Consider the following 57,671-nt stretch of genomic DNA (forward strand, 5'->3'; position numbering starts at 1 on the left):
GTCAAGACAGCACCCCGCCACGGAGTGAGGTTCCTCTCCCAACGGGAGAGGACAGGTGAGGGGATGAGATCGAATGAGGCACGAGCGTCAAGACAGCACCCCGCCACGGAGTGAGGTTCCTCTCCCAACGGGAGAGGACAGGTGAGGGGATAAGACCGAGTGAGGCACGAGCGTCAAGACAGCACCCCGCCACGGAGTGAGGTTCCTCTCCCAACGGGAGAGGACAGGTGAGGGGATAAGACCGAGTGATGCACGAGCGTCACGACAGCACCCCGCCACGGAGTCAGGTTCCCCTCCCAACGGGAGAGGACAGGTGAGGGGATGAAACTCGGGGTGCGCCGTATGTCCGGGGTTGACCGGGGTTGCCGCACGGGCGCACTGTCCTGCGGTAGTGAAGGTGCCATCCGCAGCGACCCGACGAGCCCGGAGACTTCGTCGCCGTGCCACCGACGCCGAGGGTCGGTTATGGTACCACGTGCGCGCACGTCAGGTTGACGGTGCGAAGTTCCGGCGGCAAGAGCCGCTGGGACCTTACATGGTCGACTTCTGTTGCGTGGAGTCGAGGCTGGTCGTGGAGGTCGACGGCGGTCAGCACTTCGAGCAGCGGGAATACGACGAAGAGCGTAGCCGGTTTCTGGAACTTTCGGGGTACCGGGTTCTGCGGTTCTGGAACAACGAAGTGATGGAGAACATCGAGGGTGTGCTGGCGAGAATTGGGGAAGCGGTGCGGGGCGTGGCGATCGTGACACGGGACTGAACTGCGGGAGGATGTGGATCCCCTCACCTGACCTCTCCCGCTGGGAGAGGGACCTGACTCCGGTGCGGGGTGCTGTTGCCGCGGTGCAGCGGTGGATCCCCTCACCTGAGTTCTCCCGCTGGGAGAGGGACCTGACTCCGGTGCGGGGTGCTGTTGCCGCGGTGCAGCGGTAGATCCCCTCACCTGAGTTCTCCCGCTGGGAGAGGGACCTGACTCCGCTGCGGGGTGCTGTTGCCGCGGTGCAGAGGGTGGATCCCCTCACCTGACCTCTCCCGGCGGGAGAGGGACCTGACTCCGCTGCGGGGTGCTGTTGCCGTGGCACAGCGGGTGAATCCACGCACGCGACCTCTCGCGATCCGGCAGCGTCCGATGTGATCAGGTTCCTCTCCCAGCGGGAGTTGAGTCGGCCAGGTGGAACGTGCGCTCCGCGCGCGTTCCTGCGGTACGCGTATCCAGGTGGAACGCGATCTCCGAGCGCGTTCCTTCGTGTTCCCTCCAGGGTGCTGTGTTGCCGGGTCCGGACATTCCCGACCGTGAAGCCCCGGGCATGAATGACCGGGCTCGGTCGAGGCGCCCGGTGAACCGGGCGCGGGTCCGCGGCGCGTCAACGTCGGGCTTGGATTCGCTGCGGACCTCGGGGTATGAGACGCGCCAGTGATGATTGGTGGGGCAGATCGTCCGCGTGTGGGGGCGGTGACCGCGGGTGCCGAACGGCCCGGGGCGCCGGTTTCGGCGGTAACGATTCTGGCGGCAATCGGTCTGGCGCTCGTCGCGCAGTGGCTCACCGTTGGCAACCGTGAGTCGTGGATCGGCTGGACGCTTTACGCTCTGGCGGCGGGACTGGCAGCGGCCGCGACGTGGAACCTCCCGCAGCCCTTCGTTCCGGCCGCGCCGGCGGGGCATTCGAAGGTCCGGCAACGTCTCGTTCGCGCCCTGACCGGTGCCGGCGCCGCGGCCGCGCTGGGAGTGACCACGGCTCTGGCCGCGGGCGATCGGTGGCGCGTGGTCAGCGTGGTCCTGTGGATCGGCGGCTTCGTGCTTGCGACGGTCGCCGTGCGCGGCTGGCGAGTGGCGCCGGCGGCGCGTGGGGTGCCGCGATGGTCGAGCCCGGAAATCTGGGGCTTTGCCGCCATCGTCGCCGTGGGCGCCGTGCTGCGGGTCCTGTGGATCGACGAGATCCCTCGCTACGTGTTCGGCGACGAGCCGCGCGTCGGCATCTCGCTGGTGCGCGAATTCCGCGAAGGTGCGCCGAACTTCTTCAAGATGAGCTGGAACACCTGGCCGATGATCGGGATCGCGTTGCAGGGCGTGTTCATTCCGGTCCTCGGTTGGGGCTCCACCGTGTTGCGACTATCGTCGGCGCTTTCCGGAACGCTGGCGGTCGCCATGACCTACCTGCTCGCGAGGCACCTGTATTCGAGGCAGGTGGCCGTCCTTGCCGCGGTGCTGTTCGCGGTCGGCCGCACGGCGGTGGACTTCAGCCGCATGGGGATTTGCCATGCGCAGGTGATGTTTTTCGAGACCTTCGCCTTGTTCTGGTGGTGGCGGGCGATCAACACCGGCCTGGCGGGCAGCTACCTGTGGGCGGGGATCGGGCTCGGGTTGTGTCTGTACACGTACAATGCGGGTCAGTCGGTGCCGTTTCTGTTGCTCGGCTGGCTCGGTCTGGCATCGATCTTCCGACCCGGCGCTGCGCTTCCGCGCTGGCGCGGCGTGGCGATCACGGTCGCGGGATTCCTGCTCGCGGCGTTTCCGTGGGTGTTCTACGTCACCGACCACTTCGCGTTCACCGAGAACTGGCGCATGTACACACACATGGCGCGCAACCGGCAGGTGGCGACGCTGATTGCCGAGGCGTGGGCACGCAGCGGCTGGGACGGCGCGCTCGAGGTGGTGGGCCGGCAGGCGGGTCTGACGTGGTTGGGGTTCGGCGTGATTCCCGGCGGTGCCTACCAGATGGGTTACCGGGGCGGCGGCATGCTCGATCACGTGACCGCGCCGCTGTTCGTGCTCGGTCTGGGGGCGTCGTTGCCGTGGTTGCGCGGTCGGGGTGGATTCGTGCCGTACTGGTGGCTGCTTCTCTTCGTGCTCGGCGGAGTACTGACCAACGATCCGCCGGCAGTCGTGCGGCTCGTCGGCATCCTGCCGGCGCTGGCACTGCTGGCGGCGCTGCCGCTCGACGCCGCTTTGCGGGCGGTACGACCATACGGCCGCGCGGCGCTGGCGGGCTATGCGCTCGCCGGCGTGCTGCTGGCCGGTGCGACCTGGGACAACTGGCGCACGTACTTCGTCGCCTTCCCGGCGGAGCCGATCGACGAGATCTCCGAGTTGGTGCGGCTGGTCCAGAAGGTGCCGCGCGAGACGCCGGTCGTGATCCTCGGGGTCGAGAACTTCCTGCGCGTGGAACGCGAGGAGATATTCGCGTTGGACTTCCCCGACCGGCGCCTCGAACAGACGATCGAGCCGGCGCATTTGTTGCCGGTACACCGGCCGGTGGACGGTCCGATCGTGCTGGTGGTCGGGCCGACGCAACTGTCGTGGGTCCCCTTAATCCGCGAGTGGTACCCCAATGCGAAGGTGCGCGAGGTGCGCTGGCCGAACAACGGCCGCCTGTTGTTTCCGGTGATCGAGATTCCCGCGGAGGACGTGCGGGCGCGCACCGGCCTGACGGCGACGGCGGCGGACGCCGGCGGGGCGGCGGTCAAGGGGGTGGTTGCGGATCCGTTCGGTGCGGCGGCCCCGCTGCGGCCGCGGGACGGAGTGTTGCGATGGGGCGGGCGGATCTACTGGCCGAGCGACCGGCCGGTGACTGTGAGGGTGCGTTCGGCGGAGCCGCTGACGATGCGGATCGGCGCCGGCGCGCCGATCCGGGTCGCTGAAGGCTCGGAGGCTGCCGCGCAGCTCACTCTGGCCCGCGGCTGGCAACTGATCGTCATCGAGGAGCGCCTGACCGGGGTGCGGGACCTGACCGTGACACTCGATGACGGGCAGACGCCGCCACGCCGGGTAACGCGCTGGGAGTTACGGCCGGACGAAGGCATCGAGGGCCTGCGGGCAAAGTTCACTCGCGACGGGGAAACGCTGCTCCGGACGATCGAGCCGCAGATCAACCTCCACGCCGACGAGGGCTGCTGGAACGATTTGCGTGTACTGTCCGTGGTGAAGCCGTTTGCGGCGACCCTGGATGGCGCTCTGCGCATCGCGCGGCGCGGCGAGTACGAGCTCGAAATGTACAGTACGGAGCCGTACGAAGTGCGGCTGGACGGCGAGCCGCTGTGTGCTTCCGAGACCGCGCGCGGCGAGGACCCGGCGATCTGCAAGGTGAAACGTTCGCTCGCCGAGGGCGACCATCCGTTGGAGTTGCGCTGGACGGTGCCGAAGTCGCAGACCTCGGCACGCCGCGTGTTGCAGATGTACTGGACCCCCCCCGACGGCACGCGCGAGTTGGTGCCGCCCTCCGCGTTCGTACCGAAGAGTTGAGGCGCCACGGGGAGGGCGAGGCTCCAGCCGAGCCGCGGTGACGGTGTGATGGGGTTGGAGGGGATGAAGAAAGACGGCTCGCCCTCCCGTGGTGGTTCGTAGTTCCGGAGACGAAGGGCGACGCGGTTTACACGCGGTTGGTTGACTTACCGCAGCGCGAACGCTGCCACCTCGCGGTCGTGGAAGGCGGGTGGGCCGTACGCCTGTTGCAGCGCGGCGAGGTGTTCCGGGCGGTCGGCGTGCATGGTGACCACGTACACCGGGCGCTTCATGTCCCGCAGGTACGCGTGCTGTGCGGCGTCCAGTGGGGTGCCGTCGACGAGCCGCACGGCCAGGTCGTGCCGGAGCCCGGCGTCGGGGTTCGGTTCGATCAGGTAACTGGTGCGATACGTCGTGAACATCTCCCGTCCGGCCAGCACCGGGAACTCCGGCATATTGCCCGCCGCGGTGACGAAGGGCAGCCGCGGATCGAGGACGAAAACCGCGTCGCCGGGAGTCATCGCGCGCGCCCAACCATAGAGACGGGCCAGAGGCGCGTCGGCGGGTACCCGCTCGAGGCGCGTGCCGCTGAACCTCACGGGGACCGAGGGACGATCGAGATACGCGAACATGATTATCCCCGGGGTCGGCAGGAGCACGAACACGGCGGCTACCCAGCTTAGAACGACCCGGCGAGGCGACCAGTCGGGCGCGGGGACCAGACACGCCGCCGCGGGTATCGCCAGCAGAATTACGGCGGCGTGGTAGAAGTTGCACTCGTTGGCGGTCGGCAGCACGAACACCATGCTCGCCAGCATCAGGGTTAGGCCGGCCGCCAGCAGGGCGAACAGGAATTCGCGTCGCGGAGCCGGTGTTCGCGCCGTACCGGCTGCTGCCAGGACGACGAGTAGGGTGCCGCTGGCGATGACTCCGGTGATCGTTGTCCACGATGGATCGATGCGGATCCCGCCGGTGCCGCGGCCGAAGAGGTTCGCGTAGGCAGGCAGGGCCAGTATCGGCCCCAACAGTAACGCGGCAATGCCCGCTAGAAGCCGTGACCGCGAAAGTGCGGGTGGGCGACACAGCCGATGCGCGGCCACCAGCCCTGCGCTGACGCACGCGGCGGCCGGGATGCCGACGAGGACGGAGAAGCCCGAGCACAGCGCGCTGCTCAGGACCAGCGCCACTAAAGAACCCACCCGGCCGCGTTCGAGCCAGACGAATAACCAGAACGCCACGGCGAGCAGCAGACTGAGGGCAAGAGGGCGGGAGGTGACGTTGTAGAAGAAAGCCAGCAACGGACCGTAGAGCGCGAACGGATCGTTGAACCGCGCCATCGACAGGACCGGATGGGCAATACCCCAGAGATGGTTCGGGTCGTCGGCGAGACTGCCGGTGCCACGGACGGCGACCTTAAGGAGGAAGAACACGAACCCGAGGGCGTTGGCCCCGGCGAGCGCGAACAGACCGATTGCCAACCCGGGTGCCAGCTTCCCGTATAGGCGTTTGCCGAGGGCCACGGCACTAAGCCAGAGGACGGCGACACTGCCGAGAATCATGGCTTCGATGGCCACCAGCGGGTGTACGCCGGCGCCGTGTGCGAGCCGTGCCGCGACGTAGTGAAATAGCCAGTAGTACGGGACGGTTTCGTTAGCGAAGAATGGATTGGCCGGAGGCGCAAATTCCCACGGCGGGGCAAACCGGTCGACGAGTGCCAGATGGAGAAAACCGTGCGCCGAGATCCAGGTGCGCAGGCTGGTACGGTGCGCGTAAACGATCGGCGCCGCGGTCAGGATGGACGCGACCGCTGCCAGGGCGAGGGTTCGCAGTCGTTGCGGGCGGTCGTCCAAGCTCAGTACCCCAGACTGCGCAACCGCTCTTGCTGCGCCGGGCTGAGCGGTGCGCCCCCGCGCTCCTCGGAGCCGCTGTCTTTCGCCGGTACGTACGGCGGCTGCGCCGCCCGCCACTCCTGCAGGGCAATTCGCAGTGCCGCGGCCACGTCGGGATGCGCGGCGATGACGTTCGCCCCCTCGTCGGGGTCGCGGCGCAGATCGTAAAGCGCCTCGCTGCCGTCGGACGACGCCACGAGCTTGAAATCCCGGCTGCGCGCCGCGCGCAGGGTGTGCGTGAAGGTTCCGATATCGCGGCGGAATCCGGCGATCGCCGCCATCCGCTCGAGATGCCCGTAGTAGGGCACCGACTCGATGAACGTCGTGTCGCGAGGGACGAACCGGGCCGGGACCAGGGTGCGCCCGGGAAGGTTGCGGACCGGCAACGGCCGACCGAGCACGTCGAAAACCGTCGGTACGACATCGATCGTCTGGCACTGACCCGGCAGGCGCGTCCCCGCCGGGAAGGCCCGCGGGTAGCGGATGATCAAGGGTACGCGCGCCAGGTAGTCGTTGACGGCGAAGACGTGATCCCAGCGGCCGGCTTCGCCGAGGTTCTCGCCGTGGTCTGCAGTGACGATGAGTAGCGTGTCCGACGGCGGCGATGCGGCCGACAACGCCGCGAGCAGCGCGCCGAGCTGTTCGTCCTGGTAGGCGACCTCCGCGGCGTACATGGCGCGCACTGCCGCCGGCGTCGCGGGATTGCCCGCATAACCTGCCAGCCAGTTGATACCGTAGAAGCCCGCCGACAGCCGCGTCGTGCCGAGATAGGACTGCGAGGGCGGCAGGAGGGCGCGGCGTTGCACCGCCGGCGGAAGGTAACGCCAGTGCGGCTCCATCAGGTTGACGAACAGGAAGAACGGCCGTTGCGGGTCACGCCCGGTCGCCAACCAGTGGCGCAGCGCTTCGACCGCACGGCCCGCACCCTTGTCGACCCAGCTCGTGGGCAAGCCCAACGCCTGCGCGACCAGGTGCAGCCTGGTGGCTTCGTTGTCGCGCAGGAAGTAGTAGCTTTCGAGCCCTTGCTGAAGGTTGGCGTCCTCGATGTAGCGGTTCGCGACCAGGCCGACGCTCTGGTAGCCCTCGGCTTGCAGCATCTCGGCCAGCGTCGCGAAGCGGGTGTCGAGCCAGCGATGGTGGTCGCAGTTCGCCCCGGTGCTCATCGGGTAGAGACCGGTGAACAGCGACGCGTGCGTCGGGACCGTCCAATCGGCTGTACCGATGGCTTGCTCGAAGACGACGCCCTCGGCCGCGATACGGTCAAGATTCGGAGTGAGCTGGCGCGTGTCCCCGTATGCCCCGATGTGATCCGCTCGCGTCGTGTCGAGGACGACGAGCGCGACGTTGGGCAGGCCGGTGCCGGCCGCCGTCCCGACACCCCTTTTGGCGCTCTCGCTTCGCGGTGCGGCGATGGTGAGTATGGCCAGAAGAAGAGCCGCCGCGGCTACGGTCGTCAGGGCAACGGCGGCGACGCCGGTTACGTGTCCCAGGGCCCGACGGCGTGCGAGTCCGACGGCGAGCAGCCACGCGATCGGAACGAGAACGAGTGCGGTGGTCGGCGCCAGGCCGAGAATCGCCACGCCCTGAGTGGCGACGGCAACGACGGCGCCGACGAACGCCGGTGCCGGCCAGCGCGGCCGCCACCACCAGACCAGTGCCGCCAACCCGCCGGCCAGCGGTAGCGACAGCAATGCGCCGACGACGAGCCAGACGATCAGGCCGCCGAGCGCCATGCCGATCCGGGGCTCGGCTAGAGAGTAGGCGAAATCCAGGGCGCCGAACGCGCCCGCCGCGGCCGTGACCACCAGCGCGGTCGCCACGAAGGCGAAGGACGCGCTCACCGAAGACGTGGCAATATCATTCCGATTCGGCGTCACCATCGGCCGTCAATCCTCGACGACGTGAGACTCGAATTCGACGCGGTAGGTGCGCCACCGGTCCCGGTCGAAGTGGCCGTCGGACCGCATGCAGTCGACGGCCCCGTAAGCCATGGCGATGGTGTGGTGCGTGTTGTCGTGCGCGAACAGGCCCTGACGACCGAAGGTGAGAACGCCGGGTAGTTCGCGCATCCAGGTGTCGAGACACTCGAAATGCGGCTCGTAGCCGTTCAGGTAAATCGGATAGGCTTGCGGGAGCCGGCGGGTGACGACCCCGATAACGGGGGCCACGATCGGAATGCCGCAACGCGCCAGCGACTGCGCAATGGTTTCGGCCAGCTCCGCGTCGGTCGCCTGCCATGTGGTGTCGTCGATCGAACAGGGGATCTCGGCGCACAGCACGGTGCGGTCGGTCGGCTCGGCGCGGGCACTGTAGTTCTTCGGTTCCGACAAACGCGTCAGAGCCAGATCCGCCCCGGGGAAGTAGTGTGCGTCGTACGGGGTGAACTGGCGTTGCCCCAGCACGACATACACCAGCACCATGGCACGGTACGTCATTCGCGCGGCGGCATCGAGCACCGGCGGGGGCGCTGCCGGTTTCAGCAGTCTTGCCAGCACGGTGATCGGAATGGTCGACCAGAGATGATCGCAGGCGATCGTTTCGACACCGCCATCGACTTCCACCTCCAGCCGATGCGGTGCGCCGACCTGGACGGCGCGCACCCGGGCGCGCAGGCGCACTTCGGCACCGGCTTTCCGTGCCGCTTCGCCAAGCGCCCGACTGATCTGCCCGAACCCTTGTCGCGGGTAAAAGAATCGTCCCGCCCCCGCGGGCTTCAGGCCCGGCACCGCACCGGCCACCTTGCGCAGCATCTTGCCGATGGACCCTGCCGATACCCGCCGTCGGGCCTGGATGGCGCTGAGCATCTCCGGACGCACACCCCAGATCTTGTACGCGTACGGGAAATAGAAATCGCGACAGATGGTCCGGCCGAGACCGCTCTCGAGGACGCTCGCGAAGGTGTCGTTTTCGCGCCCCGGGTGACGCGGCGCCAGTTTGCGGAGCGCGTCTAAGAATACGCCGGCGGCGAACGCCGGCGGCAGATGCACGGCGTCGGCCGGGCGGATCGGAAAGCCAATCCATTGTCCGTGCAGTCGGATGCGACCGTTGCGTGGCCGCTCGAGCAAATCGTCGCGCAGCAGCTCGCGCAGATCGCCCAGGATGGCGGGAGCGCACGCGGGGTGCAGCCGGTGGCTGCCGAAGTCAACCGGAATGCCGTCGATTTCGAAGCTCCCCGCGTTGCCGCCGACCTCGTCGCGTTGTTCGAGCACTACGGCGGTTCCTCGCCGCCGCGCGTGCAGTTGCCACGCGGCTGCCAGGCCGGCCGGACCACCCCCGAGGATGACCACACGGTTTGCGCTCATCGGAGATGTCGGCTCAGACCACGAACGGCAGGAAGCGACGGGTACGCGCGCAGTAGGCCGCGTAGCCGGGCAACGCTTGGGCCAGCATGGTTTCTTCGCGAATCGCCCGCCAGGCGACGTACGGAATCGTCAGCAGAACGCCGAGTACGAACCACGAATTGACACTCAACTGGAAGCCGAACAGCAGCAGCAGGTCGCCGCCATAAATGGGATGACGCACGTAACGGTAAATCCCCGAGTCGACCACGGCCTGGCGCCGCAGCACCTGTGCAGTCTCGATGTCCGACCAGTTGTCGCCCAACTGCACCCGACCGAGCACGGCAATCGCGAGGCCGGCGGTGAAGAGCAGCGCGCCGGCGACCCGCATGGCGGTGGAGTTGGCGCTGATGGGTAGCACATCCGGGGTGAGGGTCTGTACGACCAGTCCGGCGAGTATCGCCAACTTGAGGCCTTTCAAGAGCGTCGCCATGGGCGACGGCGGTGTCTGCGGGGCCGATCCGCCGCTGCGCTGGCGGCGCTTGAGCAGCTCCCAGATCAGCTTGTGCGCGACGAGGCCGGCGAGGAGGTAGAGACGCAAAGGGTCCATGATCAACGTTCCGCCGGCTGCCGGCCGGAGCCGGACTCGTGCAGCTCACGCGGGCGTACGCCGAAAGCCGCGTTGGGGCTAAGACGACCGAGCCGCATGGCCATGGCATCGCCGAGCATGCCGATCAAGAGCAATTGCAGGGCGCTGAGGAAAGCCAGCAGGGCGGAAGCGGAGATGTTCGGATCGCGCATCATGTCGAGGGTCATTTTGCCGGTTCCGTAAACGAGACACCCGACCACCAGCGGCAGGAATACGCGCAGCGGGCGGAAGAGCATTGCCGTCCGCATGATCAGAATGGCGAAGTTGCCGGCGTCCCACGGCACGATCTTCGACCTGCCCCGGCGGGTCCGGTAGTCGATGGGCAGGTAGCTCACCGCGTATTTGTCGCAGTGCATCGCCAGGGTGATCGTCGTCGTCCAACTGAACTGGTCGGGCAGGATCGGGTAGTACTGCATGACAATGTCGCGGCGGAAGACCCGCAGCCCGCTGTTGAGATCGGGGATGGTGGCGTTGGCAACGTAGTTGGCGAGGTGGGTGAGCGCCCATTTGGCTGGGCGGCGCACGAACGGGATACGGACCTCCGTTCCGATGCGGGCGCCGACCACCATGTCGGCGTGATCGAGTTCGGCGATCATCGCGGGCAGCGCAGTCGCCGGATAGGTGCCGTCGGCGTCTATGATCGCAACGACGTCGTGGGCGGCCGCGGCGATGCCGGTTTTCAGTGCCGCCCCGTACCCGCGATTGCTGCGGTGCTGGATGACCCGTGCGCCGGCGGCGAGCGCGGCCGGCGCCGTGCGATCGGTCGACCCGTCGTCGACCACCACGATCTCCGGTGCAAGGCCGGCGTCGGCAAGGCGCTGGCGGATTTCGGCGATGACCGCGCCGACCGCGCCTTCCTCGTTGTAGGCCGGGATGACGACGCTTACCGTCGCGGCGGTTGTGGGTTTCTGCATGGTTTTCCCGGTCGCTTTCTCGGCTCACTCAAGGGGGCGGTGCCGTGACGTCGCCTCCGGTCTCCGGCGCGGCCCTCGTGCGCTCGCGGCAAACATACACCTCACCCGCTCCCAACGTGCCCGGAAACACCTTTACCACGTCGAAGCGCCGCTCCACCTCCGCCCAGACGTCCGGGCGGTACGCCTTCAGTTCCACGGGAATCGTATACACCAACCACACCCGCGGGTGCGCGGCAGCGATGGCGGCGAGTTCCGCGCCGCTGTCGGCGACCTGCCATTCCGGGGCGAATAGCCGCCGGTAGGCAACCCCGGCCAGTCCGACGCCGACCACGGCGTCGCCGGGCCGGCGCTGCGCCTCGATCCAGTCGCGCGCTCCGGTGAAGTCCTGCTTGGGTAGGGCGTACGCTCGCGGCAGAGACAGGGCCGAGGCCGCGATCATCAGACCGGCAAGGGTAATGCCCGCCGTCTTGCCGAGCCGCGGATTGCGCCTGAGGCCCGGGATTCCGGCGAACACCAGGGGCGGCGCCACCAGTGCGCCATGCACGGCGATGAGCAGTGCGAAGCCCATGGCGAAGAAGAAGAAACGGGGCCACAGATTGTGGCCGAGGAGCAGCATGGTTGCGCCGCCGAGCAACGGCGGCAGGACAAGGCCGACCGCTCCGGCGGTGTCGCGCCGGGCCGCATCCAACCAGCCCGCCGCTCCCACCGCCGCGCCGGCAACGAGTACGGCGACGGCCCCGAAGCCGACGTGCAGGCTGCGTACGCTCTCGCTCAGGACCCACAGCGGGTTCGTCCATTCCGATTCGAGCGAGACCTCGTGGAGTCCGGTGCGCAAGAACTCCGGCAACGACAGCGCGTACAACTGGAGGGTCACCGTGGCCCCGAGGAGCCACGCCGCCGGCAGCCGGCCGCCGGTCGCGCCTCGGCGCCCGCGGCCGACATCGAACGCCCAGACGGCGGCGTGCGCCATCGGTACGAACACCATCGTTAGATGAGTCCACATACCCAGGGCCAGGGTCAACGCATAGCCGATGGCCCACCGCCATTGCGCCTCGTCGCGCGCCCGCAGCCACAGGTACGTGGCCAGCGTAGCGAAGAACAACAGCCCCATGTAACCGCGCGCGTTCTGCGAGAACCAGACGTGGTGGTAGGAGACGGTAAGCAGCGCGCACGCCAGCAGCGCCTCGCGGTCATTGAAGAGGCGGCGGCCGAGGAAGAACAACGCCCACACCGAGGCGACCCCGAACAGCACCGAGGGGAGTCGAGCGGCCCAGAACGACTCGCCGAAGACGGATACCGCCACGCGTGCGAGAACCGAGTACAGCATGTGCTGGTTCTGATTCGGAAAGCTGGTAACGATCCGGCCCATCGGTGCGCGCACGTAGTCGGCGTAGGTCAGCACTTCGTCGAACCACAGGCACGACCCCGACGCCCACAGACGCAGGGCCAGCGCGAGTACGCTCATCGCGATCAGCGCAATCCAGGTGCCGGTTGCCGGGCGCCGGGTGTCGGGTGTTGGGGGGCAGGGTTGCGTCGCGACCGGCCCGCGGCGCGTGGCCAGCCCCCATGCGGTCAGAACGATGCCGTGGAACAGCAGCAGGGCGCGGAACAATGCCGGTCCCCAGCTCAACGCGCCGGTGTCGGTGCCGCGCAGAGCTTGTTCGTAAGCGCTCCCTGGAATCCCCACGGCCGCAACGACGAGAACGGTGCCGGCAATGCCCGACATCGTCGACCGAAACCGGCTTCGTTGTCGTTCCCCGCTGCGCGGCCGTGCTCCTGCGCGCGCGGATTGCTCGGCCGCTGCGTTCCAGTCGGCGGTGCGCCACAGCCACCAGACGAAGGCCGCGTAGGCGATCAGTAACACCGCCGCCGGCCATTGGCCGTGGACGTAACCCATGCCCTGCAAAGTCGTCAGCCAGGGCAGGCGCACGCCCTCGTGAGAGACCGTGACGACGGCGTCGACGATGCCGCGGCCGCTCTCGACGTCACGTACCATCGCCAGGCACCACGACCAGTAAGCGGCCAGCACACTCGCGCCCACGGCGGCGATCCGCGGCAGACGCAGCACAACCCCCGCGGCGATAAGGAAGAGCAGCGGACTGACCGGCACTATATGCCGCACGCCGGAGTTGAACTGCATGCGCCCGTACTGGTTGGCGCTGCAGAAGAGCAGGAAGAGAAGACAGAAGACGCCGATGCACCAGCTCTCGCTCCGGCCGACGAGCCGCGCCGGAGTCCGCCAGGCCGGCGGGTAGAGGGCCAGTAGCAGGATCGGGGCCGAAATGAACAGCCCGTAGCGGGGGCTGAAGAGCGTCGACCACAGGAGGTCGAGGTGGGGTCGATCCATGCCGGCGTAGCCGTGGTGCGTGTACGTTGCGGCGGGCATGTAGTGCTGCGGCGGCAGCAGCGGATGGCCGAAGGCGACCCACTGGTAGGCGAGCAGGATGGCACCCGCCGCCGCAACGCCGACCCCGAAGGCGAGGAGCGGCGCCGGCCGCCGCGGCGCGCCTTCGGTCTGCATCCAGCGCGCCACGGCGTACCCGCCCATCGCTACCACCACGATCGCCCCGCTATAGTCGCACACCACCGCCCAGCCGCTGAGAAAACCGGCGAGGAGGAAACCCGCAACGGTCGCAGGCGCGACGGATGTCCACGGGCGCCACAGCGTCGCGAAGGCGAAGAGAGCGCAGTGGGCGACCAGGACGTTGTGATTTAGCTGCGCGGTTCGGTACAGCACCGGGGTGGCGATCGCATAGAGGAACGCCAGCGCGGCGGCGGCCCGGATCGACTCGATGCGTGCCGCGAGGAGCCAGAACATCACGACGACGCTCAGGGCCGACAACGGCGCCATCGCCAGTGCCTGCATGACGCCGGCGCCGAGGCCGAACTTGACGTCGAGCCCGCGCGCCCGCGCCTGTCGATAGAACTCCCGCGCCATCGGCCACGGACTGTCGTAGTGCGGGGTGCCGCCCGCGTCGGGTTGGGCGGCCCGCGCGGCCTGCACGCGGGCAACGATTCGGTCGACCAGCGGGCGCGCCGCGGCATACGGAATCGCGCCGACAATCGACGCGCCCGGGTTGTTGTTGATGAACGCCCCGCGTCCGGGAACCGCGAAGATATCGGGGTGGAGCCCGACGTACTCGGAGACATCGAAACTACCGCGGTCGCCGAGGGTCAACGCCGGATAGATCTCGCGCACCGTGTTGGTGGCGAAGTGCAGGACGAACAATGCCCAACTCGCAACGAACAGGCGCCAAGCAATACCGCGGCGGGCGCCGTCTCCAGGGCGGGAGCCTGCCGCGGTGGCCGCGCGATCGCTGGCGAACGAGTTCATTGGGTCGGCACTGTATCGACTCGGAGTAGCCACGATCCGTTCGCTCCCGCGCGTGCCTGCCGCCGGCATGATCAGGATCGTCCGCAGCGGCACATCAACGGCGCTGCCCAGTTGCGTTGCGGTCGATCCACGCCTCTTCGGCGGCGAGCCGTCTGGGAGCCAGCCAGTAATACGCCATGCGCGGGATCTGCTCGAGACGGAACCGCACATCATCCACGCGGTCGTCCAGCCACAGTCGCGCCCGCGCTACGCCACTGCCGGTTGTCCCGGCCGGTCGGTAGCCGCATTCGACAAGCAACGGACCCGCAACGCCTTCGACGGCCGCCGTCTGCTCCTCAGTGAGATGCTGGCGCCAAAGTTCGATTCGCTCCGTGGTAACCGATTCCCGAGCGCGATCGAACCACCATGGCGCTGCGGTGGACGGGTCCGACCGCACGCTCAACATCGCCGGATCGAATGCCTCGCCGATGAACGCGCAGATACGTTCCAGGGTCGCGGGCGGGTTCTGCACGAGGTCCTCGTAGCGGACCTGAAGGTAATTGGGCAGCTTCGCGCAGGTACGGGCGGCGCGCACGCAGTCGTGCCACGCGCGTGCGTTGGCCGTAACGCTGCGGCGTCCCCACGGCATCTGCAACAGCGAGGCGACGACATCGCGCGGGTCGCGCACCAGGTGAATGAGGGCGCAGTCGGGGTACCAGACGCAGAGGGTGGGGGCGAATGCGGTGTGCTGAGGCGTCTTCTCGCCCCAACGCGGTTTGCCGTGGGTGGCAGCGAACGCTGCGAGCAGGGTGCAGAAGAACTCGCGATAGGTGTCGCCCTTCTTGTTCAGCGCGGCGGCGAGCACGCCGCGATCCATTGGCAGGCGTGCGATGCGCCGCAGCGCAAGATAGCGTTCGGTGAGTAAGCGGCGGCGCGATTCGTCGGCGAGATCGCCGAAAGCACGTCGCCGCCGGTATACGTAGTACTCGAAGTAGGTTTCGTCGCAGAGAGCGATCGCCGGGTGGCGATTGAGCATGTTGCGCAACAGGGTCGTGCCGCTGCGCGGCGCCCCGACTATGAAGATCGGTCCGTTCATCGGCGGGAGTTCGAGTGCCGTTGCGCCGCGAGGCGCTTCCACGAAGGCGCGACTAGAACTGCCGCGGCGACCGAGAGAGCCGGTAAGTGCCGGTGGAGTCGACGCCAGGTGAGCGCCGCGCCGGCGACCTCCGATACCAGCAGCGCCACCGCGGTTCCCGGCGCCCCCGCCAGAAAGGCCAATGGCGGCGTGAGTAGCACTTGCAGTCCCAGACCCGCGATCGAGCACCACAGCTCTTCGCGTTGATGGCCAAGCGCCATCAGCGCGCTGCGGGCGTGGCGCCGAAAGGCGATGACCGGAACCGTCCAGACGAGGATCGCCAGGGACCCGCCGGCGCCGTGGCCGACGTATGCGGGGCCGAACACGACGGTTACGATGCCGGCCGCGAGAGCGGTGACGACACCGGCCAGTGCTACCGACGGCCACAGGGCGACTGGCACCGAGGCGCGCAAGAGGGCGGTGAGCCGCTCGACCGACTGGAAGGCGGCGCGGCTGATCGTGGGAAAAAGCGCCGTGAAATACACCCCGAGCAGCGTCTGTAACACCATGACGATGCGATGCCCGGTGCCGAAGGCGCCGGCAGCAGCGGCTCCCCCTGTCGTGGCCAGCAGGACGGTCGGCAGGTACATCCGCAGCACCCAGATCGATTGGGACATGGTCACCGGGATGCTTTCTCGGAGCAGCGCCGGGGGCGGCGCCGTGGCCCCGGTTGCGCCGCCGAACCGCCGCAGAACGAGCGCCACGGCGGCCGCTGCCGCAGCCAGTATACCGCCCATCTCGGCGAGCGGGAGGCGCGTCACCCGGTCGGGACTCGTGACGAGCGCAAGGGTCAGGATGGCGAACACGGCATAGCGCAGCGTCTGCACCGCAGCCGCCGGTCCCATGCGGCTCGAGCCCTGCAATACCCACGTCCAGATGAACGGGATCGGCAGTAGAGTGAGCGCGTAGCCCCGCAGCAGTTCGGCGACCGGCGACGGCAGGCTGAGGACCAGCGTCGCCAGCCCCGCGAGCGCGCAGAGCGCTACGGCCACCGGCAACTGAATCGAGACGACCTGACGGATCAGCGCGCCGAGATGCGAGTTCCCGCCGGCCACTTCCCGGGCGCCGAGTACGCTGAGCCCCTGATCGACGGCGACGTTCAGGAAGAGAACGACGGCGAGAACCGCTTCGACGAGACCGTACGTGGCCGGCGCCAGCGTACGTGCCAGGTGAGCGAAAGCTATGAACGTCAGGGCCCGCGCCAGGATCTCGCCGCCGGTCAGCACCCCGAGGTGCCACAGCAGCCGCCGGCCGCCTTCACGAACGGCGGCGCGATCGTCGTCGGTGGCAGCGGACTCAGGCAAGCGCGTCGCGATCGGTGGCCCTGGCTAGGGCGGGCTTCTGGGGGCTTGCGCCGGCGCGCTCGCTCGGGGCAAGCGGGGCAGGACGCTGCCAGACTCGGCCGCCGAGCATTGCCCGCGCGAGTTGCAGCGGCTGATACGTGATGCTCGGCCACAGGAAGATCTCGTTCGTGCAGTAACACGCCCGCGCCGCAATCGACGCGCGCAACCGCTGTGCTGCCTCGGAACGCCAGATCTCCGAGAACGACTGCCGGCGCAAATTGCCGAGCGGGGCGTGCGTCTCGCAGACGCTGACGTCGCCGTTGGAGTAGACCACCGCGCTCAACACGCCGGCGCGACACGGTACCACTTGCCGTCGCTCACGGGCCGTCTTGATCTTCGCCCATTGCAGCATCGGCTCGACCATCGACCCATACCGTCCCTGCTCGCGCGGTGCCCACAGACGGCGGACGTATTCGTAGAGCGCGCCGTACCGATCGAGTTGCGGCCCCTGCAAAGACGGATTCTTCCGATCCCCGCGGATGATCGCCAGGTTGTGGTGCGACATCTGCGGGCAGCGGTCGTAGAGGAAGGTCGTCAGGTTGCGAATCTCCTCCATGTTTTCGGCCGTCGCTGTGGAAATGGCGTGGATCTGCAGGCGCCCGTCTTCGCGCTGCAGTTCCGCCAGAGCATCGTAGGTGTCCATCGCCTTGCCGAAGGAGTTCTTCGTGGCGCGGAAACGGTCGTGAAACTCCGGCATGCCATCGAGAGACAGCTCGATGCCAAGCAACCGCAGCCCCGGCTCCTGCAAGACCTCGCGTAGCTGCGGGATTGTGCGATCCCGGAAGTAACCGTTGGTTGGGACGTAGATCTCTTCGACCCCGTTATGTCGAATGAATTGACGGCAGATGGCGCCGAACTCCTTGCGCAAGAACGGCTCGCCACCCGACAGGTTCAGGTTCTCGATCTTGCCGAGCTGGCGCGAGAGGTCGACGATCTCCGCGAAGCCGAGGTCGTCCGGACGATTGAGGTTCTGCCAGTAGAAGCAGTGCTCGCACTTCATGTTGCAGATCGAGTTGATGAACAGGATCAGGAAGGGCGGGCTCGGCACGTCCGGTATGGCGAGGTTCTGCCACTGCAGTCGGACGTGTTTCCTGATGCGCTCGACGGGCGGCTGCATAACCGGCGTCACTCCTCCGGGCTTGAGAGCGTCATGCTAGCCGGCTGTGGCGGGGATGGGAAGCTGGATGTGGGGGGCTGGAGGTTGGAGCAGGTCTACCCGCAGCCGATACCTGCCGCCGCCCGGAGTGCTCGGGCCCAGCGCCTTGCTGTCAGGTATCCGTCCAGCCGGCCCCTTACCAGACCTTCGAGCGTTACGAGGGTACGGACGTAGTACATGTCCACCCTTGGCAGCTCATGGACGGGCTCGTTGCCGGCGCGGCGCAGGACCGTGGTGCACGCGGAGCGGAACGTGCGGCGGGCCGCCGCCACCGCCACCGCGGAGCGAAATCCGAACGGGTACGCGAAGCTGTCCACATGTGCGCCGACGGCGGCCTCCAGATCGGCTTTACAGCCGGCGACCTCGGCCTCCAGATCGTCGCCGGCGAGTCGTCGCAGATCGGCGTGCGTGCGCGTGTGAGCGCCGACTTCCATGCCGGCGGCGATCAGCTCGCGGGCTTGTGCGACCGACATGATCGGTGCGCTCGGCAGGCGCGGTGGCGGTGGCGCCCAGTCGTTGGCGCCGCCGAGGTGGTGGCTGACGAGAAACACCGTGGCCGTGAAGCCATGACGGGCAAGGACCGGCAAGGCGTGGGCCATCACGTTGGCGTAACCGTCGTCGAAGGTGATCGCTGCAGCCCCGGGCGGCCAGGCGCCATGCCGCTCGCGGTGTTCGACGGCGGCGCGCAAGGTCATGCCCCGTATGCCCGCTTCCGCCAGCCACCGCATTTGCGCCGCGAACGTGTCCGGTGCGACCGACACCACCGAGCCGCTCGTGTCGAGCGAGTGGTACATCAGGATGGGAAGGCGCGCGGCCGTCGCGATGGCGCTCATGCTCGTTTCGCCGGCAGCTCTTCCGGTGCGGGCCGGAGATAGCCGAGGAACTCGCCTGCCGCCCAGCCCGTCAGCAGGCAGCAGGCAAGCGGAATGACCCGAGCCATCAGGGTGGCGCCGTGCCCCTGCCGGCGCATGTGGCGTGCGGCGCGGGCCGCGAGCAGAACCGGCAGCACGACGCTGCCGGCCGCGTAAACGGCGCGACGCCGGGCCGGCGACGCCGCGGCTCTGGTTTCCGCGAAGACGCGGCCCCACTCGATGCGCTCGCGGTACGCCGCCGCGAGCGAGCACGGAGGGCGGTGCTGGAAGACCACCGGGCGGGGATCGAGGAAGAGGCGCTCGCCGCCGGCTCGCAGAGCCCAGTGCACCGTGGTTTCGTGGTACGCCCGTTCCCATAGCGCCCTGGTAGCCTCCAGGGCGCGGCGCTTATAGGAGACGTTCACGTCGGAAACGTAGGCCGCCGGACCCGGCGCAAAGGGCCGCCCGTAGCGGCCGAAATCGCAGTAATATAGCGCCCAGTTGAGCGGCCGGTCTTCGCCGTTTTCGATGGCGCCGCCGATGGCGGCGTAGGGCTGCGCGTGCGCGGCGAGGATCTGCGCACACCAGTCGCGGGCCGGCACGGCATGGTCTTCCGTCATGGCGACGATTTCGCCCCTTGCCGCACCGAGGCCGACGGCGCGCCGGCGATCGTACAGTCGGTGCGCGTGGGCCGCGAGGCGCGAGTCGGCGGCGAGGCCGAGATCGGTGACCGCAACGAAACTCACGCCGGGGAAGATCGCGCCGAGAGCGGCCACGTCGCTGCAGAACCGGTCGTAAGGCACGATGACCTCCGCCGCCGTGGCGTCGATTTGACCGACGAGCGCGCTCAGGCAGCGCTTCAGGCAGGCGACGCCGCCGACCACGGCGACGACGATAGACAGAGTCGGGGCGGGCTCCTTCACGCGAAATACACCCGGCGTCCGGCGATCCGCTGGTCGTCACCACGGCCGTCGGGGGCCACCGCTGGCCGACCTGCGCGCCGGTTGGCGAGCAGCGCGCGCACGACGCCGACGTAGTGATCGAGAAACGCGTCTTCGGCGAACTCCGCTTCGTAGGCGATCCGACCCTCACGGCCGAGCCGTTGGCGCAGTGCCGGGTCGCTGCGTAGCTGGTCGAGGGCGTCGCGAAGTTCGTCCGCGGTGCGGTAGAGCAATCCGCCGCCGTGGGCACGCACCAGCTCTTCGAGCGAACTCTGCGCGAAGACGACGACCGGGGTGCCCGCCGAGTAGGACTCGGCGACGATCAAACCGAAGGTTTCGTAACACAGGGAGGGTACGAGCGTCGCGAGCGCGTTGCGGTACAGGGTCTGCAGGCGGGCGTGGTCGACGCGGCCGAGAAAGACGATGTTACTTGCTCCGGCGGCGAGCCGGCGCAATGCGGGCTCGTAACCGCCATTGCCGGCAACGACGAGATCCACCGCGGGCATTTCCCGCAGGACGGGAATCAGTGCCTGCACGCCCTTGATCTTCTCGAGCCGGCCGGTGAACAGGAAATAGGGCCGCCCGCCGTTCGGGGCCGGCGGCGTGTCGTCGGCGTCGCCGGGTTCGGGGTGAAACAGGGGGAGCTGGATCATGGCGCCGCGCAACCCGCGCGCCTGATGCATGCGGATCGTGAATACACTCGGGCCCACGAAGGCATCGATCTGTCGGGTCGCGCGATCCATCAAGCCTGTGTACCGCCACGCCTGCGGCGGCCGCCGCCCGGCGAGCTGACAGCGGAAGCACTCCGGCGTGACGCACACCTCACGGTCGAACTTCCAGAGTACGTGCATCGGACAGACGAGCCAGTGCTCGATCAGTGTGCAAAGCTTCAGACCGCGGCCGTAATTGAAGACGTGGGGACCGCCCAGCAGTGACACGTTGTTGTAGTGAACGACGTCGTAATCCGCGCTGTCCAGCAGCCGTCTGAGAGCACGCGCCTGGAAAGCGGGTCGGCCGGACTGCTGCACCGCAAGCAGGCCGAGTGCGCCGAGCGGTGTCCACACCGGCCGTACGGTGACGCTCGGGTGATCGCGATAGCGATCGGTAACCCGCCGGCCGGCGAGCATCTCGTATGCCGACGGACTGTGGAGCACGGTAACCGAGTGCCCGCGCCGCGCGAGTCCGTTCGCGAGCCGGTGCGCGTAAATGCCGTCCCCGCCGAAGTTGTAGGGCGGGTAGAAGGTGGAGACCAGGCAGATGCGGAGTGGGGAGTCGGGCATTGGAGGGAGCGAGGAGCGAGAAGCGGGGAGCGAGAAGAGAGAAGCGAGAAGCGGGGAGCGAGGAGCGAGAAGCGGGGAGCGAGAAGCGAGGAGTGAATGGTGAGTGATGGGTGGCGGAGGTCAGTTGACGGCGATCTTCTTCCTTTCGCGCAGCCAGACTACCAGATTGTAGACCTCGCCGACGATCCAGCCGGCGATGCCGCCGGCGACGGCGCCCCAGAAGAGGCCGATGAACGCGCCGCCCCAGGTGACCGAGTAGCCGTAAAAGTACCAGGACAGCAGGCCGAGATGTTCGCCGATACGCGCTCCCCCCTTGATCACCAGCCACAGCGTCGCGACGAACAGGCCGCCGCCGCCGAGAACCGCGCAGACCATGGCCATGACCCCGGCGTGAATCCGCGCCACGGCACGGCTCACTTCCAGGCGCCGGTCGATTTCCGTGGTCATGCAGCTCCCTCCTCCTCGAGCGGAATGGCCCCGCTACACTTTGTCCAGCAAGTCGCGGCCCGCTTCCGCCTCGGCACGCCGCTTCAACAGGTAAGCGTAGGCGGACACTCCCCAGTTCCGCAGGTTTGCCACCACGAACCCCAACCCAAAGCCTCCGATCCAGGCCTGCGCGAAACCCCAGAACGCCCCGGGCCACGATACGCCGTAGCCGTACAGATAGTAGCCGAGCAGGTTCAGCGTCTTGCCGACCATGGCACCGCCCTGAACCAGCAGACCGGCGGTTGCCAGGAACAGGGCGAGACCCGCGCCGGTGCCGATCGCCGCACCGAGCGCGAGCGGATCGAGGCGAGCGAATGCCGCCTCGACCAGTTCGGCCGGCGTAAGGGGCGCCGGTTCGGTCGGCGCCGGTGCCACCGGCTTCGGAATCGCGCGGTCCGCCGCGGGAACTTCCTGCACCGCGCCCTCCTCGTGGTACTCGCGCTCGACGTTAACCGACCACACGTCATAGTTGGCGCCGGCGACGTTGCGCGCGGCGAACACTGCCGACAGCATCGAGTGATCCTGGTTGTTGTACCGGTGCTGGCCGTTGCGCCCGACGAGCTGGAGGTTGTCGATTCCCGCGAGATAATGGCGGATCGTGGCGAGGTGGGCCTGGTAGTCCTGGTCGTAGACCGGGTAGGCCTTCTCCATGCGCACGACGGTGCCGTCCTCGATCTCCCCGCGCTCGACCATACCGATCTTCGTGCAGTCGGCGATGCCGATCTCGATGAGCCGCTCCTGCGGCCACGTCCACTCCTCGTCTCGGTCCCAGAGAAAATACTCCAGACCGAGCGAGGTGCGCGAGGGTTCCGGCACCATGAACGGACTCCAGTTCTTGTAATTCTGGATGCGTCCGAGCTTCACGTCCGGCGAGTGTACGTAAATCCAGTTGTCGGGAAACACCTCCGCGCGCTTAACGATGAGCACCACGGTGAGGTAGTCCCGGTAGCGAAGCGCATTGGCGGCGCGGCGGACGTCTTCGGGTGGCGGCGGATCGAAGGCATTGACGAGTTCCCGGACCGGCATCGACGAGATGAAGTGCTCGCCGCCGAACTCGAGCCGGCGGCCGTCGGCGGTGCGGGCGTACACGGCCTCGACGCGGCCGTGGCGGTGACGGATGCGCTCGACGCGCACCTTCAAGACGGTCTCGCTCCCCCGCGCGGCGACCCGTTCGACGCAGCGTTCCCACATCTGGCCGGGGCCGAACCGGGGGTAGTGGAACTGCTCGATCAGGGTCGTGATGACTTCGCCGGACTTGCTGGTCTTGGCGCTGAATACCGCGTTCCGCAATGCCTCGGAGAGCGACAGGTTCTTGATGCGTTGCGCCGCCCAGTCGGCGGAGATCTCCGCGCACGGAACGCCCCAAACCTTTTCGGTGTAAGTCTTGAAGAAGATCTCGTAGAGACGGTACCCGAAGCGGTTCGACACCCACTGCTCGAACGAGCTTTCTTCGCGCGCCGGGAGCAGCCGTGCTTTGGCGTAGCTGAGCCCGACGAGAAAGGCCTCGACGGGACCGAGACCGGTCAGCGCGTTGAGCGGTTTGAGGGGATAGTCGAAGTAGTGGTTGTTGTAGTGGATGCGCGACATCCGCGGGCGCAGGAGAAACGTCTCGCCGAGGATCTCGGCCCACAGTTCGTTAATGAGCCGTACCTTGGAGAAAAAGCGGTGCCCGCCGATGTCGAAACGGTAGCCGCGATAGGTGACGGTCCGCGACAGTCCGCCGACCTGGTCGTCCGCCTCGATCACGGTGGCGCGGTAACCCAACTTACCGAGTTCGTACGCCGCGGTCAGGCCGGCCGGCCCGGCTCCGATAATTACCGTGTGCCCCATGTGCCGAATTCGGGTTCTGTCGCCGTTTTCTTTACCCGCGGACCGTGCGGCGGAAAGCGTCGAGGGCGATGCGCGCCGCCCGTTCCCACGAGAAGCCGGCCACGCGCGCCAGTCCGTCGGTGCGCAACCGCGCGCGCAGCGCGCCGTCTTCGAGAACTCTCCGGAGGGCGGCGGCAAGGGCACCGGGCAGGTCCGGGTCGCAGACCACTCCCGCGTTACCGACGACCTCGGGCAGGGCGCCGCGATTACTGACCACCACCGGCGTGCCGCAGGCCATGGCCTCTACCACGGGCAGTCCGAACCCTTCGAGCAGCGACGGCAGCACGAGTGCCGTGGCGGCGTTGTACAGGTGGGCCAACTCGGCGTCGGGAACGTAGCCGGTGAAGCGAACATCGTCGGCGACGCCGCGCGCCGCGGCGCGCCGTTTGACCTCGGCGTAAGCGGAATGGAAGACGTCGTCGCGGTAGTCGCCGACGAGGACCAGCGTCGGGTGTGGAGGTGCGGTTGCGGCGCGCACGTCGGCGAAGGCATCCACGAGGTTCACCAGATTCTTGTGCGGACTTATGCCGCCAACATAGAGGACAAACGCACGCCCGAGCAACTCGTATCGCCGCAGGATTTCCGGCGCCGGATCGAGTGGCTGAAACTCGGGCCCCGGTCCCTCCGGCACGACGACGATGCGTTCCGGCGGAATGCCGAAACGACCGGCAATAGCCATCCGGGAGGCTTCGGAGACCGTCATGACGAGGTCGGCCTGGTGGCGGGCCGCCCACAGCTTGGCGTGCCAGAACCAGGCCGCCCGCCGCGACGGGAATACGTGTTCCGGCAGCCGTTCGGCGATCACGTCGTGAATGACGACCGCAACCCGGCTGCGGCCGAAGACCGGCACGTACGTGTAAGCGGAAGGGAAGAAGACGAGATCGTGGCCGCCGGCGGACAGGGCGCGGCTGACGGCCAACATGTCGGCGACGCCGCGCCTTCCGCTTGCGGCTGCCGCCCGGGCGGCGGGTGTACCCGTCGTCACCGCCTGCACCCGCACGCCGCCGGGCAGCGGCGGCGCATCGGAGGGGTCGAAGTCGATCGCCAGCGTCCAGACGATGTCGGGCGCCTGTGAGACCAGCTCGCGGACGAGCTCGCGCGCAAAGCGACCGTAGCCGCGACGGTTCAGCCAGCAGGTACCGTCGATGGCGATGCGCATGGAGGGCGTGGGGGCTTGGGGGCTTGGGGGCTTGGGGGCTTGAGGTCTTGAGGTCTTGAGGGCTTGGGGGCTTGAGGTCTTGGGGGCTTGAGGGCCTGGGGGTGGGGATACGGGCGCTGTCCGAGACGTCGGACCAGGCAACGCGCTAATCCCGTGTCTTCTCCACCCACGGCCCGGGCACCAGCCACCGGCCGGTCAGGCGGGCCCAGGCGAGGACGGCGAAGGCGAGGGCGACCGAAATGCCGCAGTAGAGGAAGTAGAGCCAGTGCATGGGAATGGCTCCCAGGGCGAAGAGTGGGCCGCGTTTTCTGGCCAGGTAGCGGTAGCAGTCCCGGTTAAGGTACACGAGAGCGCTTGCGGCGGAGGCGGCGCCGAGCGCCGCGATCCCGGCCATGAATCCCGCGCCGGTGACGAGGGTGAAGCTCAGTGCGGCGAGCAGGGCGAGCAGGAGGCCGACCAGAGCGACGCTGGCGCGCTGGGTTCCGGTGACGTTGAGGTCGGCGGGCATGTGGCGGTTATGGCGCATCAGCAGGAACCACGGTACGCCACGGTCGCGGATGTCGGTGCGCACGAGGCCCGCGAGGGTCCAGCGCTTGAGATGCGTAGCCTGGATGGTGGGGTCGAGATCGATGTGCAGGCCTGCGGCGGCCATGCGGTTGCCGAGTTCGATGTCCTCGATGCAAGGCCGACGGTAGTTTTCGTCGAAGCCGCCGAAGCGCAGGAAGACGTCGCGGCGCACAGCGCCGCAGCCGGCCCAGAACGTCCAGGCGTCGCGGCGGCTCCGGTGGTGAACGTAATGGTGCATCAGATTCTTGAACTGCGAGACGAACCCGGGGTCGGCGGGTGTATCGTCGTAGGAGCCCATGACGGCGACGACCTCGGGGTTGGCGCGGAAGTGGGCGTCGAAACGGCCGAGGGTGTCGGGATGAACGCAGACGTCGGCGTCGACGAAGACGAGGAACTCGCCGGTGGCGACTTCGGCGCCCCGGTTACGGGCCCGGGCCGGTCCGCCGTTGCGGTCGAGGCGCAGGACGCGGACTCCGGCGCGTGCGGCGACCTCGGGGGTATCGTCGGTCGATGCGTCGTCGACGACGACGATCTCGTAGTCGCGGAACGTCGAGGAGGCGAGTGCCTTCAGAGCCCGCGCGAGGAAGGGCCCGTTGTTGTGGGCGGGCACGATGACGGAGAGTCGCATCACTGTTGCCGGTGCCGGTGCAAGTTCCGATCGACAACCTCGCGGGCGGCGTCGAGGTCGAGCCGACCGTCGAGGAAGGTGTTGATGCGTGTCAGCTCGTCCTCGGGGTGTGCGACGAGGGAGTTGTAGTCGACCCAGAGGGCGCGAAGATGGGGTTGAGCTTGCAGCCACGCCTCGAGGTGGCGCAGATGTCGACGGAACAGTTCGGCCATCGATGTATCGTCGCGGCTGGTCGATTCGCGGCGCCGCAGGAGCATCTGGCGCTGCGAGGCGAGGACTTCGTCCAGGTCGCGCCGCATGAAGATGACGCGGCAGGGGTATTCGCCGGGGACGAAGCGTAGCAGTGCCGAGACGAGTTTGACGGCCTTGCCGCGCGCGTCGTTCAGCCACGAGGCGTCGCGTTCGATGTTCTTGACCGGTTCGAACTCGTAGTAGCCTCTGGGGTTGTCGGCGTCCGCCATCCGCAGGTTGTCGGTGAGGACCGGGATCCCGCCGGCCGCGAGGATCTGCATCATCATGGACGTGCCGGACCGTGGCAGTCCGGAGACGAGGACGATCTCATCGGGGTTCATGGTCGCTCTGCGGAATTCCGAGTTCCGCCGCAGTGCGCACCGCGCGCGAACAATTCGGACGGGAGGGGCGAGGCTCCGGCCGAGCCGAACGCGCACCGACGCGGCTCGGCGGGAGCCCCGCCCTCCCCGGGGCACGTCTGGTCACATCTTGGGTTGCGGGCGCTGGCCCGCTCCGAGGAGTCGGAGCGTACGGGTTGGTGGTTGCCAACGCCGGATCCGGGGGCCAGGGTGCGAACTTGAAGGGATGTTTGTTGCCGCTTTACCACCTCGAGCAGCATCATGCAGACGTATGGCAGCTCGAAGTAGGCGGCGCTGAGCAGCGATCCGGACACCACGTAGGCGACGAGCGCGGCGGCGAGCGTGTCGGCCAGGTCGCCGGCCCAACGTTGCTCCTCGCCACGGGCCCGCACCAGGCGCCAGATAGTACGACGGGTCAGGAACGCGTTGACGATCAGGGCGACGAAGATCGTGAGGCCGACGAAGCCCTGATCGCCAAGGACCTCGAACCAGATGCTGTGCGCGGCGACGCCCCGCTTGTTGAGCACCGGCGTGTCGACGAACCCCAGCAGACCCGGCGCGTACTTGTACTTTTCCCAAACGGCAGGTGTCTGCACGGCCCGAAAGCCGCCACCGAAGAACGGGTGCTCCAGTGCGATGGCCGAACTCGCCTTCCAGGCGGCCACTCGACCCATGAACGACGCGTCGTCCTCCGCGTTTTCGATCGTGCCCATGCGCACCGTCCACGACTCGGGTGCAGTGTACAGCACGAGCACGCCGGCCAGCGCTACCAGTGCCAGGCCGGTGACCTTGCGGCGGCTCTGCAGCACAGTCCACGCGGCGAGGGCGCCCATGCCCACGAACCCACCGCGCGAGTGGGTGGAGACGACGGCGAGAACGGTTACGAGCAGTCCGCCGAGGGAGCCCCAGCGGACCAGAGCGCGCGCGGAGTAGTGGTAGAGATAGAACAGAAACGGCAGGACCATCGTGAGCACCAGTGCCCCGTGGTTGTTGTCGCCGAATTTCGGGTTGACTATCGCGTGGAACGCGCCGCCGCTGACGAGGAACTTGAGGCCGTCCAGCACGCCGTGAAAGGTCGTGGCGAGGGCGATCATCACGACCATAGCGTGGATGCGGAGGCGATTGACGACGAGCGTCGGCATCAGCAGACAGAAGAGGACGGTCTTCGCCACGGCGCCGCAGAGCTCCCAGTTGCGGACGATGCCCGGGTAAGCGGTCAGGGCGCTGAAGAAGCCATGGACTGCGAACAAGATCATCAGCGCCGACGTGCGCGTGATCTGCAGCCGCTGGGCGAGGGGATCGCGATTCACCAGGAGCGAGAGCAGCGTGGCGAGGGCGAAGATCTGGACGAACGGTGCGCTGACCATGAAGCCGAACAGGTACAGATTGAGTCCGATCAGTCCGGCCCATCCCCAGAGAAGATAACCCGCGAGCGGCCGCGCGAACGCGAGCGGGACGTAAACCAGCGTCATGGCGAGGACGACGAAATCACGCACCGGGCGGGCCTTTCTTCGGCGAGCGCTCGACGGGGTTCGGCGCCGACGAGGTGTCCGGCCGGCGGCGGAACCCGAAGAGCCCGAGGTCTTCTTCCTCGGGAGTCTGACCGGCACGCAGCACGTTCCTGAGCAACAAGAGCATCACGACGAGTTCGGTGAGGAGGATGAGACCTTCGATCATGATCGCGCTCGCCCAGCTAGCAGCCCGCACTCGCCAGAGAGGGGCTCGTCCTTGACGGCGGCGAAGGATATCCCGGCGGAAGCCGGTAACCAGGGCCCAGAAGTGGCGCAAGAGACCGCCTTGAGGACCGCCCCGCCCCGCGAGGTATCGGATCGACAAGGAGCAGGTTGCCCGGTCGCATCACCAATCACCCGTGCGGATTTGGGAGTCGACATACAGCCAGTACAGACAGCGCGCAGCGTGGTACGAGTACATCTCGCGGATTACCACGAAACCGCTAGCTGCCTGCTGCACGGCTCGCCAGACCACGCCGAGGTCGGGATCTACCAGGGTGGTTTGCGCCTCGTTGTCGCCGAACAGCCAGGCGAGCCCCCGCTCGACCGCCTCGCCGTACCGACGATTTCCGATTGCCCGCTCGATGGTGTCGAGCGCCAGCGGCACGGCGGCGTCCTGATTCACGGCGTACACGGGATAGGGCGACGCGACAGCACCCCGTCGCCAATCGTACATCCACCACCATTGGCCCCGGTTGCCCTGCAGGCGATGGAGCGTGTCGGCGCACGCGGTGGCGCGATCGATTGGTCCGCGGCGCCCGAACGCGATTCCGTACGATGCGAGGCCGTGGATGGCGTAGGCTTGCGAGGACAGGTCGGTCGTCCGTTGCCGGCGGCGCCACCACCGGCGGCTTCCGGCATCGGCGCGAAAGAGTCCGGTTGAAGGGAACTGATTCCGCAGGAGGCGACCGCATATGTCGGCGGCCAGGGCGACGACCGCTTGCTGTGCGCGCGCGCCGGGGGCGTACGCGCAGAGCGCGCTGAGCGTCCAGCCCAGTTGGATAGTCTCGGATGCGTCGGGTGGGAGGCGGCGCTGGAGCGCTTCCCAGAACGTCGCCCCATGGGGACTGTTGCCGACTGCCGCCGCCCAGAGCGCGTGGGCGGCGTCGTAATAATCGAGCGCTTCGAGGTGATCGGTCACAAGTCGGTCGAGGAGCGCGTCGGGGTCGATATCCACGCGAGCGCCGCGGGACCGGAGCAGGTAGAGAGCCCTGGCGACCTCGGCCGTGTTCCGGGGGCTCGGCTCCGGTGCCGCCTGCAGCGCGTGTCCGTCCCAGACCACGCGCCGCGCGAGAATGCCGGTATGGGGAAGCACGAACCGCGGTAGGCTCGCGCGGCAGGCACGCTCGAGGCGGGCGAGTTGAGGAGCAGAAACCATGGAAGATGGAATCACAAATGCCCTCGTACCGGAACTGTTACCTGCCGAAACGGGCCGGTTCCAACCGCGATCTCTCCCAGAGTGTGAAAATCAAATGACCGAGAATGCACGGTGTCATCCAAACGGTAGGGGCAGGCCTTGGGCCTGCCGCCGTGTCGGCAGACCAGGGCAACCACGAGGGTTGCCCCCACGGGCAACCCTCGTGGTTGCCCATACGGGCGGTGGCAGTTGCAGCGCGCCGGGAATTGGACGAAGTTACGGTCCGGTGAGACTGCTCTGCCTCGTTGGCGCGGGCAATATCGCGCAGATTCACGCCGAAGCCCTCCAGTCGGTCGCCGGCGTGCGGATCGCGGCCGTTGTCGATCCCAACATCGAGGCGGCGCGGCGCCTCGCCGCGGTTTACGGCGTGTCCCGCGCCTATCCCAGCGTGTCCGATGCCATGGCCGCAGGCGGTATGGACGCTGCGCATATCTTGACTCCTCCCAATCTGCACCACGACAGCGCACTGCCGTTCGTTGTCGCGGGAAAGCCGGTGCTGATCGAGAAGCCCATGGGTGTCGGCACGGCTGAGTGCGAAGCTCTGCTGGCCGCCGCGAGGGGTTCCGGGGCCTCGATTGGGGTCAACCAGAATGCGGTCTTCCATCCGGCCTTTCTGGCGGCGCGCCGACGCATCGCGGCGGGCGAGTTCGGGCGGCCACGCTTCGTCGAATGCGTCTACAACGTTCCACTGCGCCAGTTGGCCGCAAGGCAGTTCGCGCATTGGATGTTCGACAGCCCGGGTAACATTCTTCTCGAACAGGCTGTCCATCCGTTGTCGCAGATCGTGGCTCTCGCCGGGCCTGTGCGGGATCTGCGCGCCATGGCCGACGAACCGGTGGCGATTGCACCCGATTTGGACTTCTACCCGGCGGCGAGCGTGACGCTCGCCTGCGAGCACCTCCCTGCGCAGTTGCGCTTCGCCGTCGGTCAGTCCTTCCCGTTCTGGCAGGTGTCTGTGGTTTGCGACGATGGGGTGGTCGTCGCCGACATCATCGGCAATCGGACGTTCGCCTGTGCGCGGACGCGCTGGATGGACGCGGTGGACAATGCCGCGTCTGGCGGGCGCACTGCGGTCGCGATTGCCTGGTCCGGTTGCCGAAACGCCTTGGACTATGGGCTTTCGCTCGTGCGACTGCGGGGTCGAAGCGATCCGTTCTTCCGCAGCATGCGCGGGAGCATCGCCGCGTTTCACGCCGCGCTCGACGGCCGCGCTCCGTACGAAACCGACGGCCTCTTCGGCGCCACGCTGATCGGGGTCTGCGAGACGATCCGCGATCGAGCGTTTGCTGCCAGGGCGCCGCGGGCTCCCGCCACCCGTTCCACCGAAAGAGCCGAGACCCCGGTCGATGTCGCCGTCCTGGGGGGTACCGGCTTCATCGGCGCGGAGACAGTGCGTCGCCTTGTCTCGGCGGGACAGCACGTCTCTGTGATGGCACGCTCCGTACGCAATCTGCCGGCGATCTTCCACCATCCGCGGGTCGCACTCCGGCGTGGGGACATTCGCGACGAGGCGGCGGTGGCGCGAGCCATCGGGGTCGCGCCGGTGGTGATCAATCTGGCACATGGTGGCGGCGGGACGAGTTTCGAGGAAGTGCAACGCGCCATGGTCGGCGGCGCCGAGAACGTTGCCCGTGCGTGCCGGGCGCAAGGGGTGCGTCGGTTGGTACACGTCGGCTCTATTGCCTCACTCTATCTCGGCCCGGATGCCGGTACGGTGACCGGGGCGACGCCGTCGGACCCCCGGGCCGACGAGCGTGGCGACTACAGCCGCGCCAAGGCGATGTGCGACCGTATGCTGCTCCAAATGCATGCGCGTGAGGGGCTCCCGGTGGTCATCTTGCGCCCTGGCCTGGTCGTCGGCGAGGGCACGTCGCCGTTCCATTCTGGCCTCGGTTTCTTCAACAACGAGCAACACTGCATAGGGTGGAACGTCGGGCGTAACCCGTTGCCGTTCGTGCTGGTCGGCGATGTGGCGGAGGCGATCGTTCTGGCCAGCCTGGCCGAGGGTGTTGAGGGGCGGTGCTACAACCTGGTCGGTGATGTCCGTCCTTCCGCCCGGGAGTACGTTTCGCGGCTGGCTCACGCGCTGGGTCGACCACTGCGCTTTCATCCACAGTATGCGACTGCGCTGTGGCTCGTGGATCTCGGCAAGTGGGTCATCAAGCGGATTGGCGGACGCGAGGTGCCGCTCCCGTCGCGGCGCGATCTGATCTCGCGCGGTCTTGCGGCCCGGTTCGACTGCGGCGACGCCAAGCGCGATCTCGCGTGGAGGCCTGTGGCCGATCCGGCCGAGTTCGCGCGTCAGGCGTTCGCCGTGCACGTACGATGAGAGAAGGTGGCCCGCCGCTGGTGCTCAGTGTCTTCTCCACTTTCGGGGTGGGGGGACCGCAGGTGCGCTTCGTCACCGTTGCCAACCGCCTGGGCACCGCGTTCCGTCACGCCATCATAGCGATGGACGGTGCGCTGGACTGTGCCCAACGGCTGGCGCCGGAGCTCGACGTCGCCCTGCCGCCGGTAACGATCCGCAAGGGCGACACGCTGGGAAACGTGAGGCGCTTTCGTCGGGTGCTGCGGCGAATCCGCCCGGACGTGCTGGTGACCTACAACTGGGGTGCCATCGAATGGGTACTGGCCAACTTCTGGCCTGTGGTCCGCCACGTTCACGTGGAAGACGGCTTCGGGCCGGACGAACAGACGGCGCAGTTCGCTCGTCGCGTACTGGTGCGCCGCGCCGTCCTGCGCCACATCGCCGTCGTCCTGCCCTCGCACACGCTCTGGCGGGTCGCGACGGAGATCTGGCGGCTACCGACCCGGTGTCTGCGTCTCATCCCAAATGCCGTCGATCTCGATCGCTTCACGCCGGCAACTGACCGGACGCGGCAGGATGGTGTGATCATCGGTACCGTTGCCACCCTGCGGGGGGAGAAGAACCTGCCTCGGCTCCTTCACGCCTTCCGCCAGTTGCCGCCGACCTCCGGGGCACGACTCGTGATTGTTGGGGACGGGCCGGAGCGGGGAGCGCTGGAAGCGCTTGCGGTCGAGATCGGCCTTGGTGCGCGAGTGCGCTTCACCGGCGCGGTGGCGGATCCGTCCTCGATTCTCCGCACGTTCGATATTTTCGCGTTGTCCTCGGATCAGGAGCAGATGCCCCTGTCGGTGATCGAGGCGATGGGCGCCGGCCTGCCGGTCGCGGGGACGAACGCGGGCGACGTGCGCGCCATGGTGGCCGACGAGAATCGCCCGTTCGTCGTGGCGAAGGAAGAGGGCGCGCTTGCCGGCGCGATGGGAAGATTGGCCGCGGATGTGAATCTGCGCGCGCGCCTGGGCGCCGCGAACCGCGCCAAGGCGGAGCGGGAGTTCGACTTGCGGGTCATGGTAGATGCCTATCGTCAGTTGTTCTCGAACTCGGATGAGGGGCGCGACCGCCCGGACGGTCATCGGGAGTCATGAACCGCTGCGTTTATGATCCCGGTAGGGCCGTGCCGTCACCCCTTGCGCCCGACGAGATTCTTCAGGCGGTCGACGACCATCGCCGGGGACGTCTCCCACGCCTTGCGCATGGCGCGGCGCAACGTGAGGTTCTGCGTGCGGGTCGCCTCAAGTTCGCGCGTGAAACGGTTGCGGCTCGTCAGGTCGGGTTTGCCGGCCGTGCCCTCGAGCAGGCGCACCGTGACGTCGTCGAAGACTCTCAGCACCGTGTCGATCTCCTCGTCGGAGATGGTCAGCGGGGGCAAGATGCGGAACACGGCCCCGTCGAAGATCGACTTGAGGTGCACGCCCGCCTCGCGGCAGAGGTGCTCGAACGCCTTTCCCGCTTCCTCCCGGCTCAGCCCGCGCTGCGGGAGTGGCGCGGTGTCGACGCCGATCATTAACCCGCGGCCACGCACGTTGGTGAAGAGGCCGTACTTTTCGGCAAGCGCATCGAGGCCGGCGCGCAGCCGAGCGCCGCGCTGCGCGGCCCCGGCGAGCAGGTTTTCCTCCCGAACGATGTCGACCACGGCCGACACCGCCGCAGCGGCCACTGGATCGGACTGATGACTGCTGAAGTTACCGAAGCGGCCGAGGATCCCCGCGGCGATCTCGTCGGTGACGATGACCCCGGAGGCTGGGAAGCCGCCGCCGGCGCCCTTCGAGAACACCAGGATGTCGGGGACGACCCCCTCCGTCTCGGTGCCGAACCAGGTACCGGTCCGACCCATACCCGTCTGGGCCTCGTCGGCGATGAGCAGGGCGCCGAGCCGTTGCGCGACCTCGTGCAGCCGTTTCAGGTATCCGGGTGGCGGGAAGATCATCCCACCGGCCGACAGGATGGGTTCGACGACGAAGGCGGCCACTTCGCCGTTCGCGTGCGCGCGAATGAACTCTTCCGATGCGGCGAGGCACGCGTAGTCGCAACCGGGATACTGCAAGGCGACCGGGCAGTGTGCGCAGTCCGGGGTGAGAATCTTCAAGGCGCCGGGGACCGACAGGCTGGTGTCTCGGCTGCTCGTGCTCACGGCGATCGTGGCCAACGTCAGGCCGGAGTAGCCGCGCGTGAAGCCGACGATGCCGCGCTTCCCCGTATAAATCTTGGCGATTCGAAAGGCGCACTCGTTGGCCTCCGCCCCGGTCGACAGGAAGATGGATTTCCTGAGGTTTCCCGGCGTGACGCTCGCCATCTTTTCCGCGGCCTCGAAGATCGGCCGACTGAGGAAACCGGTGCCGTGGTGCAGCATGGCCCGCGTCTGCTCGACGATGCGCTCGATGAGGCGCGGGTGATTGTGCCCGAGGAGGGAACATACCTGGCCGGCCTCGAGGTCGATCAGCGGGTTGCCGTCGACATCGACCATGGTGCACCCGCGGGCCTCCTGCAGCACGCGATCGTTGTAGGCCGTCGCCATGAGCACGAATTCGCCGTAGCGGTCCCACAGCTTGAGACTCTCTGTCAGTGTCGGCATGGCGGGATCCTCGTGTGCGTTCTGGACTGCGCCTGCGCTCGTCTCCTGACGGCGCGGGGCAGCGCCATACCGCGCCGTGCCATCTGAGCGACGAACGGCTTGAGATCTCGGCGGTCGAAGAGGGTGAACGTGTTGCGTGGGGACACGGCGCAGGCGAGCGCCGCGCACGTGGTTGCGGTCGCCACGTGGTCGTCGCGATGGGCGGCCAGGATGGCCGGCACCAGCCGGCCGAGATCGACCCAGACGCGCGAATTATGTTGAAGAGGTGCGCGCGGGACAGGTGCGCCGGTCGTGTCGCGGTAACCGACGACCGGCAGGTCGACGCCGTTGGCGACGGCGCAGCCGACGTTGTAGTCGGTCCGACCCACGGTGAACTCGATGAAGTAGTATTCGCCGGTCACGGGGTGGCGCCGAAACTCGGTCGAGCCGAAGCCCCGATAGCCGGCATGCTGGAACAGGCGAGCCGTCTCCCGATGCACGAAGTCGTCGTTGCACCCTTCGGCGGCCGCCGCGATGCCGGTGCCGCGCGGGTACTGGCGCAGCTTGCGGCCGACGAACATGCCTTTCGGCGCTCCGTCCGTGCCGAGGTACGCAAAGCAGAAGTAGACGTCCGAATCCTCGCCCGGAATCCACTCCTGCGCGACGAGCGTGTCGCTGTGCCGGGAGGCGTCGGCACAGGCCGTCGCCAGGGCGTCGCGGGTTGTCACGACAGCGGCCTTGAAGCCGTGTGTACGGACGGCAGGTTTGACGATGCAGGGGAAGCCGATCGTGTCGGCGACGGCTTCGATGTCCTCGGCGGCGCGTACGGCGTGCGTGGCCGGGTAACGGGCGCCGCAGCGCGCCAGGAAGGCCGGCAGGCGGGTCTTGTCCATCAGCTCCGTGATGACCTCGGCCGGCGCAAGGGTGAAGTCAAAGTACTCGTGCAGGGCGGCCCGATGTGCGGAGATCACCGGGACGGTACGGTCCATCGTCAGAAACAGCACGGTGCGGTTCCGGCTGCGTCGTCCGTAGGCGAGCAGGGCGTCCACGAGGCGGTCGTCCTCGATGCTCTCGACCGGGAGGAACTGCCGGAGGAAACGACTGTGGCGCTGCGGCTGAGTGGGGTCGGGATCGGCGACGTCGACCGGCACGCCGTAACGTCCGAGCGAACGCACGACGGCAAGGCCGTGGACGCCGAGGCCGAGGACGAGGGCGGGCGGTCGTGTGTCCGACACCGTTCTACTCTGCGCGCTCGTACGCGCCGGCGTCGAGCGCGCCGGCGTGAGGCCGCGGCCGCTCGCGACACCGGTCGAGATACTCGGCGACCGGGGCCAGGTCGATGCCATGACCGCGACCCGGTGGAACACCGCGATCGATGGCCGGCGAATCGAGTTGCAGGCGGTAGTCACCGCCGCTGCGATCGACGAAGCCGGGGGCGGTTGTGAGGATGTTCCGGGCGATATCGCCCGGGCCGACGAGCACCGTGCCGCGGCCGGCGAACACGTTGTTGAGAATCATAACCTCCGGGGTCCCAGGGGCTACGAACAGAAACCGGCCCCCGCCGGGCCGGTCGTTGACGAACGTGTTGTTGATCAAGAACAGGGCGTTCGGTCCCCGTCCGAGGCCCTCGCCGCCGTAGGAGAGCAGCGTGCCGTTTTCGGCCTGCGGACCCTGCTGGACGACGTTGCCGATCACGTACGCCGCTCCGCCGTTCGGTAGGTCGATCTCGTAGCTGGCGGTACCGTCGGGGCCATTGACGATCCGATTGTACAGGACGAAGCTCTCCCTTGCCCGGCTCTTCAGGGTGTGGCCCACGCGGGCATGGTGCGAGTAGCTGGCCCGCATGGTCAAGCGTTTCACCTCGCCGATGTACAGATTGTGGCTGTAGCCGTCGCCATGGCCGTTGTTGGCGAACTCAGTTCCCTCGATGTGAATTTCGCTGTCGAGGTTGCGGCCGGCAAGAATGCCGTTCTCGTTGTCGCGGAAGACGCAGTCGCGCACGGTGAGCCCCGGCCCTTCCTGGCGGATGCCGGCACCGTTGCGGTCGGGTACGCGGGCTCCGGAGAATTCGATGTTCTCGACCCTGGTGTGGGCGCCTTTGATCACCCAGATGGCCTTGCCCTCGGCGCTCGCGCCGGCGGCCTGCAGATGCGGACGGCCGCCGACTCCGCGGAGCGTCAACCGGTTGGCACGCCACACGGCAACGTCGCCGCTGTAGGTGGTCGCCGCGATCTCCACCACGTCGCCGTCCCGCGCGATCCTGGCGGCCGCGCTCGGCGACTTGACCTCGTGTTCGGGCCCGACGCGGATGATGGCGGCCCCTGCCGCGCCCGGCGACAGGATGCTTGCCGTATTGCCTCCACAGCCCGATGGCAGGGCAAGCACGAGAGTGCATGCTACTGACGACCGCCAGTGAGACCACATGCCGCGCATGGCTGTCAGGGCGTCGACTGGCACTTGAGGAGGGGCTGGGAGGGCAAGCCGCGGGTTGCGAGTGGAAACGAATTCGGGGCCACGGACCTGGGGGGCTACGGCCGACCCGTTAATGCCGGTACGGTCCGGGACGTGCGATCTATTCCGTCTACCGAGGTCCGGCTGGCGGCCTCTGTCTTGTTGTCGGCGTCATGGGGTGACCGTGGGGGTTGGCAACGGCCATGGGTCGACACGGACGTGCGCCACGGTCGTGTACGGTCCCACGACGGTCGTCGAGCCGATGCGGATTCGCAAGACGGATGAAGAGAACGTGGCAATCAGCGGCACGTTGTCAGCCGGCCAGGTGCTGGCTGTGCGGTCGGCGCCGGTGGCATCTATCCAGTGACCTGTCGCCGTTGGGATGCCGTCATAGGAGGCGAGCACCGTGTCGCCGTCGAGGAGGTCGATGAAATGCAGTTGCGAGAAGGCGACATCGCCGGCCGCAAGGCGGATCGCGTATTGTCCGGGGCTCGGCAGGTCGAGGCGCCAGGTGGAGGGGTCGACGGGATTGTCCGTTCCGGCGAGGCCGGCGAGCCGCCGGTCCATCGTTTGGCTCCGGTTGCGGGTCGTAAAACTGCTGCCGCGGTGCTCCCAGCCAAAGGTCCGACCGTTGCGTGTTACCGGGTACGCAGCCCCAAGGTCGTAGGTTTCATCACTCGCATCGGATACGTAGTTGCCCGTGGAGCGAAAGTTGAATCCCGAGGCCGGCCCGGTGGGGCCAGAAGGGGTCGGGGTGGGCGTGGGGGTTGCGGTCGGCGCGAGCGCAGTCGCCGTTGCAGTCGGGGTTAGTGTCGGGGTGCTCGTTTCGGGGCCTGCCGTGGGTGTGTCGGAGGCCGCGGTTGGGGTCGGGCTTGCTATCGGAGTGCCGACGGCGTCCAGGCGAAGATGAGCGAGGGTGGTGGTACCGGCGGCGGGAGCGCTGGCGCCAATGCGCACGCGCAGAATCGTGGTGGAGAACGTCAGTGACACGGCGACGTTTTCGGTGGGCCACGTGGCCGCCGTGCGATCCGCACCGCTGGCATCCCGCCAATGAGACGATGCGGTACTCGTTAGCCCGAGGGTCAGCAGCACCGTGTCGCCATCGAGGATCTGGGCGTACTGGGATTGGGCGTAGCCGGCGTCGCCAAGGGCGAGGCGGATGATGTAGGTGCCCGCGGCCGGAAGATCGACGCGCCAGGTGGATTGATTGCCCTGGGTGTTGCTTTGTCCAAACAGGCCCGCGAGGCGGCGATCGATGGCCGTACTCCGATTGCGCACCACCCACCCACTGGCGCGGGTCTCCCAGCCGAAGGTGCGTCCGTTGCGCGTCACGGGGTAGGCCGCACCGAGATCGTACGTTTCGTCGCTGGCGTCCGCCACGTAACCGCTCGTGCCGCGGAAGTTGAAGCCGTACCCCGTCCCCGGCGCGCCCGGGGTGGGGCTGTTTGTGACAGTTGGCGTCGCTGTTGGGGCTGCAGGCGTGGCCGTTGACGTCGAAGGGGGTGGGGCGGTCTCGGTTGCCGTCGGGGTCGGCGTCGGGGTGTCTACTGCCGGGGAGATCTGAGGGCTATCGGTGGGCGTGACGGTTGGCGTCGAGCTGGCGCTCGGGGGACCCGAGGGTTCGATGCGAAGGTGTGCGAGTGCGGTGGTGCCGGTGGCGGCCGACGGAGTACCGATTCTGATCCGGAGTATGCTGGTGGAGAACGTGAGCGGTACGGTGACGTTGTCGGTGGGCCAGCTCGCGGCCGTGCGGTCCGCGCCGGCGGCGTCCAGCCAGTGAGTGGACGCCGTCGTCGCGGGGCCAATCGTCAGCAGCACCGTGTCGCCATCGAGGACCTGGGCGTATTGGGACTGGGAGTAGGCGGCGTCGCCAAGGGCGAGGCGGATGTCGTAGGTGCCCGGGCCCGGGAGGTCGAGGCGCCAGGTGGACTGCTTTCCCTGGGCATTGGCCTGCCCGAACAGACCGGCGAGACGACGATCGATAGCGCTGTTGCGGTTCCGTGTGAGCCACCCGCTGCCACGGATTTCCCAGCCGAACGTGCGTCCGTTGCGGGTCACCGGATATACTGCGCCCACGTCGTAAGTTTCGTCAGAGGCATCGGTAACGTAGCTGTTGCTGGCTCGGAAGTTGAACCCTTGCGTCGTCTGTGCAGGTGCTGTGCGACCGAGCAACACGAGCGCCGCCGTGCAGCCTACGAGGAACCGATAAACGTGCATGGAACGTGGGCCCAATTGCATGGCGGGACTCCTCGGGGCGGGGATTCTGGCGTCGATTTCGGAGGCGATGTCGGTGTGTCTTGCGCCCAACGCCTGCCCGTCTGCGGGCAAGGTCGCCGACGTTCGACGCTGGCGCGCGGGTTTCCGGTGGCGAATGTGCAAGGCCCCCAAGCTACCTGGCCTCGACGTCGTCTTGGCCACGACCACGGTGACTGTCTCTCTTCCTGCGGGCCGCCGGAACGACCGTCCATTCAGTGTCGGGGGTCCGACTAGAGTCACTTTGTGGTCGGGGGCCGACGGCGGCGGGTCGGGCGGGGTGACCTCTCGTGCGACGCTGCCCGGTGGTCCCGCTCTTGGATAAAGGACACCTCCAGGACGGGCAGGCCGTTCTCGAGAGGCGAGACGTGTGGACGCTTTCGCTAAGTGCTAGTGTGAAGTCGGCGCAAGTCGAGGGGACGGGAATCTTTCTCCACCCGGAGGTTGGCCGTGGAGAGAATCGAGGCCGTAGGGTGACACGCATGTTGACTCGCGGACGCGTCAGGTCGGTAGATTGCCGGTGGCGGGGAATACTGTATGGACTGGCGATTATCTGCCTGTGGGGGCACTCGGCGGGGGCGGTGACGAATTCATTGACGATTACGGAGAAAGCCGGGAGCACCACTACCAACTATCCAATCCAACTCGGTCGCCCGTTTGTCCAGGGGGAAATTGCCGGTTTCCCGCAGGCCATGGTCGACGGCACCCCGGTGCTGACCCAGGCGGACGTGAAGACGCGGTGGCCGGACGGTAGCGTCAAGCATGCGGTCCTGACGTTTCTTGTCCCGACGCTGGAGGCCGATAGCACGGTGACGGTTACGTTCCGGAACCAAACCTCCGGTAACAATACGGGATTACTCGACAAGGCTGGTATGCTCGATCCCGCTTACGATTTCGAAGCGGCAATGGTGTTGAGCGCCGGTGCCCTGGCGACGGCCACGACGACCAGGACCCCTACCAACACAGAACCGCCGACGCCCACGCCGACGGTGGCGCCCGACGCGACGGGTACGCCGACGGCACCGCTCGACTCGACACCGACGCTGAATCCGACGCCGACACGGACGATGACGCCGACGCGGACGCCGACGGTGACCCCGAACGCGGCTGGTGTGTCGGCCTCGGCGCGGGCCATGCTGCAGGCCGGGGCGTTCACGTACTGGCTACAGGGGCCGGTGGCGACGTCGGTGATCCTCTCCGACCATTCGGTGGCGCGGACGTTCGACATCGGTTTCGACACGTACCGCTCGTTCCGGCCGATTTTCCACGCCACGTTCTGGCCGGCGAGCAAGAAGGTGCGGGTGCGTTTTGTCGGCGAGATCGCCAACACGGAGGCCTTACAGGACCAGATCTACGCTTTGGCTTTGAAGACGGGCTACGCCACCCCGGCGACGGTATACACGAAGCCGGCGTTCACGCACACGGCCAACAGCCGTTGGACGAAGGAGTTCTGGATCGGCGGGGCGCCACCGGCGATCGCCATCAACCACAACCTTGCGTACCTCACTTCGACGAATCTCGTGCCCAACTGGGACACGAGCAAAGTCGTGTCGGAGGCTGGGATCTCTTCGGTGTATAGGAGCTGGCAGAACGCCGCGAAGGACCTGTACGACGCCGGGAACTGGCTTAAGTACATGCCGAACACCGGTGGCCGTCCGGACATCGGTCCGGCGCCCGCATGGACCGTGCGCTGGCTGTACACCGGCGATCCCCGGATGCGAGATCAAGCTTTCGGGAACTCGGATCTGGCGGGAGCGTGGCCAGTGCACTTTCGGGAAGGGGACGGCAGCAAGTACCTCGACCGGGCGCAAACTGTTCCGGGCATCGGGTACCCGGTCTCGATCAGCACGCGCCCCACGGTCAAAGGATTCTTCACGGCGACCCAGGCAGCCGACCGCGTGGTGGCCGTCGGTTCGCGAACCGATGCGGGCTGGGTGCCCGATGAGTCCCACCAACCGGAGGCGTGGGGGCCGCAATACCTTCTCACCGGAGACTACTGGTATCTCGAATCCATGCAGTTCTGGGCGTCCTGGACCGCCGCTCAACCAACCGGCTCGGCGACGTGTTATCACTATGGCCGGGGCCCGACTGGGGCCGAGGGCGGCATATACAGCCAGACGCGCGGGGAGGCATGGGCGTTGCGGAGTCGCGCCTACGCGGCCGTTCTTTCGCCCGACGCCGATCCATTCAAGGCGTATCTGACGGCGTTGACGCACGATGCCCTGGCAATCTGGGAAGGCCAGCGCAACATCACCGGCTCGCTATACGAGAACACCGATCTCTGGAAGTGGGGGAATGGCAGCGGCACCTGTAAGTCCGGCGCTTCCTATGTCGCATGCGGTTCGTACGGTTGTGGCTTAGGCATATGGTTGAACAAGACCCCTCCGACAGCGCTCCATCCCTGGCACTCGGGCAATCCAGGTCTCGTGAGTGACCCCCCATTGAACTCGACTGTGGTGGCGTGGGCTGACCAGGAGTGGCAGCAGCAGTTCGTGATCTATTCGCTCGGATGGGCGCGCGACCTCGGATTCCCGACTGGCCGACTGCTGTCGTGGCTGGGGGCGCAGCTCATAAACGAATTGACCGATCCGACCTTCGACCCGTATCTGATCGTGGCCTACCGGTATCCGACCGTAAAGATCGGTCCGCCGTTGTCGTACTTTACCTCACTTGCCGATATGCGGACGGCATATCGAACCGCGACGTCCCCGTCCACTTGCTCAAACGCTTCATCCACGGTGTGCGCGAGCAGTGCGGACTGTCCGGGCGGTTCCTGCGTTGCGCGGGCGTTCGATGCACAGAGGTTCTTCACGAATTATCTCAACGATCCCGACCACGGCTACTCCGTCATTGCGATTGCTGCGGCGGCTCAGATTGCGGGCGAACCGGGCGGACAGGCGGCGTGGCAATGGATTGCCGACCACGCCCTCGGCGCAGCGAGTCTCAACGACAATCCCAAGTGGGCGATGATCCCCCGCTCCACGCCCGTGGCTGGCCCCCCGAGCGCACCACGGCTGCTGTAAGGTCCTTTGGGCCGGGATGCATGCCGGTGTTGCGTGGGCGTAGCGCGCCGAGCGATAGCGTCTTCCCGCTAGGACCAACCTGTGGGTGGATCGAGAACCTTGTGGGGGGGAGGGGGGCTGCGCTTTACGACACATCTATCCCTGCAGCGCCCAGATGCCGAGCAACCAACCTGTCCGCCGCCGACGGCCGAGGTGATGGTTCACACGGTCCAGCGCCCGGACTGCCAGGGATCGCTTCGGCGCCCCGATTCGATCGTTCCGGCATCCCGGGCAGACCAGATTCTCCGCCCATCCGTAAGTGCGCAACACCCGGTGGCGGATCCAAAGGAGTGGCGGCCAGTACTCGCGATCGAGGAAGCACAGGGCAAACTGTGTCGCTGGCGGAGTGAGGTACAGCTCGCGCAGGTTTCGTTCGTTGAAGCGCCCGACATGACCCCAGGCGTTGAACACGTGACCGCATCGATTGCAGCGTACGAGATTGGCGGCGAGATCCTCGTCGTTCGGGACCGTGATGAGCACGTGCCGTCGCGCGACCCGCCACACTTCGGCCAAGCACGTTGCCCGCTCTTCGTCAGGAAGGTGTTCGATCACTTCTGTGCATACCACCAGATCGAACGCGTCGTTCGAGAACGGCAGCGCGACGGCGGACGCCTGCACCTTGCGGCCGTTGACGTGCCGTAGCGTGGCGGGTGCAAGGTCAACGGCAGTGACCGCGTAGCCCGTAGCGGCGAGGTGATTGGACAGACCCCCGTGCCCCGAGCCGACGTCCAGCACCGTCCGCGTGCCGGCCGGCACCTGGCGCGCGATCCAGGCAATACGGTCGCGCTCGCGTGCGCTGAGATCGCCATCCCGGAAGCGCCGCGCAAAGAGTTCACGGTTGTAGTCCTCGGTGCAGGACGTACGGGCGTCCATCCGCGTTGTCAGACCTTCCGTGACACGGCCCCGCCGAGCGCCAGCATCTGGGCATCGATGAAGAACTTGGCGGCCCAATTGAGATACTCGTAGCGTCCGTAGCTCCCGGACACGGGGAACGATCCCTTGACGCCGCCGCGGATGTTGTCCGGCGCGTCGATCTCGATCGTCCGCCGCACGAACGCCGTGGCTCGCACCGCGGCGTCGCGATAGCACCCCTCGCCGGTCTCCTCGAATAGCAGCAGCCAGCAAATTGCCAGTTGTACCGCACCCGTCAGACAAGCCCAGGGTACCGCGCCGCTCCAGTCCTTCCGCAGTCGACCGGGAATGAACCCATCCGCTCTCATGACACCGAGGAGCGCATCGGCTGTCCGCCGGGCGGCGCGCAAGAACAGCGGCTCGCGGTTGTACCGGTAAGCCTCCAACACCCCGCGCAGCGCGTACCCGATCGTGTGTGTCAGCGGCGCGGACGGATCCTCCAGGCAGCACCGCGCGAACCACCCGTTGTCGCTCTGGTGCCGTAACGCCCAGCGCACGTTCGCCAGTGCCGCGCCGGCGTAACGCGGATCGTTGGTAACCCGCGCAGCCTCCAGCAGGCCCCAGGCCACGTGCGTTTCGTAGGTCTTCTCGCCCGCGGCCGCAAACGGCGTCGGATGCCGTCGCCAGCAGCCGTCCGCGTCCTGTGTGCGCACCAGCCAGTCGGCAGCCCGCTGCATGGCCTCCGCGTAGTCGCCGAACTCGCGGACCCCGGCACTCAGGCCGAGGAGAATCTGTCCCGTGTTGAACGTAACGGGCACCCACGGCGTTTGGCCGACGACGCCGCCGGGGAAGCCCCCGTCCGGGAACTGGATCGACACCAGCCAGTCAAGCATCCGCCGCGCCCGGTCTGCCGCCTCCCTTTCGCCCCGCCAGCGCGCATAGGCCAACAGCGTCGGGACAATGTAACCGGTCGTTTCCGGGTACGATGCGCCCCAGCCAGACACCAGGCTGTAGTGGCGCGCCACGCCACCGTCCTGTGACGTCGATCGATCCTGGGCGCGATACAACCAGTGCGCGGCCGCATCGACGGCGCGGGCCGGGTCGACATCGGTTGCCGGTGCGCCCGCCAGCCGGTCGCGGAGATGTGCCGCGCGCGCCGCCGGCGGCAAGCGCAGGAAGTCGCGCGTTGCGACCATCGGCCGGAGGCTGCGGCGCAGGGCGGACCCCAGGCTCATTGGGTGCTCGCGTGCGCGCCCACGGCATAGGTCGTCGCCCCCGGCGCGGTAATCGCCTGCGCCAGGACCTCGGCGATCAGTGCATGGCCGCTCGCGTCGTAGTGCGGATCGTACGGCAAGATCGGTGCGCGGCCGGGAAAGCGTGTCCGAAACGCCGGCAGGAGGTCGATCGCGGGGAGGCCGGCGCGCTCGGCCGCTGCCGCGACGAGATCCTGGTATCGCGGTGGCAGCTCCGGACGCCGGATCTGCTCGGGAACCGGGATGATGACGACGACGCCCGCCGTCCGGTGCGCGTCGAGCAGCCGCCGAAAACGACGAAGTTGCTCCTCGAACTGGGCGCTGCGCCGCCGGATGTCGTCGTCCACCGTTCCGGCGACCAGGCGCATCTCGTAGCCGTCGCTCGCCGAGCGGGCCGCAATGACGTCGTGGGCGGTCATCAGTGTTCGCGACCGCCGCAGGAGCTGGATCCCCGACCAGAGCAGGCGGGCCTCCGGACCAGCGGGTCGCTTGACATCGAAGAGGTATGGGGCCCCGCCGTTGATCTCCGAACCACGCCGGTAGACCTCCGCAATTTGAGTGACCTCGAAGTCGTTGACGTAGACGCAGAGCACCACGAGGTCCGGCCGGAAGCCGAATCCGGTCTTCTCGAGAAACGCCAGTTCTTGATCGGTGGCGTAGGCACGGACCCCGGCATTGATGATTGTGAATTTCTGGGCGGGTCGCGCGCCGGATCCGGCGTTGAGTCGCCGCTCGAGCTGCGCCGTGAAGAGCGCGGCGTCATCGACGCCCTGGCCGTACACTTCCGAGTCGCCGAGAACCAGGATGCGCGTCTCGCCGGGTTGTTTCGGGCCGAAGGCGGGGGTCCGCAGCCCGTGTTCGTCGAGCGCGACAAGGTGCGTGTAGGTGTAATGCACATCGTGCGGAACCATCCGCCACCCGAGGTCGGGATCGGGCACGACCGCGCTCGGCGGCCAGTGCTCGGGCAAGGGCGCCGGCAGAAACACGGCGGCCGTCGCTTCCAACAGGAGCAGACCCAGCAGGAGTCCGAGGATGACCATCGCGGCCGCGCCGGTAACCCGGCGCGCGCCGCCACCGCGACGCGTGCCCTGGATGGTGGCGCCGGCGTGGGGCGTGAGGCTAGAGTCCATCCTGAGTCCTGGGCTGGGCGACTGAGGCAAGGGTCAGGCTCGCAGTCTCTTGAAGCAGAGTGCCTCTCCGTCTCCCGGGCGCAAGCCGGGGTCAAGAAGCGGTGGAGACCACGAAGCTCCGCCGCGTCAGCTTCCTCCGAGACACGTTCCACCTTACTGTAGATCGCGGTCCACCACCCCGTCCCCCACGGTCTGCGCCGTGTCTCCAGACCATCGCTCAGGCAGATCCATCGTGCAAGCCGCATTTCGCGAGGGCAGCACCCGCGGTCCGTGCAGCATGCTCCTGCGCGCGCTGTCGGTCAGTGGCTCTGATTTACGATTTCCGCGTTTGCGTGCACGGCGCGAAGAAATCAGATGGGGAGGGCGAGGCTCCTGCCGAGCCGCGACGGTCTGAGGACGGCTCGGCTGGAGCCTCGCCCTCCCAGAGGCATGGCTGAACAGCCCGTGGGTTACGGGCGCAGCCCGCGCTAGGCGGACCGCACCGGCCGTTGGCAACGAATCACACACGTCCACGCCAGGTAAGCGAGCGGGGGGACGGCGCGGAGGATGGCGTCGTCGAGGGTTTCCAGGGCACGCAGTGCCACCCTGCGCGCACCAGACAGGCGCGGGAAGGCCAGAGCCGCGGCGAGCGTTGAGGTGAGCGCGTAGCTCTCCAGGTCGACGGCGGCGAAGTGCCGGCGCAGCAGACGGATGTCGCGCGGCTTGAGCGGATGTTCGAACGGCGTGCGCGCCGCCGGCGTGAGCCATCGGTACACGGTGGCTGCGGGGCTCCAGGCCATGGGCTCGATCATGACAACGGTGCCCGTATCGGCGAGAAGGCGTGCCCACGTGAGGCTGACCCGCTCGACATCGAGATGATGCAGCACGCCGGTGCAGCAGATGACGTCGAAAGAAGCGGGTGCGAAGTCGGCCGTTTCCGCATCCATGACCAGCGCGTGGGCCCTCTCATCGAGCCCCTCGCGGGCGATGGCTGCGCGGAGGCGTGCGACGGGTTCCTCGGCGACGTCAATCCCGACGACCGTTGCGCCGGCCCGGGCGAGCGGCGTCACGCCGCCCTGAGAGCAACCGACGACGAGCACGCGCTTGCCGGCGACGTCGGCGAGGCATTGGCGGTACCGGGCGAAGGCCCGCTCCGCCAGGAAGTAGAAGCGGTCACGTCCCTCGCCTTGCTCCGCGCTCACCCTGCGGTTTTGCGCTTCCGCCTCGACGCGCAGGCGAACCTCTCGGTCGTCCGGGTCTTTCATCGTTCCGCGCTTACTTCCGGGACTGTCTCAGCGCGCCGCGAGGTCGTCCAGCAGACTCGCCAGGGTCCGAGCCGCTTCCTGCCGGCTGTACCGCGCCACGCCGGCCGCTTCACGGTCGAAGCGGCGCTGTCTCTGCCGCCATGCACCCGCCAACGCGGCCAGCGCCCGGGCGATGTCATCGACGTCGTCGGGCTCCGCGCAGTACACCCCTTCGAAGTCGCGCATGACGCGATTCGTTGCGCTGGCGGTCGGAGCCAGGCAAAGAACGAGTCGGCCCATCCGCAGGTACTCGAAAGCCTTGTTCGGGATCTGTGTGCGGGTTTCCTGCCCACCCTGCAACACCAGCAGGGCGGACGAGCGGTTCATCACCTGTAGCGCCTCGGCGTAGGGCAACCGTTCGATCACCTCCACGTGGGATGGTAAGCCCAGCTCGGCGAGCAACCGCCGGACCGCGGTGGCGCCGGCGAGCGGCCCACCGCCGAGCAGGCAGATGCGGGTCGTGTTCGGGAGGTCATGCCGGTCGAGCCCCAGTCGTACGGCGCGCAAGAACGCCGCCGGATTGCGGAAATCGGAATAGAGAAACCCGCCGTGCGTGATGGTGAAGTCGGCTTCTTCATCGGCCACGCCGAGGTCGGTGAAGTCGGGCTCATCGTAGCCGTTGTAAATCACGACTGACTTGCCGCGCACCGCACCACCGGCTCGCCGATCGAGTTCGTCGACCAGCTCCGGGGTCGTGCCGACTACGCGATCGGCGCCGTTCAAGACACGGGCTTCCATCGCGGTCTCTACCTTCCGGCGCAGCGACCCACGTCGCTGCCCGGAGCCCCAGGGGTCGCGGAAATCCGCCACCCAGGGCAGGCCGGTGATGCGCTTCAGGATGAGGGCGAGCAAATGCGCTGTCGGCACGGGACTGGTGGATAGGAGCGCGTTCACGCGGTCCGTGCGCACCGCGCGTAAACCGTCCCGCACACCGAACGGCAGCCAGGAGACGTAGCGGTCCGGCACGGCGGTAAACGCCGGGTAATGACCCCGCACGGAAAACGTCTGCCGGCTATCCAGGCAACAAGCGCGGTACACCCGTACCGCGGGTGGAACCTGCGTCAGCAGTGCCGGGTCCAAGCTCTCGTGACAGCGCTCGGGGACGGTCAGGACGCTCGTGTCCCAGCCGAACTGCGGCAGGTAGCGGGTGAACTTCAAGGAGCGCAGAGTCCCGCTGGCGTTCGCGGGCGGGTAGTGAAAGGCGACGACAAGAAGGCGTCGAGACCCACGGCCCGCGCTCGCAACGTCCATCAGACCTCCGCACTTGCACGGTCCCTCTGCCGACCGAGGATGAGCGGGCGCAAACGGTCAAGCGCTTGCGTCCGCAAGTCGCGGTCGAGCGCGAGCATGGCGAGGACGACCACCGCCACACCGAGCGTGCCGCGAATAAGCAGATCGATGAACACACTGGAGCACAAGCGGGCAGCCAGAGTGACGAGGACCGCCATAACTGCGGTTGCCAGCATCGATTTCAAGATCAGTCTGTAATGCACGTGCAGTACCAGTGCCTGACGGGCATACGCATAGCTGGCGACGAGAATGGCGCCGTAGGCCAACGTCGTGGCGACGGCCGCTCCGGTCAGACCCAGCAGCGGGAGCAGGACGAGGTTGAGCGCGACGTTCAAGGCCGCTCCCGCCAGCGTGATGCCCGCCGCCGCGACGGTGCTGCGCAAGACGCGCAGACCGAACGCGGCGACGAACGTCAACTGATCCATCAAGACTCCGGGCAGCAAGTACGGAGTCAGGGACGCGGAGGTGCCATATTTCTCCGAGGCGAAGACGAGGATCAACTCTCGGTTCAGCAACAGGAAGAGTGTTCCGAGAGGGACCGCCATCGCCAGCGCATAGGTCAGGAGTTGCGAGGTGAAACGAGCCGTCGATTCTGCGCCTTCCTCGGCCCAGAGGCGAAAGGCAATCGGCAAGGTTGCCAATTGCAGCGGCAAGAACAGCATGGTTGCCAGGTTCGTCGCCAGATCGTAGGGCACGGTGTAGATCGCGACGGCGTCGAGGCCAAGGAAGCGTCCGATCAGATAACGATCCCCGTACTGCAGGAGAAAGCTGCCCGCACCGACAATGGTCAGTGGCAGCCCGTAGGCCGTTGCCGCTCGCGTGGCCGGACGCGACCAGCGGAGCCCGGTGATCGCGCCGCGCCTCACCAGACCCACGGCGGAGGCACCTGTGACGACGCCTTCGGCAACAACGAGCCCGAGGACGACGGCGTAGGCACTCCGTTGATAGGCGATGAGCAAGGCTATGGAGAGGAGCACCGGAGCCCAGCGCAACAGCACCTGGACGACGGCAAACGTCCAAACGTCTTCGCTGGCACGATAGATCTCGAAGATGACTGCGCCGGCCACGCGAATAACGACCACGAGCAGTGCCAGTCGCATGGGCGCGATGACCGCATGGTTGCCGCCCGCAAGCCAGCTGAGAAGGGCAAGGGCCACCAGTGCCGCCCCAACGCCGCCCGCGACCGCACCGGTCAGCATCGCGTTACAGAACTCCACCAGGGCGCCGCGTCCCCGCGTCCGCCAGGTGGCATAGAAACGCGTCGTTGCTTGCGGAAAACCGAGTCGGCCGAATGCCCCGATCAGCGTGACGGTGACCAGTACCAGACTCAGAACCCCGAACTCCTCGCGGCTCAGCAGACGGGTCGTGACCGGCATGGATAGTAACCCGGCGAGCATTCCGATCGCGTGCGCGGCATAGTAGATCGCAGAGGAGGCAATAACGCCTCGGCCGCTGCCGGCAGTGTTCATGCTCGCGGTGTCCGGAGAGGTGGCCTGTTCGCGGGAGCCGGTTGGATCAGGCGGAGACGATTCGGTCACGGTCGGTCGCGATGTGGCGCGTCGCGTTGCGGGTGTCGACGACCAGTCGGCCGTGACGTACGACCGCCTCGTAGTCGACCGTCGAATGGTCGGTGACGATGACGACGGCGTCGGCGCGGTGCAGCTCCTCCGGCGTCAGGGGCACGGAGGCGAGACCGAAGTCGTACCGGCGCCCGCGGCGCAGTTTCGGAACGTACGGGTCGTGATAGACCACCTCGGCGTGCTTGCGCTGCAGGAGCTCCATCAGCTTGTACGCTGGCGACTCGCGGTCGTCGTCAATGTCGCGCTTGTAAGCGACGCCGAGGATCAGGACGCGCGAGCCCTTGAGGCTGCGGCCGCGCTCGTTGAGGGCGTCCATGAGCCTGGTGACGACGTAGTCCGGCATCGCCTGATTCACCTCGCCGGCCAGCTCGATGAACCGCGTCGCCAGCTCGTACTGCCGGGCCTTCCAGGTCAGGTAGAACGGATCGATCGGGATGCAGTGTCCGCCGAGGCCCGGGCCCGGGTAGAACGGCGTGAAGCCGAACGGCTTGGTCGCCGCCGCCTCGATCACCTCCCAGACGTTGATCCCCATGCGGTCGAACAACACTTTCAGCTCGTTCACGAGAGCGATGTTGACGCTGCGGTAGATGTTTTCCAGCAGCTTGCTCGATTCGGCGACGCGCGCGTGCGACACGGGGACCACCCGGGCGATCACGGCGCCGTACAGCGCCGCGGCCACGCGGCCGCACTCCGGGGTGATGCCGCCCACTACCTTTGGGATGGTCCTGGTCGAGAAGTGCGCGTTGTTCGGATCTTCCCGTTCCGGCGAGAAGGCGAGATGGAAGTCCTGCCCGACGCGCAAGCCACCGCGTTCGAGGATCGGCTGCACAACCTCGTCGGTCGTGCCGGGGTACGTGGTGCTCTCCAGCACGATGAGCTGGCCGCGCCGCAGGTGCGGGGCGATCGCCTCCGCGGTGCCGACCACGTAGGAGAGGTCGGGTTCGCGATTATCCGTCAGTGGCGTCGGAACACAGATCAGCACGGCGTCGCACTGTGCCAGCAGGGCGTAGTCAGTGGTCGGGAAGAAGCCGCCCTCGCCGGCTGCCGGCGGGTGGTGCCGCAGCAGCGGTGTCAGCCGACTCGCCGGCAGGTGGCGGATGTAGGATTCGCCGGCGTGGAGGGCGTCCACCTTGGCGTTGTCGTTGTCGAAGCCGATAGTACCGAAACCGGTTTCGGCGAACGTTGCTACCAGCGGCAGGCCGACGTAGCCGAGACCGATGACGCCGACGACGGCGCGGTGCTGGTCGAATTTCGCGATGAGGTTGGTCATGGCGGTTTGGGTGCTCCTCTTAGCCTCGAACGAAAAATGGTCCGGTCGAGAATCGAGAGTCTACGGTCGACAGATGGCAGTGAAGTTAGTCCTCAGGGGGTCCAACGCCGAAGGCGTTCGGACCGTTCCTTCGTTTCAACAGGCACGCTCGGAGGTTCGGTTGGTGCGAGCGGGGTTCCGTCCCGACCGATCTTCACCGATGCAGTAGCCGCGCGTACGTGTCGACGTGCACCAGCACGATCGTCTTCCATTGCCGCTCGCGGCAGATGCGTTCTCGGGCGTCGGCGCCCATCCGCTCCCGCAATGCCGGATCCTGCATCACGCGCCGCAGCGCGGTGGCGAGCGCATGCGGATCGTCGGGCGGCACCAGCAGACCCGTGACGCCGTCGCGGATCAGCTCGCGCATCCCGCCGACGTCGCTGGCGATGACGGTCCGGCCGGAGGCCATCGCTTCGAGGGGCTTGAGCGGTGTTACCAACTCCGTCAGCCGCATCGCTTTGCGTGGGTAGGCGAGTACATCGTAGACGGAGTAGCACCTTGGCACCTCGTGATGCGGGATCGGTCCGGCAAAGACCGTTCGCTGGTGGACGCCCAGTGCCTCGGCCTGCGCCCGCAGGGCGTCCGCGACTTCGCCGCCGCCGATCAACAGAAGACGCCCGGCGGGGATGTCGCGAGCCACCGCCGCCCAGGCGGTGAGGAGGTCGTCAAGACCCTCGTAGCGGTAGAATGATCCGATGAAACCCACCACGGTCTTGCCGGCGAGGTCCCAGCGCTGGAGCAGATCGGGATCCTTCGGCAGCGGGTGGAACAGGTCCGTGTCGACGCCGTTCGGAATGAGATACAGGCGCTCGGCAGGGAGGCCGCGGCCCCGAATTTCGTCGCGCAAGCCGGTGCATATAGCCCCGACGGCGTCGGCCCGGCGCATCGCCGCCGTCTCGACGGCCCGGATGGTGCGGTACCGCAGCGATCCCTCGGTGTGCGTGCCGTGGTCGACGCCCGCGTCCTCCCAGAAGGCCCGGACCTCGTACACCACCGGCAGGCGCATGCGGCGCCCGACCCATAACGCCGGCCAGGCGGTGAGAACCGGGGAATGCGCGTGCAGGACCTCGGCACGGTGGCGCCGGGCGACCTCGGCGACCCGGGCGGCGAGGCGCCGCATGAGTCCCAGCTCGGCCATGCCGGGCAGGCTGTGCCTCGTCGCCGCGGTCCCGACTGGCGTGCGATAATACGTGATGCCGTCGATTGTCTCTTCCGCCGGTCCCGGCCCATGCTTGGGCGTCGTCACCGCCACCGGGTCGAGGCCGAGCTCACGCTGCGCCCGCAGGATGTGGTGGCTACGGCTGCTGTAGCCGCTTAGCACCGGCAGTGAGTGGTCGAGGACGTGGAGGACGCGGGTCATCGTTCTTGTGCGCGCGATACGACGATGGCGTCACGGAGTCGAATCACCCGTCACGGGCTGAATGCCGGCATGACGTGGCGGACGCCTGCCGTGGCTGGCACGCCATCGTCACCCCGGCGAACGCGGGGGGCCAGACGTCAGCGTACTCCCATTCCATCCGACGCCGGATGCCGGCTTGCGCGGGCATGACGACGATCCAGCCATCAGGGGCGTTATTGCACCTGCTGCAGCGCCCGCCGGTACTCGTCGACCACGTCCCTTGCCACCGCGTGCCAGTCGCGGGCGGCTGCGCGGGCGGCAATGGCGGCGCGGTCCCACGGCCGAGCCAGTGCCGCCTCGGTCGCGGTGACGAAAGCCGCCCCGTCCCAGTACGGCACGAGCGCGCCGTCGACGCCCGGCTCGACGAACTCGGCATTGCCGCCGACATGGGTGGTGACCACGGGTAGGCCGCAGGCGAGTGCTTCCATCAGCGCGTTGCACCACCCCTCCCAGCTCGTCGCCAGGCAGAAGAGGTCGGCGGCACTCATCCACTGCGCGATTTCGCCATGGACTTGCGGCGGAACGAGGCGAACTTGCTCGGCGAGCCGATGCCGCTGCACCAGTGCCTCGACCAGCGCTCGGATGGGCTTCCCACCCCCGTCACCACCGACGATCACGTACAGCAGGTCTGGATGGCGGGCGAGCAGATCGGGCAGCACCTCGAGTACGCGGTGCTGGCCTTTGCGCTCGATCAACGCACCGACCGACAGAAGGATACGGCGATCCTGAGGCAACCCGAGGTGCATACGCGCGGCCGTCCGATCGCGCGGATGGAACGTGCGGGTGTCGATGCCGTTAGGTATGACCCGGACCGGCAATCGGCCGATCCCGGCGATTTCCGCGGCGACCTCGCTCAGCGACGCGCTGACCGTAATGATTCGCGCCCGCCGTAGCGCCCACCGCATTTGCAGGCGCCGCAGCGGATACCGGCGCAGGCGGGCCTCGTCGCCGCGGACGGTAATCAACAGCGGGCATCCGAAGCTCGCGCTTAACAGGGCACCGGCAACACCGTCCGGATACGCGAAGTGTGCGTCGATGAGATCGAAACGGAACTTTGGTCGGATGCTCTGCAACAACGATCTGATGCAGAGCGCGTACAGCAGTGCATCGGCGGCTTTCGCTACGGCAGGGACCGACAGGAAGCGCGGGTGGTACACCGTCAGCCCGTCGCGTTGTTCGACCCGCGGCGTTCGTGCCACCTCCTCGCCCCGCCAGCGCGCGTTGGCCGGGAACCAGGGAATGGGCGAGACGACTACCACCTCGCACAAGGCCGCCACGTGCCGGATGCGCTCGTGCACGAACGTGCCGAACGTCGGCCGCGTGCTGCTGGGATAGACGGAGCTCAGGACGAGCGCGCGCATGCTTTGCGGGCCCGTCACACCTTCCGCGCAAACCGGTCGTGCCACAGGTTGAACACCAGAATGCTCCACAGCTCTCGCGTCCGATCCTTCAGGCCCGATCGGTGCTCGCGCCACAGCTTCTGCAGCATCGCCGGCTCGAACAGACGGTGGCGTCTGGCGCTGCCGAGGACGTAGTCTTCCACCAGCGGCGCGAGTTCGCGCCTCAACCACCCACCGATCGGCAGAACGAAACCCATCTTGCCCCGCGACAGGATGGCGTCGGGCACAAGGCCGCGGATTGCATCCTTGAATACCAATTTGCCCTGCGTTCCGCGCAGCTTAAGTGCCGACGGCAGGGCGGCTGCGTACTCGACGACGCGGTGGTCGAGGATCGGGCAGCGCACCTCCAGCGATACAGCCATGCTGGCGCGGTCGACCTTGGCGAGGATGCCGTCGGGCAGGTACGTCTTGAAGTCGATATACTGGATGCGCGACAGCGAATCCGGTCCGTCGGCCGCGTGGTACAGGCTCTCGAACAGCGAGGCGGTGCTATAACCTCGGAGATCGGCCTTGACGTCGCCGGCAAGGATGCCGGCCTTGTCGGCTTCGTTCACGCCGCTCACGGAGTGCAGGTACGCTTCCCAGGGCGTGCGGGCGAGGTTGGTGAGAAAGGTCTTGGCCCGAAACAGCTGTGGCAGGTAGTCCGCCTTCGGGTAGAGCGCGCCGAGCGTGCGGAACAACGGCCGGCGCAGCGCTGCCGGCACGAGGCTGCGTATCTGGTTCTCGCGCACGTCGAAATGGTAGCGCCGGTAGCCCGCGAAGTTCTCGTCGCCGCCGTCGCCCGACAGGGCCACGGTGACGCGTGACCGCGCCAGCTTGGAGACGTAGTACGTCGGCACGGCCGACGAGTCGGCAAACGGTTCGTCGTAGTGCCAGACCAGCTTCTGGAGCACGTCGACGGCGTCCGGCGTCACGACGTGCTCGTGGTGCTCGGTGTGAAAATGCTCCGCCACCTGGCGCGCGAACTGCAGCTCGTTGAAGGCGTCTTCGGGGAAGCCGATCGACGACGTCACCGCCGGCGACTCCAGGGCGCTGGCCATGAAGCCGACGACGGCTGACGAGTCGAGTCCGCCGCTGAGGAAGGCGCCCAGCGGCACGTCGCTGCGCAGGCGCATGTGCACCGACTCGCGCAGTACCTCGGCGAGTCCCTCGGCCGGTCGCGCCGGTACGGCACGGCCCGCGGCGAAGCTGACGTCCCAGTACCGGCGCTCCTGCACGCCGTCCCTGTCGGCCACCAGAACGTATCCCGGCGGCAGCTTGCGGACGGTGCGGAAGATGGACTTTGGCGACGGGACGTAGAGCAACGACACGTAATCGCTTAGTGCTTCGAGGTCGATGGTGCGATCCAGACCCGGATACTCGAGCAACGCCTTGATCTCCGACCCGAAGATCAGCGTGGCGCCGATCTGGGCGTAGTAAAGCGGCTTCTTGCCGAGGCGGTCGCGGGCGAGGAACAGTCGCTGCCGGCGCCGGTCCCAGAGCGCGAACGCGAACATGCCACGGAAGCGTTCGACGCACTCCTGCCCCCACTCCTCGTAGCCATGGACGATGCATTCCGTGTCGCAACGCGACTGGAAGCGATGGCCCTTGCCCTCTAGCTCCCGCGTCAGGTCCGGGTAGTTGTAGATCTCGCCGTTGAAGACGACCCAGACCGTGCCGTCTTCGTTGCTCACCGGCTGATGCCCGCCGGCGAGGTCGATGATGCTGAGACGGCGGTGCCCGAGCCCGGCCGGGCCGTCCAGGTAGTAGCCTTCGTCATCCGGGCCACGGTGGGTGAGGGTCCGCGTCATGCGCGTGAGGATGTCCCCACGTTCCGGGTCGGGCGCGTGGGCGCGGTCGAAGATGCCTGCGATGCCGCACATGGAGGCTTGAGGGCCTGAGGGCTTGAGGTTCTGTTGCAGTCGCCACCCCGGCTTCCGCAAGCATGACGACTTCCGCACGCTACGGGTGACCTTAGAACTGGCCGCCACCAAGCACCGACCCGTCGGGGTCAGCAGGAACTCAAAACCTCGTCGAGGATCCTCAGGTGCTGCTCCCAGGCGTAGTGAGTCAGTACCAAATCCAGCGCGGCGCCGGCGAGCGCCGCGCCGCGGCGCGGATCCACGAGGAGATCTGCAGTCGCCTCGGCGTACTCCGCTGCTGTGCGACATTCGACGACGTGCCGCACCGGCTCTGCCGCGAGTCCCGCGATGGCCAACGGGCTGGCAACGACGGGCACGCGCATGGCCATGGCCTCGAGTACCTTGTTCTGGACCCCGCGACCCAGTTCGAGCGGGGCAATATACGCTCGCGCCGCGCGGAAGTACGGACGCACGTCGGGCACGGAACCGGCCACTTCGAAGGTGCCGTGGCTCGCCTCCGCCACGCGTTGCAGGTCGGCGACCGGCCGATGTCCGACGGCGACGAAGCGGGCGGCTGGTACGCGCTGCCGAACCAGTGGCAGCACCTCGCGCGCCGTGAACAGGACAGCCTCGACGTTCGGCCGATAATCCAGGGCCCCGGTAAACAGAAACACGGGCTCCGGCGCCCAGTGCCCGGGCGGGGGCGGGACGAAGTACGTCGTGTCGACGCCGTTCGGGATCACCCGAACGGCTGGTGCGCCGGGACAGAACGAGCGAAACAGCTCCGCCTCTCCCACCGACACGAACAGCACGTGCGTCACTGCGCGACCGAATCGCGCCTCACATGCCCGCAGCCGTGCCGCTTCGAGTCGGTAAGCCCAGCGTAGCGGACCGCGCGACTGCGCAGCGTATTGGCGCCACTTCTCGGAATCCACGTCGACGAAATCGGCGATCGTGGCTGCTGCCCCCGTTGCGGCGAGGTACTGTGCCATAGTCGACGAGTAGGCCCACGCTACATCGACCGGTGCCGTGCGGACCGCTTCGACTACGGCGGCACGCATGGCCCCCGATTCGAAGAATCCTTCCGACAGGGACCGACCGCGCAGCAACGACCACGCCCCGCGCAGCAGCGAGAGCCGGCGATCGAGCGGCACGAGCCGAACGCTCCCGCAGAACGCCCGCAGCGCGTCCGCGACCGGGAGATCCTCCGGTCGATCGACGAACGCGACCAGGTGCACGTCGTGTCGCTGCGCAAGGTGACGCAGGTGGTGATAGGCGCGGAGTTTCTCCCCCTTGTTCGGCGGGTACGGGACACGATGCGCCAGGTAGAGGATGCGCATCAGCCGCGGTCACCTTCCGGGAGCAACGCCGCCGCCGCGCGACTCGACACCGCCCCGCGCAACGCGCCGTACCAGGCGAGACCGACGATCGCGTACAGCGGCACGTGCAAGGCGTTCTGGACCCACGCCGGAAGTTCGATCCGGACGGCCGTCTTCAGCGGCGCTGGAGTGGCCGACAGGTGCCAGAGCGCCGCCATCCATCCGAACGGCAGCAGCAGTCGCAGTGCGCGTCTCACGTATACAACGCCCCGAACCGCCGGATCAGAGGCGGCCCCAGTAGCTTGGTCAGGCCCAACGGCAATCGCGTCCACGCCTTGCGCAGGAACTGCATGCCCTCGCTGCTCATGCTGCGTTCGACCGCCGCCTGGCCGGCCGGTACGTACACGCGATACCGCAGCGGCTGTGGGTCGAAGCCCCAATGACACTTGAAGTCGTACGCCCCTGTGCCCTTCTTGCTGCGGCCGAAGTCGAAGGCCGTACAGCCGCGCTCCCGCGCGTAGCGCATCAACTCCCAGTACAGGAAGTCGTTGACCGCCTGACGGAAGTACTCGCGCCGGCTGCCGGCGTAGTAGGGCATCACGGTGTCGTTGAAAAAGAAGCTCAGCACCGCTGCCACCGGCGTGTCGCCGTGCCGGACCGTCAGCAGCGCGCACTCCTCGGGGAAACGCTCGCACAGGAGCTGGAAGTAGCGCCGCGGGAACACCGGCGTGCCCAACTGGTGTACGCTGCGGGCGTACAGGTCGTGAAACGCGTCGAGGTCGTCGAACCCGGCGCGCGACGTCAGGCCGCTCTGTTGACCGACCCGCACCATGCGCCGCTGCTTGCGCGGGATGGCTGCCATGTTCTCCTCGTCGGTCGGCTTGCGCAGCTCGAGGTGCTTCGCCTTGCGCTCGCGATAGAGGTTCAGGGCCGTCGCGTCGAGCGCCCGGCGCGCTTCATCGTCGACGGCGCAGATGCCGCCCTCGACGGCGAACGGTACCGACAGCAGCGTCGTGCCGCCGAGGATCGACCGCAGCTCGAACAGCGGCAACGCACCGACCATGGCGCCGTCCCGCCGTGCGCCGAGGTAGCAGGAACGAAAACCGAAGGCCCGCTCGAGGACATCCTTCCATCCCGTGAG

Annotated in this window: 41 protein-coding genes and 1 pseudogene (1 of these 42 running past the window's edge); 5 read left to right on the forward strand and 37 right to left on the reverse strand. The window is 67.5% G+C overall.

What is annotated here, in order from left to right; translation table 11 throughout:
- Positions 1 to 397: 397 nt before the first annotated feature.
- Positions 398 to 757, forward strand: coding sequence for an endonuclease domain-containing protein (locus L6Q96_09195; protein ID MCK6554739.1), 360 nt, complete (start codon positions 398 to 400; stop codon positions 755 to 757).
- A 657-nt stretch (positions 758 to 1,414) separates the two neighbouring features.
- A complete protein-coding gene (locus tag L6Q96_09200; GenBank protein MCK6554740.1) occupies positions 1,415 to 4,237 on the forward strand; it encodes a glycosyltransferase family 39 protein in 2,823 nt (940 codons plus the stop codon).
- Between the two features lie 146 nt (positions 4,238 to 4,383).
- On the opposite strand, the gene L6Q96_09205 is transcribed toward L6Q96_09200, so the two are convergent.
- From L6Q96_09205 to L6Q96_09300, 20 genes and pseudogenes are all read right to left on the reverse strand, one after another.
- Positions 4,384 to 6,066 (reverse strand): hypothetical protein, encoded by a 1,683-nt coding sequence (locus tag L6Q96_09205; GenBank protein ID MCK6554741.1) that lies wholly within the window; start codon positions 6,064 to 6,066, stop codon positions 4,384 to 4,386.
- A 2-nt stretch (positions 6,067 to 6,068) separates the two neighbouring features.
- Entirely contained in the window at positions 6,069 to 7,985 is a 1,917-nt protein-coding gene (locus tag L6Q96_09210; GenBank protein ID MCK6554742.1) for a sulfatase, read from the reverse strand.
- 6 nt (positions 7,986 to 7,991) lie between these two features.
- On the reverse strand, positions 7,992 to 9,407 hold the full coding sequence (locus tag L6Q96_09215) for an FAD-dependent oxidoreductase (GenBank protein ID MCK6554743.1): 1,416 nt from the start codon (positions 9,405 to 9,407) through the stop codon (positions 7,992 to 7,994).
- A 13-nt stretch (positions 9,408 to 9,420) separates the two neighbouring features.
- A complete protein-coding gene (locus L6Q96_09220; GenBank protein ID MCK6554744.1) occupies positions 9,421 to 9,993 on the reverse strand; it encodes an isoprenylcysteine carboxylmethyltransferase family protein in 573 nt (190 codons plus the stop codon).
- A 2-nt stretch (positions 9,994 to 9,995) separates the two neighbouring features.
- Positions 9,996 to 10,946, reverse strand: coding sequence for a glycosyltransferase family 2 protein (locus L6Q96_09225; protein ID MCK6554745.1), 951 nt, complete (start codon positions 10,944 to 10,946; stop codon positions 9,996 to 9,998).
- A 28-nt stretch (positions 10,947 to 10,974) separates the two neighbouring features.
- Positions 10,975 to 14,349, reverse strand: a complete 3,375-nt coding sequence (locus tag L6Q96_09230; protein ID MCK6554746.1) for a glycosyltransferase family 39 protein — start codon at positions 14,347 to 14,349, stop codon at positions 10,975 to 10,977.
- A gap of 25 nt (positions 14,350 to 14,374) precedes the next feature.
- Complete coding sequence (locus L6Q96_09235) at positions 14,375 to 15,355, reverse strand: sulfotransferase (GenBank protein MCK6554747.1); 981 nt, start codon at positions 15,353 to 15,355, stop codon at positions 14,375 to 14,377.
- Positions 15,352 to 16,698: an oligosaccharide flippase family protein gene (locus L6Q96_09240; protein ID MCK6554748.1), complete on the reverse strand. Its 1,347-nt coding sequence runs from the start codon at positions 16,696 to 16,698 to the stop codon at positions 15,352 to 15,354. Before L6Q96_09240 ends, L6Q96_09235 begins: the two co-directional genes overlap by 4 nt.
- On the reverse strand, positions 16,691 to 17,854 hold the full coding sequence (locus tag L6Q96_09245; GenBank protein MCK6554749.1) for a radical SAM protein: 1,164 nt from the start codon (positions 17,852 to 17,854) through the stop codon (positions 16,691 to 16,693). The genes L6Q96_09240 and L6Q96_09245 overlap by 8 nt, the downstream gene beginning before the upstream one ends.
- A gap of 95 nt (positions 17,855 to 17,949) precedes the next feature.
- On the reverse strand, positions 17,950 to 18,726 hold the full coding sequence (locus L6Q96_09250) for a polysaccharide deacetylase family protein (protein MCK6554750.1): 777 nt from the start codon (positions 18,724 to 18,726) through the stop codon (positions 17,950 to 17,952).
- Positions 18,723 to 19,667, reverse strand: a complete 945-nt coding sequence (locus L6Q96_09255) for a hypothetical protein (protein MCK6554751.1) — start codon at positions 19,665 to 19,667, stop codon at positions 18,723 to 18,725. Before L6Q96_09255 ends, L6Q96_09250 begins: the two co-directional genes overlap by 4 nt.
- A complete protein-coding gene (locus L6Q96_09260) occupies positions 19,664 to 20,965 on the reverse strand; it encodes a glycosyltransferase family 4 protein (protein MCK6554752.1) in 1,302 nt (433 codons plus the stop codon). The genes L6Q96_09255 and L6Q96_09260 overlap by 4 nt, the downstream gene beginning before the upstream one ends.
- Positions 20,966 to 21,085: 120 nt before the next feature.
- Positions 21,086 to 21,412 (reverse strand): hypothetical protein, encoded by a 327-nt coding sequence (locus L6Q96_09265; GenBank protein ID MCK6554753.1) that lies wholly within the window; start codon positions 21,410 to 21,412, stop codon positions 21,086 to 21,088.
- A 462-nt stretch (positions 21,413 to 21,874) separates the two neighbouring features.
- Positions 21,875 to 23,281: pseudogene (locus L6Q96_09270) on the reverse strand (NAD(P)/FAD-dependent oxidoreductase).
- Between the two features lie 31 nt (positions 23,282 to 23,312).
- A complete protein-coding gene (locus tag L6Q96_09275; protein ID MCK6554754.1) occupies positions 23,313 to 24,479 on the reverse strand; it encodes a glycosyltransferase family 4 protein in 1,167 nt (388 codons plus the stop codon).
- A gap of 145 nt (positions 24,480 to 24,624) precedes the next feature.
- Positions 24,625 to 25,674 (reverse strand): glycosyltransferase family 2 protein, encoded by a 1,050-nt coding sequence (locus tag L6Q96_09280; protein ID MCK6554755.1) that lies wholly within the window; start codon positions 25,672 to 25,674, stop codon positions 24,625 to 24,627.
- A complete protein-coding gene (locus L6Q96_09285; protein ID MCK6554756.1) occupies positions 25,674 to 26,246 on the reverse strand; it encodes a sulfotransferase in 573 nt (190 codons plus the stop codon). Before L6Q96_09285 ends, L6Q96_09280 begins: the two co-directional genes overlap by 1 nt.
- On the reverse strand, positions 26,243 to 27,760 hold the full coding sequence (locus L6Q96_09290) for a putative O-glycosylation ligase, exosortase A system-associated (GenBank protein MCK6554757.1): 1,518 nt from the start codon (positions 27,758 to 27,760) through the stop codon (positions 26,243 to 26,245). The genes L6Q96_09285 and L6Q96_09290 overlap by 4 nt, the downstream gene beginning before the upstream one ends.
- Positions 27,753 to 27,941 carry a hypothetical protein gene (locus L6Q96_09295; GenBank protein ID MCK6554758.1) on the reverse strand — a complete coding sequence of 63 codons (189 nt, stop codon included), beginning with the start codon at positions 27,939 to 27,941 and terminating at the stop codon, positions 27,753 to 27,755. The genes L6Q96_09290 and L6Q96_09295 overlap by 8 nt, the downstream gene beginning before the upstream one ends.
- A 180-nt stretch (positions 27,942 to 28,121) precedes the next feature.
- On the reverse strand, positions 28,122 to 29,153 hold the full coding sequence (locus L6Q96_09300; GenBank protein ID MCK6554759.1) for a hypothetical protein: 1,032 nt from the start codon (positions 29,151 to 29,153) through the stop codon (positions 28,122 to 28,124).
- Positions 29,154 to 29,418: 265 nt separating this feature from the next.
- Between L6Q96_09300 and L6Q96_09305 the strand changes: the two genes are divergently transcribed.
- Together L6Q96_09305 and L6Q96_09310 are read left to right on the forward strand one after the other, a co-directional pair.
- Positions 29,419 to 31,521, forward strand: coding sequence for an NAD-dependent epimerase/dehydratase family protein (locus tag L6Q96_09305; protein MCK6554760.1), 2,103 nt, complete (start codon positions 29,419 to 29,421; stop codon positions 31,519 to 31,521).
- Positions 31,518 to 32,642, forward strand: coding sequence for a glycosyltransferase family 4 protein (locus L6Q96_09310; GenBank protein ID MCK6554761.1), 1,125 nt, complete (start codon positions 31,518 to 31,520; stop codon positions 32,640 to 32,642). Before L6Q96_09305 ends, L6Q96_09310 begins: the two co-directional genes overlap by 4 nt.
- 35 nt (positions 32,643 to 32,677) lie before the next feature.
- Here L6Q96_09310 and L6Q96_09315 read toward each other — a convergent pair whose 3' ends face one another.
- From L6Q96_09315 to L6Q96_09330, 4 genes are all read right to left on the reverse strand, one after another.
- Positions 32,678 to 34,129, reverse strand: coding sequence for an aspartate aminotransferase family protein (locus L6Q96_09315; protein MCK6554762.1), 1,452 nt, complete (start codon positions 34,127 to 34,129; stop codon positions 32,678 to 32,680).
- Positions 34,117 to 35,343 carry a hypothetical protein gene (locus tag L6Q96_09320; GenBank protein MCK6554763.1) on the reverse strand — a complete coding sequence of 409 codons (1,227 nt, stop codon included), beginning with the start codon at positions 35,341 to 35,343 and terminating at the stop codon, positions 34,117 to 34,119. Before L6Q96_09320 ends, L6Q96_09315 begins: the two co-directional genes overlap by 13 nt.
- Positions 35,344 to 35,347: 4 nt before the next feature.
- Positions 35,348 to 36,493, reverse strand: a complete 1,146-nt coding sequence (locus L6Q96_09325; protein ID MCK6554764.1) for a right-handed parallel beta-helix repeat-containing protein — start codon at positions 36,491 to 36,493, stop codon at positions 35,348 to 35,350.
- Between the two features lie 237 nt (positions 36,494 to 36,730).
- The gene (locus L6Q96_09330; GenBank protein ID MCK6554765.1) at positions 36,731 to 38,797 is read right to left on the reverse strand and encodes a hypothetical protein; all 2,067 of its coding nucleotides are present in this window, start codon (positions 38,795 to 38,797) and stop codon (positions 36,731 to 36,733) included.
- A 497-nt stretch (positions 38,798 to 39,294) separates the two neighbouring features.
- On the opposite strand from L6Q96_09330, the gene L6Q96_09335 reads away from it, so the two are divergent.
- Positions 39,295 to 41,835, forward strand: a complete 2,541-nt coding sequence (locus L6Q96_09335; protein ID MCK6554766.1) for a hypothetical protein — start codon at positions 39,295 to 39,297, stop codon at positions 41,833 to 41,835.
- A gap of 135 nt (positions 41,836 to 41,970) precedes the next feature.
- Here the strand turns inward: L6Q96_09335 and L6Q96_09340 are convergent, their stop codons facing one another.
- The 13 genes from L6Q96_09340 to L6Q96_09400 all read right to left on the reverse strand — a co-directional run.
- The gene (locus L6Q96_09340) at positions 41,971 to 42,747 is read right to left on the reverse strand and encodes a methyltransferase domain-containing protein (protein ID MCK6554767.1); all 777 of its coding nucleotides are present in this window, start codon (positions 42,745 to 42,747) and stop codon (positions 41,971 to 41,973) included.
- 8 nt (positions 42,748 to 42,755) lie between these two features.
- Positions 42,756 to 43,961: a hypothetical protein gene (locus L6Q96_09345; GenBank protein MCK6554768.1), complete on the reverse strand. Its 1,206-nt coding sequence runs from the start codon at positions 43,959 to 43,961 to the stop codon at positions 42,756 to 42,758.
- Positions 43,958 to 45,109 (reverse strand): GDSL-type esterase/lipase family protein, encoded by a 1,152-nt coding sequence (locus L6Q96_09350; protein MCK6554769.1) that lies wholly within the window; start codon positions 45,107 to 45,109, stop codon positions 43,958 to 43,960. The genes L6Q96_09345 and L6Q96_09350 overlap by 4 nt, the downstream gene beginning before the upstream one ends.
- Positions 45,110 to 45,576: 467 nt before the next feature.
- Positions 45,577 to 46,353, reverse strand: coding sequence for a methyltransferase domain-containing protein (locus L6Q96_09355; protein ID MCK6554770.1), 777 nt, complete (start codon positions 46,351 to 46,353; stop codon positions 45,577 to 45,579).
- A gap of 27 nt (positions 46,354 to 46,380) precedes the next feature.
- A complete protein-coding gene (locus tag L6Q96_09360; GenBank protein MCK6554771.1) occupies positions 46,381 to 47,643 on the reverse strand; it encodes a glycosyltransferase in 1,263 nt (420 codons plus the stop codon).
- Positions 47,643 to 49,151, reverse strand: coding sequence for a lipopolysaccharide biosynthesis protein (locus L6Q96_09365; protein MCK6554772.1), 1,509 nt, complete (start codon positions 49,149 to 49,151; stop codon positions 47,643 to 47,645). Before L6Q96_09365 ends, L6Q96_09360 begins: the two co-directional genes overlap by 1 nt.
- Positions 49,152 to 49,197: 46 nt before the next feature.
- Complete coding sequence (locus L6Q96_09370; protein MCK6554773.1) at positions 49,198 to 50,532, reverse strand: nucleotide sugar dehydrogenase; 1,335 nt, start codon at positions 50,530 to 50,532, stop codon at positions 49,198 to 49,200.
- A 193-nt stretch (positions 50,533 to 50,725) separates the two neighbouring features.
- On the reverse strand, positions 50,726 to 51,931 hold the full coding sequence (locus L6Q96_09375; protein ID MCK6554774.1) for a glycosyltransferase, exosortase A system-associated: 1,206 nt from the start codon (positions 51,929 to 51,931) through the stop codon (positions 50,726 to 50,728).
- A 212-nt stretch (positions 51,932 to 52,143) separates the two neighbouring features.
- On the reverse strand, positions 52,144 to 53,331 hold the full coding sequence (locus L6Q96_09380) for a glycosyltransferase (GenBank protein MCK6554775.1): 1,188 nt from the start codon (positions 53,329 to 53,331) through the stop codon (positions 52,144 to 52,146).
- Positions 53,332 to 53,345: 14 nt separating this feature from the next.
- Complete coding sequence (gene asnB / locus L6Q96_09385) at positions 53,346 to 55,232, reverse strand: asparagine synthase (glutamine-hydrolyzing) (GenBank protein MCK6554776.1); 1,887 nt, start codon at positions 55,230 to 55,232, stop codon at positions 53,346 to 53,348.
- A gap of 128 nt (positions 55,233 to 55,360) precedes the next feature.
- Positions 55,361 to 56,551 carry a TIGR03087 family PEP-CTERM/XrtA system glycosyltransferase gene (locus L6Q96_09390; protein MCK6554777.1) on the reverse strand — a complete coding sequence of 397 codons (1,191 nt, stop codon included), beginning with the start codon at positions 56,549 to 56,551 and terminating at the stop codon, positions 55,361 to 55,363.
- Positions 56,551 to 56,787 carry a hypothetical protein gene (locus L6Q96_09395; protein ID MCK6554778.1) on the reverse strand — a complete coding sequence of 79 codons (237 nt, stop codon included), beginning with the start codon at positions 56,785 to 56,787 and terminating at the stop codon, positions 56,551 to 56,553. Before L6Q96_09395 ends, L6Q96_09390 begins: the two co-directional genes overlap by 1 nt.
- Positions 56,784 to 57,671, reverse strand: the 3' portion of a protein-coding gene (locus tag L6Q96_09400; protein ID MCK6554779.1) for a GNAT family N-acetyltransferase. Its footprint extends 90 nt past the window's final position; only the last 888 of its 978 coding nucleotides appear in the window; its start codon lies beyond the right edge, outside the window; the stop codon is at positions 56,784 to 56,786. Before L6Q96_09400 ends, L6Q96_09395 begins: the two co-directional genes overlap by 4 nt.

Source organism: Candidatus Binatia bacterium (assembly GCA_023150935.1).
In the GTDB taxonomy this organism is placed as follows: domain Bacteria; phylum Desulfobacterota; class Binatia; order HRBIN30; family HRBIN30; genus JAKLJW01.

Bases quoted from the DNA above. Each gene is read 5' to 3' on its own strand.
- L6Q96_09200 (MCK6554740.1), top strand. From the start codon at position 1,415: ATGATTGGTGGGGCAGATCGTCCGCGTGTGGGGGCGGTGACCGCGGGT.
- L6Q96_09210 (MCK6554742.1), bottom strand. From the start codon at position 7,985: ATGGTGACGCCGAATCGGAATGATATTGCCACGTCTTCGGTGAGCGCG.
- L6Q96_09215 (MCK6554743.1), bottom strand. From the start codon at position 9,407: ATGAGCGCAAACCGTGTGGTCATCCTCGGGGGTGGTCCGGCCGGCCTG.
- L6Q96_09220 (MCK6554744.1), bottom strand. From the start codon at position 9,993: ATGGACCCTTTGCGTCTCTACCTCCTCGCCGGCCTCGTCGCGCACAAG.
- L6Q96_09225 (MCK6554745.1), bottom strand. From the start codon at position 10,946: ATGCAGAAACCCACAACCGCCGCGACGGTAAGCGTCGTCATCCCGGCC.
- L6Q96_09230 (MCK6554746.1), bottom strand. From the start codon at position 14,349: ATGCCGGCGGCAGGCACGCGCGGGAGCGAACGGATCGTGGCTACTCCG.
- L6Q96_09235 (MCK6554747.1), bottom strand. From the start codon at position 15,355: ATGAACGGACCGATCTTCATAGTCGGGGCGCCGCGCAGCGGCACGACC.
- L6Q96_09245 (MCK6554749.1), bottom strand. From the start codon at position 17,854: ATGCAGCCGCCCGTCGAGCGCATCAGGAAACACGTCCGACTGCAGTGG.
- L6Q96_09250 (MCK6554750.1), bottom strand. From the start codon at position 18,726: ATGAGCGCCATCGCGACGGCCGCGCGCCTTCCCATCCTGATGTACCAC.
- L6Q96_09260 (MCK6554752.1), bottom strand. From the start codon at position 20,965: ATGCCCGACTCCCCACTCCGCATCTGCCTGGTCTCCACCTTCTACCCG.
- L6Q96_09265 (MCK6554753.1), bottom strand. From the start codon at position 21,412: ATGACCACGGAAATCGACCGGCGCCTGGAAGTGAGCCGTGCCGTGGCG.
- L6Q96_09275 (MCK6554754.1), bottom strand. From the start codon at position 24,479: ATGCGCATCGCCATCGACGGTACCTGCTGGCTGAACCGTCGCGGCTAC.
- L6Q96_09280 (MCK6554755.1), bottom strand. From the start codon at position 25,674: ATGCGACTCTCCGTCATCGTGCCCGCCCACAACAACGGGCCCTTCCTC.
- L6Q96_09285 (MCK6554756.1), bottom strand. From the start codon at position 26,246: ATGAACCCCGATGAGATCGTCCTCGTCTCCGGACTGCCACGGTCCGGC.
- L6Q96_09295 (MCK6554758.1), bottom strand. From the start codon at position 27,941: ATGATCGAAGGTCTCATCCTCCTCACCGAACTCGTCGTGATGCTCTTG.
- L6Q96_09300 (MCK6554759.1), bottom strand. From the start codon at position 29,153: ATGGTTTCTGCTCCTCAACTCGCCCGCCTCGAGCGTGCCTGCCGCGCG.
- L6Q96_09310 (MCK6554761.1), top strand. From the start codon at position 31,518: ATGAGAGAAGGTGGCCCGCCGCTGGTGCTCAGTGTCTTCTCCACTTTC.
- L6Q96_09315 (MCK6554762.1), bottom strand. From the start codon at position 34,129: ATGCCGACACTGACAGAGAGTCTCAAGCTGTGGGACCGCTACGGCGAA.
- L6Q96_09330 (MCK6554765.1), bottom strand. From the start codon at position 38,797: ATGCAATTGGGCCCACGTTCCATGCACGTTTATCGGTTCCTCGTAGGC.
- L6Q96_09335 (MCK6554766.1), top strand. From the start codon at position 39,295: ATGTTGACTCGCGGACGCGTCAGGTCGGTAGATTGCCGGTGGCGGGGA.
- L6Q96_09340 (MCK6554767.1), bottom strand. From the start codon at position 42,747: ATGGACGCCCGTACGTCCTGCACCGAGGACTACAACCGTGAACTCTTT.
- L6Q96_09345 (MCK6554768.1), bottom strand. From the start codon at position 43,961: ATGAGCCTGGGGTCCGCCCTGCGCCGCAGCCTCCGGCCGATGGTCGCA.
- L6Q96_09350 (MCK6554769.1), bottom strand. From the start codon at position 45,109: ATGGACTCTAGCCTCACGCCCCACGCCGGCGCCACCATCCAGGGCACG.
- L6Q96_09355 (MCK6554770.1), bottom strand. From the start codon at position 46,353: ATGAAAGACCCGGACGACCGAGAGGTTCGCCTGCGCGTCGAGGCGGAA.
- L6Q96_09360 (MCK6554771.1), bottom strand. From the start codon at position 47,643: ATGGACGTTGCGAGCGCGGGCCGTGGGTCTCGACGCCTTCTTGTCGTC.
- L6Q96_09365 (MCK6554772.1), bottom strand. From the start codon at position 49,151: ATGAACACTGCCGGCAGCGGCCGAGGCGTTATTGCCTCCTCTGCGATC.
- L6Q96_09370 (MCK6554773.1), bottom strand. From the start codon at position 50,532: ATGACCAACCTCATCGCGAAATTCGACCAGCACCGCGCCGTCGTCGGC.
- L6Q96_09375 (MCK6554774.1), bottom strand. From the start codon at position 51,931: ATGACCCGCGTCCTCCACGTCCTCGACCACTCACTGCCGGTGCTAAGC.
- L6Q96_09380 (MCK6554775.1), bottom strand. From the start codon at position 53,331: ATGCGCGCGCTCGTCCTGAGCTCCGTCTATCCCAGCAGCACGCGGCCG.
- asnB (MCK6554776.1), bottom strand. From the start codon at position 55,232: ATGTGCGGCATCGCAGGCATCTTCGACCGCGCCCACGCGCCCGACCCG.
- L6Q96_09390 (MCK6554777.1), bottom strand. From the start codon at position 56,551: ATGCGCATCCTCTACCTGGCGCATCGTGTCCCGTACCCGCCGAACAAG.